The organism is Actinoplanes sp. NPDC051494, assembly GCF_044454705.1.
In the GTDB taxonomy this organism is placed as follows: domain Bacteria; phylum Actinomycetota; class Actinomycetes; order Mycobacteriales; family Micromonosporaceae; genus Actinoplanes.
Genome location: NZ_JBITDZ010000002.1, coordinates 1,057,943 through 1,115,613, shown reverse-complemented (window position 1 = coordinate 1,115,613; position 57,671 = coordinate 1,057,943). Strand labels below are relative to the sequence as shown.

General features: G+C 70.5%; 52 protein-coding genes (2 of these 52 running past the window's edge). 14 read left to right on the top strand and 38 right to left on the bottom strand.

Going from position 1 to position 57,671, the window contains the following annotated elements:
• On the top strand, positions 1-372 hold the 3' portion of the coding sequence (locus ACIA6A_RS11810) for a gamma-glutamylcyclotransferase (RefSeq protein ID WP_396097468.1). It extends 90 nt beyond the left edge of the window; the window shows 372 of its 462 coding nt (coding positions 91-462); its start codon lies beyond the left edge, outside the window; its stop codon occupies positions 370-372.
• Here ACIA6A_RS11810 and ACIA6A_RS11805 read toward each other — a convergent pair.
• Together ACIA6A_RS11805 and ACIA6A_RS11800 are read right to left on the bottom strand one after the other, a co-directional pair.
• Positions 331-1,527: an RNA polymerase sigma factor gene (locus tag ACIA6A_RS11805; RefSeq protein WP_396097650.1), complete on the bottom strand. Its 1,197-nt coding sequence runs from the start codon at positions 1,525-1,527 to the stop codon at positions 331-333. The genes ACIA6A_RS11810 and ACIA6A_RS11805 overlap by 42 nt on opposite strands.
• Positions 1,524-1,895 (bottom strand): YciI family protein, encoded by a 372-nt coding sequence (locus ACIA6A_RS11800; protein ID WP_396097467.1) that lies wholly within the window; start codon positions 1,893-1,895, stop codon positions 1,524-1,526. Before ACIA6A_RS11800 ends, ACIA6A_RS11805 begins: the two co-directional genes overlap by 4 nt.
• A 99-nt stretch (positions 1,896-1,994) precedes the next feature.
• Here ACIA6A_RS11800 and ACIA6A_RS11795 point away from each other — a divergent pair, with 99 nt between their 5' ends.
• Entirely contained in the window at positions 1,995-2,300 is a 306-nt protein-coding gene (locus ACIA6A_RS11795) for a hypothetical protein (RefSeq protein ID WP_396097466.1), read from the top strand.
• On the opposite strand, the gene ACIA6A_RS11790 is transcribed toward ACIA6A_RS11795, so the two are convergent.
• The 4 genes from ACIA6A_RS11790 to ACIA6A_RS11775 are packed head-to-tail and all read right to left on the bottom strand — an operon-like array spanning position 2,273 to position 5,550.
• Positions 2,273-3,235, bottom strand: coding sequence for a GNAT family N-acetyltransferase (locus ACIA6A_RS11790; RefSeq protein ID WP_396097465.1), 963 nt, complete (start codon positions 3,233-3,235; stop codon positions 2,273-2,275). The genes ACIA6A_RS11795 and ACIA6A_RS11790 overlap by 28 nt on opposite strands.
• Positions 3,236-3,249: 14 nt before the next feature.
• Positions 3,250-3,987 carry a hypothetical protein gene (locus tag ACIA6A_RS11785; RefSeq protein WP_396097464.1) on the bottom strand — a complete coding sequence of 246 codons (738 nt, stop codon included), beginning with the start codon at positions 3,985-3,987 and terminating at the stop codon, positions 3,250-3,252.
• Positions 3,988-4,030: 43 nt separating this feature from the next.
• Positions 4,031-4,921 carry a hypothetical protein gene (locus ACIA6A_RS11780; RefSeq protein WP_396097463.1) on the bottom strand — a complete coding sequence of 297 codons (891 nt, stop codon included), beginning with the start codon at positions 4,919-4,921 and terminating at the stop codon, positions 4,031-4,033.
• A complete protein-coding gene (locus tag ACIA6A_RS11775; protein WP_396097462.1) occupies positions 4,918-5,550 on the bottom strand; it encodes an MBL fold metallo-hydrolase in 633 nt (210 codons plus the stop codon). The genes ACIA6A_RS11780 and ACIA6A_RS11775 overlap by 4 nt, the downstream gene beginning before the upstream one ends.
• Positions 5,551-5,659: 109 nt before the next feature.
• Here ACIA6A_RS11775 and ACIA6A_RS11770 point away from each other — a divergent pair, with 109 nt between their 5' ends.
• Entirely contained in the window at positions 5,660-6,604 is a 945-nt protein-coding gene (locus ACIA6A_RS11770) for a DUF4349 domain-containing protein (protein ID WP_396097461.1), read from the top strand.
• Here ACIA6A_RS11770 and ACIA6A_RS11765 read toward each other — a convergent pair.
• Together ACIA6A_RS11765 and ACIA6A_RS11760 are read right to left on the bottom strand one after the other, a co-directional pair.
• Positions 6,584-7,843: an amidohydrolase gene (locus tag ACIA6A_RS11765; RefSeq protein WP_396097460.1), complete on the bottom strand. Its 1,260-nt coding sequence runs from the start codon at positions 7,841-7,843 to the stop codon at positions 6,584-6,586. The genes ACIA6A_RS11770 and ACIA6A_RS11765 overlap by 21 nt on opposite strands.
• A gap of 136 nt (positions 7,844-7,979) precedes the next feature.
• Positions 7,980-9,551, bottom strand: coding sequence for a methylmalonyl-CoA mutase (locus ACIA6A_RS11760; protein ID WP_396097459.1), 1,572 nt, complete (start codon positions 9,549-9,551; stop codon positions 7,980-7,982).
• Between the two features lie 186 nt (positions 9,552-9,737).
• Between ACIA6A_RS11760 and ACIA6A_RS11755 the strand changes: the two genes are divergently transcribed.
• Complete coding sequence (locus ACIA6A_RS11755) at positions 9,738-11,702, top strand: protein kinase (RefSeq protein ID WP_396097458.1); 1,965 nt, start codon at positions 9,738-9,740, stop codon at positions 11,700-11,702.
• A 27-nt stretch (positions 11,703-11,729) separates the two neighbouring features.
• Positions 11,730-13,376 (top strand): phospho-sugar mutase, encoded by a 1,647-nt coding sequence (locus tag ACIA6A_RS11750; protein ID WP_396097457.1) that lies wholly within the window; start codon positions 11,730-11,732, stop codon positions 13,374-13,376.
• 24 nt (positions 13,377-13,400) lie between these two features.
• On the opposite strand, the gene ACIA6A_RS11745 is transcribed toward ACIA6A_RS11750, so the two are convergent.
• The 3 genes from ACIA6A_RS11745 to ACIA6A_RS11735 are packed head-to-tail and all read right to left on the bottom strand — an operon-like array spanning position 13,401 to position 18,631.
• Positions 13,401-14,087, bottom strand: a complete 687-nt coding sequence (locus tag ACIA6A_RS11745; protein WP_396097456.1) for a GPP34 family phosphoprotein — start codon at positions 14,085-14,087, stop codon at positions 13,401-13,403.
• A gap of 57 nt (positions 14,088-14,144) precedes the next feature.
• Complete coding sequence (locus ACIA6A_RS11740) at positions 14,145-15,062, bottom strand: GT-D fold domain-containing glycosyltransferase (protein ID WP_396097455.1); 918 nt, start codon at positions 15,060-15,062, stop codon at positions 14,145-14,147.
• Positions 15,059-18,631 carry a CDP-glycerol glycerophosphotransferase family protein gene (locus tag ACIA6A_RS11735; protein ID WP_396097454.1) on the bottom strand — a complete coding sequence of 1,191 codons (3,573 nt, stop codon included), beginning with the start codon at positions 18,629-18,631 and terminating at the stop codon, positions 15,059-15,061. Before ACIA6A_RS11735 ends, ACIA6A_RS11740 begins: the two co-directional genes overlap by 4 nt.
• A gap of 40 nt (positions 18,632-18,671) precedes the next feature.
• Here ACIA6A_RS11735 and ACIA6A_RS11730 point away from each other — a divergent pair, with 40 nt between their 5' ends.
• Positions 18,672-19,193: an NUDIX hydrolase gene (locus tag ACIA6A_RS11730; protein ID WP_396097453.1), complete on the top strand. Its 522-nt coding sequence runs from the start codon at positions 18,672-18,674 to the stop codon at positions 19,191-19,193.
• Here the strand turns inward: ACIA6A_RS11730 and upp are convergent.
• Entirely contained in the window at positions 19,190-19,822 is a 633-nt protein-coding gene (gene upp, locus ACIA6A_RS11725; RefSeq protein WP_396097452.1) for a uracil phosphoribosyltransferase, read from the bottom strand. The genes ACIA6A_RS11730 and upp overlap by 4 nt on opposite strands.
• A 62-nt stretch (positions 19,823-19,884) precedes the next feature.
• Between upp and deoC the strand changes: the two genes are divergently transcribed.
• The 5 genes from deoC (at position 19,885) to ACIA6A_RS11700 (ending at position 26,344) form a co-directional block, all read left to right on the top strand.
• On the top strand, positions 19,885-20,799 hold the full coding sequence (gene deoC / locus ACIA6A_RS11720; protein ID WP_396097451.1) for a deoxyribose-phosphate aldolase: 915 nt from the start codon (positions 19,885-19,887) through the stop codon (positions 20,797-20,799).
• Positions 20,800-20,804: 5 nt separating this feature from the next.
• The gene (locus ACIA6A_RS11715; RefSeq protein ID WP_396097450.1) at positions 20,805-22,229 is read left to right on the top strand and encodes an aldehyde dehydrogenase family protein; all 1,425 of its coding nucleotides are present in this window, start codon (positions 20,805-20,807) and stop codon (positions 22,227-22,229) included.
• Entirely contained in the window at positions 22,222-23,046 is an 825-nt protein-coding gene (locus ACIA6A_RS11710) for an aldehyde dehydrogenase family protein (RefSeq protein ID WP_396097449.1), read from the top strand. Before ACIA6A_RS11715 ends, ACIA6A_RS11710 begins: the two co-directional genes overlap by 8 nt.
• Positions 23,047-23,161: 115 nt before the next feature.
• On the top strand, positions 23,162-24,070 hold the full coding sequence (locus ACIA6A_RS11705; RefSeq protein WP_396097448.1) for a DNA primase: 909 nt from the start codon (positions 23,162-23,164) through the stop codon (positions 24,068-24,070).
• Between the two features lie 24 nt (positions 24,071-24,094).
• A complete protein-coding gene (locus ACIA6A_RS11700) occupies positions 24,095-26,344 on the top strand; it encodes a transposase (RefSeq protein ID WP_396097447.1) in 2,250 nt (749 codons plus the stop codon).
• 54 nt (positions 26,345-26,398) lie between these two features.
• On the opposite strand, the gene ACIA6A_RS11695 is transcribed toward ACIA6A_RS11700, so the two are convergent.
• The 7 genes from ACIA6A_RS11695 to ACIA6A_RS11665 all read right to left on the bottom strand — a co-directional run bounded on the left by ACIA6A_RS11695 (position 26,399) and on the right by ACIA6A_RS11665 (position 34,537).
• Positions 26,399-26,800 carry a hypothetical protein gene (locus tag ACIA6A_RS11695; protein ID WP_396097446.1) on the bottom strand — a complete coding sequence of 134 codons (402 nt, stop codon included), beginning with the start codon at positions 26,798-26,800 and terminating at the stop codon, positions 26,399-26,401.
• Positions 26,801-27,349: 549 nt separating this feature from the next.
• Positions 27,350-27,766: a hypothetical protein gene (locus ACIA6A_RS11690; protein WP_396097445.1), complete on the bottom strand. Its 417-nt coding sequence runs from the start codon at positions 27,764-27,766 to the stop codon at positions 27,350-27,352.
• 69 nt (positions 27,767-27,835) lie between these two features.
• Complete coding sequence (locus ACIA6A_RS11685) at positions 27,836-28,423, bottom strand: GTP-binding protein (RefSeq protein ID WP_396097649.1); 588 nt, start codon at positions 28,421-28,423, stop codon at positions 27,836-27,838.
• 1 nt (position 28,424) lies between these two features.
• Entirely contained in the window at positions 28,425-28,799 is a 375-nt protein-coding gene (locus ACIA6A_RS11680) for a DUF742 domain-containing protein (RefSeq protein ID WP_396097648.1), read from the bottom strand.
• Positions 28,800-28,891: 92 nt separating this feature from the next.
• On the bottom strand, positions 28,892-29,296 hold the full coding sequence (locus ACIA6A_RS11675; RefSeq protein WP_014447580.1) for a roadblock/LC7 domain-containing protein: 405 nt from the start codon (positions 29,294-29,296) through the stop codon (positions 28,892-28,894).
• Positions 29,293-33,021 (bottom strand): nitrate- and nitrite sensing domain-containing protein, encoded by a 3,729-nt coding sequence (locus ACIA6A_RS11670; RefSeq protein WP_396097444.1) that lies wholly within the window; start codon positions 33,019-33,021, stop codon positions 29,293-29,295. The genes ACIA6A_RS11675 and ACIA6A_RS11670 overlap by 4 nt, the downstream gene beginning before the upstream one ends.
• A 448-nt stretch (positions 33,022-33,469) precedes the next feature.
• Positions 33,470-34,537 (bottom strand): adenosine deaminase, encoded by a 1,068-nt coding sequence (locus ACIA6A_RS11665; protein WP_396097443.1) that lies wholly within the window; start codon positions 34,535-34,537, stop codon positions 33,470-33,472.
• A gap of 26 nt (positions 34,538-34,563) precedes the next feature.
• On the opposite strand from ACIA6A_RS11665, the gene ACIA6A_RS11660 reads away from it, so the two are divergent.
• Positions 34,564-35,367 carry a putative RNA methyltransferase gene (locus ACIA6A_RS11660; protein ID WP_396097442.1) on the top strand — a complete coding sequence of 268 codons (804 nt, stop codon included), beginning with the start codon at positions 34,564-34,566 and terminating at the stop codon, positions 35,365-35,367.
• On the opposite strand, the gene ACIA6A_RS11655 is transcribed toward ACIA6A_RS11660, so the two are convergent.
• From ACIA6A_RS11655 to trpS, 12 genes are all read right to left on the bottom strand, one after another.
• Positions 35,364-36,041, bottom strand: coding sequence for a DUF4272 domain-containing protein (locus tag ACIA6A_RS11655; protein WP_396097441.1), 678 nt, complete (start codon positions 36,039-36,041; stop codon positions 35,364-35,366). The two genes, ACIA6A_RS11660 and ACIA6A_RS11655, sit on opposite strands and share 4 nt — an antisense overlap.
• A 6-nt stretch (positions 36,042-36,047) precedes the next feature.
• A complete protein-coding gene (locus ACIA6A_RS11650) occupies positions 36,048-37,325 on the bottom strand; it encodes a thymidine phosphorylase (protein ID WP_396097440.1) in 1,278 nt (425 codons plus the stop codon).
• Complete coding sequence (locus ACIA6A_RS11645) at positions 37,322-38,038, bottom strand: cytidine deaminase (RefSeq protein WP_396097439.1); 717 nt, start codon at positions 38,036-38,038, stop codon at positions 37,322-37,324. The genes ACIA6A_RS11650 and ACIA6A_RS11645 overlap by 4 nt, the downstream gene beginning before the upstream one ends.
• A 24-nt stretch (positions 38,039-38,062) precedes the next feature.
• Positions 38,063-39,337, bottom strand: a complete 1,275-nt coding sequence (locus ACIA6A_RS11640) for an ABC transporter permease (protein WP_396097438.1) — start codon at positions 39,335-39,337, stop codon at positions 38,063-38,065.
• Positions 39,338-39,342: 5 nt separating this feature from the next.
• Positions 39,343-40,620, bottom strand: coding sequence for an ABC transporter permease (locus ACIA6A_RS11635; RefSeq protein ID WP_396097437.1), 1,278 nt, complete (start codon positions 40,618-40,620; stop codon positions 39,343-39,345).
• Positions 40,617-42,224 (bottom strand): ABC transporter ATP-binding protein, encoded by a 1,608-nt coding sequence (locus ACIA6A_RS11630; protein WP_396097436.1) that lies wholly within the window; start codon positions 42,222-42,224, stop codon positions 40,617-40,619. The genes ACIA6A_RS11635 and ACIA6A_RS11630 overlap by 4 nt, the downstream gene beginning before the upstream one ends.
• A 48-nt stretch (positions 42,225-42,272) precedes the next feature.
• Positions 42,273-43,367: a BMP family protein gene (locus ACIA6A_RS11625; protein ID WP_396097435.1), complete on the bottom strand. Its 1,095-nt coding sequence runs from the start codon at positions 43,365-43,367 to the stop codon at positions 42,273-42,275.
• 193 nt (positions 43,368-43,560) lie between these two features.
• A complete protein-coding gene (locus ACIA6A_RS11620; RefSeq protein WP_396097434.1) occupies positions 43,561-43,842 on the bottom strand; it encodes an SCO4848 family membrane protein in 282 nt (93 codons plus the stop codon).
• A 26-nt stretch (positions 43,843-43,868) separates the two neighbouring features.
• A complete protein-coding gene (locus ACIA6A_RS11615) occupies positions 43,869-44,273 on the bottom strand; it encodes a hypothetical protein (RefSeq protein ID WP_396097433.1) in 405 nt (134 codons plus the stop codon).
• A gap of 7 nt (positions 44,274-44,280) precedes the next feature.
• Positions 44,281-45,201, bottom strand: coding sequence for a YihY/virulence factor BrkB family protein (locus tag ACIA6A_RS11610; protein WP_396097432.1), 921 nt, complete (start codon positions 45,199-45,201; stop codon positions 44,281-44,283).
• A gap of 31 nt (positions 45,202-45,232) precedes the next feature.
• A complete protein-coding gene (locus ACIA6A_RS11605) occupies positions 45,233-45,766 on the bottom strand; it encodes a 2'-5' RNA ligase family protein (protein ID WP_396097431.1) in 534 nt (177 codons plus the stop codon).
• 20 nt (positions 45,767-45,786) lie between these two features.
• On the bottom strand, positions 45,787-46,812 hold the full coding sequence (trpS, locus tag ACIA6A_RS11600) for a tryptophan--tRNA ligase (protein WP_396097430.1): 1,026 nt from the start codon (positions 46,810-46,812) through the stop codon (positions 45,787-45,789).
• Positions 46,813-47,015: 203 nt separating this feature from the next.
• On the opposite strand from trpS, the gene galE reads away from it, so the two are divergent.
• Positions 47,016-47,993: a UDP-glucose 4-epimerase GalE gene (galE, locus tag ACIA6A_RS11595; protein WP_396097429.1), complete on the top strand. Its 978-nt coding sequence runs from the start codon at positions 47,016-47,018 to the stop codon at positions 47,991-47,993.
• Positions 47,994-48,006: 13 nt separating this feature from the next.
• On the top strand, positions 48,007-49,149 hold the full coding sequence (gene galK / locus ACIA6A_RS11590; RefSeq protein ID WP_396097428.1) for a galactokinase: 1,143 nt from the start codon (positions 48,007-48,009) through the stop codon (positions 49,147-49,149).
• Between the two features lie 871 nt (positions 49,150-50,020).
• Here the strand turns inward: galK and ACIA6A_RS11585 are convergent.
• From ACIA6A_RS11585 to ACIA6A_RS11555, 7 genes are all read right to left on the bottom strand, one after another.
• On the bottom strand, positions 50,021-51,319 hold the full coding sequence (locus ACIA6A_RS11585; RefSeq protein WP_396097427.1) for a sulfate adenylyltransferase subunit 1: 1,299 nt from the start codon (positions 51,317-51,319) through the stop codon (positions 50,021-50,023).
• Positions 51,319-52,230, bottom strand: a complete 912-nt coding sequence (gene cysD / locus ACIA6A_RS11580) for a sulfate adenylyltransferase subunit CysD (RefSeq protein ID WP_396097426.1) — start codon at positions 52,228-52,230, stop codon at positions 51,319-51,321. Before cysD ends, ACIA6A_RS11585 begins: the two co-directional genes overlap by 1 nt.
• A gap of 37 nt (positions 52,231-52,267) precedes the next feature.
• Positions 52,268-53,158, bottom strand: a complete 891-nt coding sequence (locus ACIA6A_RS11575; protein ID WP_396097425.1) for a 3'(2'),5'-bisphosphate nucleotidase CysQ — start codon at positions 53,156-53,158, stop codon at positions 52,268-52,270.
• Positions 53,159-53,175: 17 nt separating this feature from the next.
• Positions 53,176-54,576 carry a sugar transferase gene (locus ACIA6A_RS11570; protein WP_396097647.1) on the bottom strand — a complete coding sequence of 467 codons (1,401 nt, stop codon included), beginning with the start codon at positions 54,574-54,576 and terminating at the stop codon, positions 53,176-53,178.
• Between the two features lie 505 nt (positions 54,577-55,081).
• Positions 55,082-55,669: an aminoacyl-tRNA hydrolase gene (pth, locus tag ACIA6A_RS11565; protein ID WP_396097424.1), complete on the bottom strand. Its 588-nt coding sequence runs from the start codon at positions 55,667-55,669 to the stop codon at positions 55,082-55,084.
• A gap of 95 nt (positions 55,670-55,764) precedes the next feature.
• Positions 55,765-56,385, bottom strand: a complete 621-nt coding sequence (locus ACIA6A_RS11560; protein ID WP_396097423.1) for a 50S ribosomal protein L25/general stress protein Ctc — start codon at positions 56,383-56,385, stop codon at positions 55,765-55,767.
• 367 nt (positions 56,386-56,752) lie between these two features.
• Positions 56,753-57,671, bottom strand: partial view of a ribose-phosphate diphosphokinase gene (locus ACIA6A_RS11555; protein ID WP_396097422.1) — the 3' portion only. 62 nt of this gene lie beyond the right edge of the window; the window shows 919 of its 981 coding nt (coding positions 63-981); the start codon falls outside the window, past its right edge — the gene reads right to left on this strand; it ends in the stop codon at positions 56,753-56,755.

Genomic DNA, 57,671 nt, shown 5'->3' with positions numbered 1-57,671 from the left:
GTGGAAGGCTGGCGCCTGACATTCGCCGGCGAGAGCGACATGGGCCGGGAGGGCGCGGTCACCACGATCGTGGAGTCCCCCGGTGACCGGGTCTTCGTCTCGCTCTACGACGTCCACCCCTGGGACGCCGCTCAGCTCGACGAGGTCGAGGGCGTGACCGCGGGGGCGTACCAGAAGGTCACCGTGCGGGTGTCGACCCTGGAAGGCGATCTGAGCGCCTGGGTCTACGTATTCCACGGCTACGAGGGCGGCATGCCGACGGCGTGGTATCTCTCCGAGATCGCCAACGCGGCCGAGAAGGCCGGCGCCCCGGACGACTACGTCCACGGCCTACGCTCCCGGCCCACCCACACCGCCGCGCCCGAGGTCTGACGCCCGGTCGCGCAGGTACAGCTTCTCCGGCACGCTGAGCGTCCGCTCGGCCGCCGCGCTGTACTGCGCCCGGGCCGCGTCCGCCCGGCCGGCCATCTCGAGCAGGTGGGCGCGTACGGCGGTGACCCGATGGTGCTCGTCCGGCGCCGGGTCGCCGAGCTCGGCCAGACCGGCCCCCGGTCCCTCGACCATCGCCAGCGCGACGGTCCGGTTCAGCGTCACCATCGGGCCCGGGGTCAGCGCGGCTAGCAGGTCGTACAGGCGCAGGATCTGTGGCCAGTCGGTGTCCGCGGCGGCCGGCGCCTCGGCGTGCAGTGCCGCGATCGCGGCCTGGACCTGGTAGGGACCGATCACCGCGGTCGCCAGGGTGGCGGTGATCAGCTCCACGCCCTCGGCGATCAAGGCCCGGTCCCATCGGCTCCGGTCCTGCTCGGCCAGGGGTACGAGCCCCCCGTCCGGCCGGGTCCGAGCGGGCCGGCGGGCATCGGTGAGCAGCATCAGCGCGAGCAGCCCGGCGACCTCCCCCTCGACCGGCAGCTGACGGGTCAGGCGGATCGCCTCGGTGGAGAGTTCGACGCGGTGCAGGGCCGGCCCGGAACTCGCCGTGTACCCCTCGTTGAAGATCAGGTAGAGCACGCCGAGCACCTCGTCCAGCCGGCCGGCCGTGGTGAACCGGGCCCCGGCCGCCCGGATCCGCTGCTTGGCCCGGCTGATCCGCTGGCCGACCGTCGGCTCCGGCACCAGCAACGCCCGGGCGATCTCGGCCGTGCTGAGCCCGCCGACCGCCCGCAGCGTCAGCGCGACCTGCGACGACGGGCTCAGGGCCGGATGGCAGCAGAGGAAGAGCAGGCTCAGCGAGTCGTCCACCGACGGGACCGGGCCCGGCTCCGGGAGTGCCGTGGCCACCGTCTCCTCCCGCCGGCGCCGCGCGGTCTCGCTGCGCAGGTCCTCGACCCGCCGGCGGGCGGCCACCGTGATCAGCCAGGCCTTCGGATCGGCCGGCACACCCTCGGCCGGCCATTGTCGCGCCGCGGCGAGCAGCGCCTCCTGGACCGCGTCCTCGCACCGGTCGAAGTCGCCGTAGCGGCGCACCACCGCGCCCAGGACCTGCGGCACCGCCGCGCGCAGCGTCTGCTCGAACCCCGGGACGCTCAGAAGTCCCACCCGCTCATGTCCAGCACCGGGCGCACCTCCACCCCGATGGTGGCCGCGTCCGGCACCTTGGCGGCCCAGGCGAACGCCTCCTGCGCCGAGTCCACGTCGATCAGGTAGAACCCGGCCAGGTGCTCCTTGGCCTCGGCGAACGGGCCGTCCGACACGATCGTCTCACCGTCGCGGACGAACACCCGGCTCGCCAGCGCCGGATCGGCCAGCCCCTCGCTCGCGGCGAGCACCCCGGCCTCCGCCATCTCCGCGCTCAGCGCCCGGTGCCCCTTGCCGAAGTCGAGGCGCTGCTGCCGGCTCAGCGTCTCCCAGACCGCGAGCGACTTCTCGTTCGACTGGATGAGGATCAGGTATTTCATCGGTTTCTCCTCGGCTCGGGGCGGAATCTTCACGGGGTACGTCGAAACCGCGCGACCGGCTTCGACGTACCCACGGAAAGCAACCGGGAGGAGCCCGAGATGGACGTGCAGGAGATCCGCGAGGTCATCGAGAGCCGGGCCGCCGCAATGGCGACCGGGCAGGCCAAGGACATTCTGCGGTATTACGCGGACGAGGCGGTGCAGTTCACGCTCGCCCCACCGCTGCGGCAGCCGGCGAGCGTCCAGGACCCGGAGCCGCTCGAGCACTGGATGGCCACGTTCGAGCGGGCGCCGAGCCGGGAGGTGACCGCGCTCGAGATCACCGCCGGGCCGGACGTGGCGTTCGCGACCAGCATCGTTACGGGCCTCGATCGACCTCACGCCGTGAGCAGCTGCTTGCGGTAGACGTTCGCCTCGAACTTGGGGGTCATACCGACGGACAGATAGAGCCGGGCGGCCCGGGTGGGGTTCGCCATGTCAACGCCCAACCCCACCTCGGTGCGGCCCTTTCCGGCATAGGTCGCGAACGCCCGGCGCAGCAGAGCTTCACCCACACCCCTTCGCCGGTACGCCGGGAGCACTCCCAGCAGCCGCACCCAGCCGATACCGTTGGCGGCACCGAAATCGGAGGATTCCAGCGCACCGGCCCATTCGCCGTCGACGAGGGCCACGAACCACTCGTCGTACGAGACGTGCGCCTCGCCGGCCAGGCGTTCGAGCCACGCCTCGTAGCCCCGGGGCTGGTGGGTGGTGTCCCGGAACGCCTCGAGGACGGTCGCGTGGAAGCGGCGCATCTCGGCCACGTCGTCCGGTCGCACGGTGCGCAGGGTGACGCCCGCGGGCGGTTCCGGCGGGGTGGCCGGCACACCGTCGAGGGACATGGTCATGCGGGCGTGCTGCTTGAAGAACGTGAACCCGTCCTCCGCGAGGATGTCGATCCAGGCCTTCTCGGCCGGGATCGCGGCGGCCTGCACGGCGTACGCGGGCTGCCCGAACTCGGCGGCCCGTTCCAGCGCGCGGGCCTGCAGCACCTCGAGCAGCGGCCGCATCGCCGGCTCCCCCCGCCCGGGCAGGACGAAGACCTCGAGGCGGTCGTGGTCACCGCGGTCGAGGTTGCTGAGGAACCCCCAGCCGGTGATCGCCCCGGCCGGGTCCAGCGTCAGCCAGCAATCCCGGGCCAGGTCGGTGCCCGGCGTGGTCAGGGTCTCGCGGATCTCCTCGGCGGTGAAGTCCGACTCGCCCATGGCGGCGATGTCGCTGGCCCGGGCCAGCGCGAGGAGCTCGGGAAGGTCGTCGAGTGTGGGGCGGCGGGTCGTCCACCCGTCCGGGAGCGCGGTCACCGGACCAGGGTGCCTCATCGGCTGAAACGGTGCGACAGACTTTCCAGCAGCCCGATCAGCTCGATGCGCTCGGTGCGGTTGAGCGCCGCGTAGGCCTGCCCGGCGAGCGAGTCGGCGATGGATTCCGCCCACATGAGACGCCGCACGATCGGCCCGGCCGGCGGGTACGGCGGCTGCCAGCCGAACGCGACCGCCCCGGTCTCGCCCTCGGGGCCGGCGATGATGGCCTGCAGCGGGGTGAGGCCGCTGGCCCGGACCGCGACGACGTGCACGCCGAGGCGGTGTTCCTGCAGCAGGTGCAGCATGACCGCGGCCTGCGCACCGGGATCGGCGTCGGCGACCGGCATGGCCCGCCACGCGACGAACAGCGGCAGCGCGGCGCCGTCCACGGCGGACACCACCCGCTTGGACAGCTCCAGCAGACGGCTGAGCCGGGGGAAGCCGCCGAGCTCGTCGACGCCCCAGCGGCACAGCTCGCGCAGGTGCCACGTGGCCACCTCGAGCGGCGGGGTGGTCTTGGCCGCGGCCTCCCAGCCGTCGGTCACCGCCTCCGGGGCGATGAAGCCGATGGTCGCCGCCACCGTCTCGGGGCGGACGTCGCCGAGCGCCCCGGCCCGCGCGGACACGTGGTAGGCCCACCCGGACAGCCCCAGCACGCGGGCGCGGCGCAGCGTCTGTGGGGACTCGGCGAACGCCCCGACGAGGGACGCGAGTCCCGGCCGGGCGTTGGCGGCCGCCTGTTCGGGAGTCACCGCCCGATTCTGCTCTCCCCGGACGGATCTGGAAAACCGCCGACTAGCTCGGCTCCCCGGCGTCAAGGTCCTCGATGGCCGCCTCCACGTCGCCCACGTGCCGCCGGGCCGCCGACGCGTCGCGTTCGGCGGTGCGTCGATCCAGCTTGCGCCGTGACACCTCGGCCTGCGCCAAGATCCGCTGCCGTTCCAGCTCGGCGAGCCGCTCCTCGATCTCATCGATGGAGTGTCCTGCGTCACGTTCGGCGCTCTCCGCCCGTTCCAGCGCCTTTCGCGTTTTCTCCTCGGCGCGGTGGGCCGTGGCCAGTTCCCGTTCGAGTTCGCGCCGGCGCGCCGCCCGTTCCTTCTCCTGCGCCCGCTGCCGGCGCGACTCGGCCGGCGAAGCCGGAACCTCGGCGTCGGCGGCCGGCTCGGCCGAGGTGACCAGACGCAGGCGGGGGCGCGGCACCTCACCGAAACCGGCGTACGTCGTGGCCTTCACCAGGCGCCCGGAGCGGACCTGCTCGGCGACCTCCGGCTCGGCCATCGCCGCGGTGAGCGTGGACTCCACCTCGGCCATCGGCAGCTTCACCCGCCGCAACGCCGGATCCTCCTCGACCGCCAACCGCTGGGCGGCGGCGACCAGCGCGGACACCACCTGCCGCCGCTGGGTGGACAGCTCGCGCAACTGGTCGCCCCGGAGCCCGCGCTGGGCCTCCCGCAGCGCGGTGGAGAGCTCGACCAGGTCGTCGATCAGCTCCGGGCGGCGCAACGCCAGCAGGTTGACCAGCCAGGCCGCCACCGTCGGTTTGCGCAGCGCGGCGAGGCGCTTGGCGGTGTCCGGGTCGCCGGCCTGCTTCGCGGCGGCCACCGCGGCGGTGCGGCCCGCGACGAAGCCGTCCGGCGGGGATTCGTACAACCGCCGGATCAGCTCGTCGGTGCCGTCCGCCGTCACGCGATGGTGGTGCCGGGGGCGACCTGCGCGTACGTCGTCCCGCCGAGCCGCTCCAGGTGACCGTTCGAGACGCCGGCCCCGGTCTCGGTCAGCAGCGCGTCGTGCAGCGCGAACGCCCGGCCGGGCTTGACCTCCCGGACGAAGCCGATCGCCTCGCTGAGCTTCATCCACGGCGCGTTCAACGGCACGAACAGCGTCTCCACCGCCTCGTCGGGCACGGTGAACGAGTCGCCGGGCGTGTAGATGTTGGTGCTGCCGTCCGAGATCAGGAAGCCCAGGTTCGCCACCCGCGGGATGTCCGGGTGGATGATCGCGTGCTCCCCGCCGTACGCGCGCACGGTGTAACCCGCGGCCTCGAACACGGTGCCGGGCTCCACGGCCGTGACCACGTCGCTGAACGCCGTGAGTTTGTCGAGCACGTCCGGGTGGGCGTACACGCGCAGACCGGGTCGCTGGGCGACGGCGTCGGCGAGCGCGTCCGGGTCCAGGTGGTCGAAGTGCTCATGGGTGATCAGCACCGCGTCGGCACCGGCCAGCGCCGCCCGCTCGCTGAACGCGCCCGGGTCGGCGACCAGCACCCCGGCGCCCTCGACCCGCAGACAGGAATGGGTGTACTTGGTGACGCGCACGTGTGTCCTCCGACTCCGAATCGTGACCGCTTCCCGCAAAGTCTGCCGGAACCGGGACCGGTCCGCCGCACGTCCCAGCGGGCAGACCGAACGGGGATACGGAGGAACCATGCGGGGATCGAGACTTCGGACGACGAGATGGTGGGTCGCGGCGGGCCTGGTGGCGGGGCTGACGCTGGCGGGCTGCAGCGCGGACAACTCGGACATGGCCAGCACCTCGGGCGCGGCGCCGGCCCTGGCCCCGGCCGAGGAGCCCGCCGGGGGCGAACCCGCGGCGGAGGACGCCGATCAGCCGGCGGCGGGCGCCGCGACCAGCACCGAGAAGAAGGAAGCACCCAACCTCGCGGTCGACCAGCGCTCAATCGTCTACACCGGGTCGATCACCGTACGGGTCGACGACGTCAACACCGCCGCCGCCCGGGTGACCGCCATCGTGGCCGGGGCGGGCGGCTTCATCGGCGGCGACAAGCGCAGCAGCAGCGGCGACAAGGGCCCGTCCGACGCCACGCTCACGCTGCGGGTCCCGGCCGACCGGTTCTCGAACGTGGTGGACCAGCTCGCCGGCCTCGGCAAGGAGGAACAGCGCGGGCTCAGCACCGACGACGTCACCGAGGAGACCGTCGACCTGGACGCCCGGATCGCCACCCAGCAGGCCCGGGTGACCAGCGGCCGGGCACTGCTGGCCAAGGCGACCACGCTGGAGAACCTGGTGATGCTCGAGCGCGAGGTCGCCACCCGGGAGTCCGACCTGGCGTCGCTGCAGGCCAAGAAGCGGCGGCTGGCCGACCTCACCTCGCTGTCGACGATCACCGCGGTGCTGATCAAGCCCCGGGAGGTGAATAGCACGGTCGAGGACGACGCCCCGGCCGACTCGAAGTTCGTGGCCGGTCTGAAGGACGGCTGGGACGGCCTGACCACCACGCTCGGCGTGGTCGCCACCGTGCTCGGCTGGCTGCTCCCGTGGCTGGTGCTGGCCGGCGTACCCGTGGCGATCTGGTGGACCCGCCGGCGCCGCCGGCGAGCCGCGACGGTGCTAGAAGGCGCCGGTGACTAGCGCGGCCAGCGCGGTGTGCACCATGACCCGGACGCCGTAGCCGATACAACGCTCGTCCACGTCGAAGTTGGCCTGGTGCAGGTCGTAGCGGACCTCGGAGCCGGGCGTGCCGGTCCCCAACCGGATCATCGCGCCCGGTACGTGCTCGAGGTAGAACGCGAAGTCCTCGCCGCCCATGCTGATCTCGGCCTCGACCACCCGGTCGGCGCCGAGAGCGGCACCGGCCGCGCCCGCGATCACCGCCGACGCCATCCGGTCGTTGATCACCGGCGGGACGCCCCGGGTGTAGGTGACCTCGGCCTCGGCCCCGGTCGCCGCCACCACGTCCCGGATCAGCCGGGTGACCAGCTCGGGGGCCTCGCGCCAGGCGTCCCGGTTGAGGATGCGGACCGTGCCGCGTACCTCGCCCTCGCCGGGGATCGCGTTGAACGCGTTGCCGGCGTGCACCGCGCCCCAGACCATCGAGACGCCGGCCCGGGGGTCGACCCGGCGGTCCAGCAGCGCCGGCACGTCCACGATCACCCGGCCGAGCGCGTGCACCAGGTCGGCGGTGAGGTGCGGGCGGGCGGTGTGCCCACCCGCTCCGGTGAGCCGGACCTTCACGGTGTCGGCGGCCGCGGTGAACGGGCCGGAGCGGACCCCGACCAGGCCGGCCGGCAGCTGCGGGTAACAGTGCAGAGCGTAGATCGCCGCGACGTCCTTGAGCGCGCCCGCCTCGATCACGCCGGGCGCACCGGACGGCACCGCCTCCTCGGCGGGCTGGAAGACCAGGCGGACCCGGCCGGGCAGCTCACCGAGCTCGTTGAGCTGGGCCAGCGCGAGCCCGAGGCCGAGCAGCACGGTGGTGTGCACGTCGTGGCCGCAGGCGTGGGCGACCTTGTCGACGGTCGAGCGGTACGGCACGTCCTTGGTGTCCTGCAGCGGCAGCGCGTCCAGGTCGGCGCGGAACGCGATCACCCGGTCGCCCTCGCCGATGTCGCAGATCAGGCCGTTGCCCTTGGGCAGCAGTTGCGGGGTCAGGCCGACGACGGCCAGCTCCCGGGCGATCAGCGCGGCGGTCTCGAACTCCGAGTACGACGGCTCCGGGTGCGAGTGGATGTGCCGGCGGATCGCCACCAGTTCGGGACCGTGCGCGCTCAGCCAGCGGTCGAGCTGGCCGGGCAGGGGTTCGGCACCGGGGGGCGGGCCCGGGAACGGAGCCGTCTTGGCGCCGTCCGACGCCGTCACTGCACTCGTCACTTTCGGTATCGCTCTCGTCGTCAGGTTCCGGTTCTCTCGTAACCGCTATCCGCACCGCATTCCGCAACCGCGACAGCCTAGACCGCCTGATGGCGCAGATCGTTACGAATACCCGTCCAACGCCGATGCATCGTGATCAGAAGTGCTCGACAGGGTGATAAACGCCCCACACACCACGCAGCGTGTGGCAGACCTCGCCGACGGTCGCCTTGAGCCGGAGCGCCTCGCGCATCGGGGGCAGCACGTTGTCCGTACCCTCCGCGGCCTTCCGCAGGTCGGCGAGGGCCGCCTCGACCGCGGCGGAATCCCGGTTCGCGCGCAGCTCGGCGAGGCGGGCGGCCTGGTCGGAGCCGATGCTCGGGTCGACCCGCAGCGGCTCGTAGTGCTCCTCCTCGTCGGCGACGAACCGGTTCACCCCCACCACGACCCGCTCACCGCCGTCGATCTGCTGCGAGATCCGGTACGCGGACGTCTCGATCTCCTGCTTCTGGAAGCCCTGCTCGATCGCGTCGACCGCCGAACCGTACGAGAACACCCGCTCGATCAAGCCGGTCGCGATGGCCTCCACCTCGTCGGTCATGGCCTCGATGACGTACGAGCCGGCGAACGGGTCCACGGTGTCCACCAGCCCGCTCTCGTACGCGATGACCTGCTGGGTCCGCAGCGCGAGCCGGGCCGCCTTCTCGCTGGGCAGGGCGATCGCCTCGTCGTAGGCGTTGGTGTGCAGCGACTGGGTACCCCCCGCAACCGCGCCGAGCGCCTGCACCGCGACGCGTACCAGATTGACCTCGGGCTGCTGCGCGGTGAGCTGGACCCCCGCGGTCTGGGTGTGGAACCGCAGCATCAGCGACTTGGGATTCTTCGCCCCGAAGTCGTCACGCATGATCCGCGCCCACATCCGCCGGGCGGCCCGGAACTTGGCGATCTCCTCCAGCAGCGTGGTGCGGGCGACGAAGAAGAACGACAACCGGGGCGCGAAGTCGTCGACCGCGAGCCCGGCGGCGATCGCGGCCCGGACGTACTCGATGCCGTTGGCCAGGGTGAACGCGATCTCCTGCGCGGGGGTCGCCCCGGCCTCGGCCATGTGGTAGCCGGAGATGGAGATGGTGTTCCACTTCGGGATCTCCGTGCGGCAGTACGCGAACGTGTCCGCGACCAGCCGCAGCGACGGCTTCGGCGGGAAGATGTAGGTCCCGCGGGCGATGTATTCCTTGAGGATGTCGTTCTGGATCGTGCCCTGCAGCGCCGGCCCGGGCACCCCCTGCTCCTCGGCCACCAGCTGATAGAGCAGCAGCAGCACCGAGCCGGGCGCGTTGATCGTCATCGAGGTGGAGACCTTGTCCAGCGGGATGTCGCGGAACAGCCGGCGCATGTCCTCGATCGAGTCGATGGCCACCCCGACCTTGCCGACCTCACCCTCGGCGATCGGGTCGTCGGAGTCATACCCCATCTGGGTGGGCAGGTCGAACGCGACCGACAGGCCCATGGTCCCGGCCCTGAGCAGCTGGTGGTAGCGGGCGTTGGACTCGGCCGCGGTGCCGAACCCGGCGTACTGCCGCATGGTCCAGGGACGCTTGGTGTACATCGTCGGATAGACACCACGGGTGTACGGGAACTCCCCCGGCCGCCCGAGCTTCTCCTCGACGTCCACGGGAAGATCAGCAGCCGCGTAGACGGCCTTTACCTCGAACCCCGACTCAGCATCCACACCCGGGATACTAGTCAGGAAGATTTCCTCCCCGGCGTCCGAAAAGTAACACCCAGGGCGATGATACGGCTACGTTACGTCGAGATGCTGAGAACAGTCGGCGACCGACTTCCGGAAACCGGGTGGGACCGGGCAAGATAGCGGGGTTGGCCGACCGCCCCCTAGACCCCCCTCGGTGGCATCTCTGTGACTCAGATCCCGACGTGGAGCAGCGGTAGCACCGCTCCGACCAGCAATCGCGCAGCCCCCGGCACCCTCATCGGCGGGCGTTACACCTTGCGTGCCGCGGTCGGTCATGGCGGCATGGGCACCGTCTGGCGTGCCGCCGACACGTTGCTGCGCAGAGACGTGGCCATCAAGGAGGTCATCCTCCCGCCCGGCCTGGCCCCCAGCGACCGCGACTCGATGTACGAACGCACCATGCGTGAGGCCCGCGCCGCCGCCGCCCTGCAGCACCCGGCGGTCGTCCAGGTCTACGACGTCGTCCACGAGAACGGCCGCCCCTGGATCGTCATGGAACTGCTCGAGGCGCGCAGCCTCGCGGACATGGTCATCGAGGACGGCCCGATCAACCCGCGGGTGGTCGCCAAGATCGGCATCGCCCTGCTCGGCGCGCTCGAGGTGGCCCACGCGCACGGTGTCCTGCACCGCGACGTCAAGCCGGCCAACGTCCTGATCTGCACCGACGGCCGCTGCGTGCTCACCGACTTCGGTGTGGCCCGGATGCCCACCGACGTTCAGCTCACCACGCCCGGCATGGTGCTCGGCTCGCCGCACTTCATCTCCCCCGAGCGCGCCATGGGCAGCGACTTCGGCCCGCCGAGCGACCTGTTCTCGCTGGGCGTGACGCTGTTCACCGCGATCGAGGGCCGGCCGCCGTTCGACAAGGGCGACCCGATCGAGACGATGCACGCCGTCGTCGAGGACCCGCCGACCCCGCCGGTGCGCTCCGGCTCGCTCACGCCGGTCCTGATGGGCCTGCTCGAGAAGGACCCGGCCCGCCGCTTCGACGTGCAGACCGCCCGCACGATGCTGCGCCAGCAGCTCGCCGGGCCGCTGGCCAGCAAGGCCCCGCCGCACATGATGACGGACCCGTACTCCGTCGTCCCGGCCCAGCGCCCGCCGGCCGCCGAGACCCAGCCGATCCCGCCGCCGCAGCCCTCCGGGCAGATCGGTGGCCGGGCCATGCTCGCCCCCGGCGAGTCGCTCTCCGGGCACCTGGCCAAGCTCAAGCAGGACGGCAACCAGCGGCCCAACCTGGTGCAGCCGCGCAACGACCAGCCCACCGGGGCGTACCCGCCGCCCCCGCCGATGGCCGGCAACCGCGACGGCGACCGCACCAGCGTCATCCCGGCGGCCTCCGGCGGCCACGGCGACACCACCAGCGTGATCCCGCCCCGGCAGCAGTGGGACGGCAGCCGCGCCGCCCGTGAGCCGTACCAGAGCGGCGCCGGCACGGTCGTCATGAGCCCGACCGCCCGGCGCAAGCAGATGATCGACAAGACCGTCGCCACGGTCCGGGAGGCCTCCGGCAAGGCGGTCACCACGGTCAAGGGCTGGCCGCGCAACACCCAGCTCGCCGCCGCCGGCGGCACCGCACTGGCACTGATCCTCGTGCTCGTCATCGCGTTCTCCGGCGACGACGACCAGGACAAGACCCCGGCCGCCGGCAACGCGCCGCAGGCCTCGGAACCCGCCGCCGCGGGCTTCCCCACGGTCGCCTACAAGGGCCGGGGCACCACCGTCTCGGTGCCCGAGGGCTGGACCAAGAAGTCCGGCGGCAGCTGGGTCGACTACCTCGACCCCGAGGCCCCGGACGGTGACTCGCTGCGCAAGGTCCGGCTCCTGGTAGAGCCGGCCAAGAGCGCACCCACAGCGTTCCTCAAGATCGCTGAGACCGGCCTCAAGAAGAAGGGCTCCAGCTGCCCGAAGCCCTACAAGCAGGTCGACCTCTCCGAACAGGAGATCGGCGGCAAGTCCGGCGCGGTCCTCGAATACACCTGCGACGGCAACCGGCACGGCCTCTGGGGCGCCATCGTCGAGGGCGGCAAGGCGTACTCGTTCTACATGACGAGCACCGAGGACCAGTTCGCCGAGAGCAAGCCCATCTTCGACGAGATGGTCAAGACCTTCACCCTCGACAGCCAGTAGGAACCTGAGCCGTGCTACGAACTGTGCATGGCAACAACTGACGACCTACGCGGGCTCGCCGAGACCTGGCTGGCCGACGACCCCGACCCGACCGGCCGCGACGAGATCCGGGCGCTGCTGGACGGCCTCCCGGAGACCACCGGCGAACTCGCCGACCGGTTCGCCGGCCCGCTCACGTTCGGCACCGCCGGGCTACGCGGGCAACTCCGGGCCGGGCCCAACGGCATGAACCCCGCCGTGGTCACCCGGGCCGCCGCCGGGCTGGTCGCCTGGCTCGCCGCCCAGAACGGCACCGGACCGCTGGTCATCGGCTACGACGCCCGGCACCGGTCCAAGGAGTTCGCCGAGCTGACCGCCCGGATCGCCACCGCGGCCGGACGCGAGGCGCTGGTGCTGCCCCGGCCGCTGCCGACCCCGGTGCTCGCGTACGCGGTGCGCAAGCTGGACGCGGTCGCCGGCGTCATGGTCACCGCCAGCCACAACCCGCCCCAGGACAACGGCTACAAGGTCTACCTGGGCGCCGCGCTCGGCGGACCGGCCGGTGCCGGGGCCCAGATCGTGCCGCCCGCCGACGCCGGCATCGAGACCGCCATCCGGGCCGTCGGGCCCATCGCCGGGGTCCCGCTGGGCGAACCCGGCACGGTCCTCGGCGACGAGATCATCCAGGGGTACGCCCGCAGCGCCGCCGCCGCGTTCGCCGAAGGGCCCCGGGAGCTGACGGTCGCGTACACGCCGTTGCACGGGGTCGGCGCCGAGGTCCTCACCGCCGCGTTCGCCGAAGCCGGCTTCCCCGCCCCCGCCGTGGTCGCCGAGCAGGCCGAGCCGGACCCCGACTTCCCCACCGTCGCGTTCCCCAACCCGGAGGAGAAGGGCGCGATGGACCTGCTCCTCGCGCTCGCCGCGGAAACCGGGGCCGACCTGGCCATCGCCAACGACCCCGACGCCGACCGGTGCGCGATCGCCATCCCGCTCGGCCCGGAAGCCGGCTGGCGGGCCCTGCGCGGTGACGAACTCGGCGTCCTGCTCGCCGACCACCTCATCCGCCGCGGCGTCCCCGGTACGTACGCGACCACGATCGTCTCGTCGAGCCAGCTCGGGGCGATCTGCGCGGCGCGCGGCATCCCGTACGCGGAGACCCTGACCGGCTTCAAATGGATCGTCCGCGCCGCCGAGGAGCTCGCCTACGGTTACGAGGAGGCGCTGGGTTACTGCGTCGCCCCGGACATGGTCCGCGACAAGGACGGCATCACCGCCGCCCTGACCGTGGCGGAACTCGCCGCGGCGCTCAAGGCCGAGGGCTCCTCGATCCGCGAACGCCTCGACGAACTCGACACCGAATTCGGCGTCCACCGCACCGACCAGCTCTCGGTCCGCGTCGCCGACCTCGGCGAGATCACCCGGATGATGGCCCACGTCCGCGCCAACCCCCCGGAAAACCTGCTCGGCGTCCCGGTGACCGCCGTCGAGGACCGCGCCCCGGACGCCGACGTGGTCACCCTGCGCACCGCCCAGGTCCGCGTGGTCATCCGCCCCTCGGGCACCGAGCCCAAGCTCAAGGCCTACCTCGAGGTCGTCGAGCCGCTCGGCACCGGCAAACTGGTCAACGCCCAGTTCCGCTCCGGCGCCGCGATGGCCCAGCTCCGCAAGGAGATAGCCACCGTCCTCGGCGTCTGACGGGCCTCGGCGTCCGACGGGCGCTCAGACGACCTTGGGGGCGCCCAGGGCGGCTCGGATGGCGTTGCCGAGGGTGGCGACCACCAGGGCGACGCTGGGACGGACGATGGAGTCCTCGAGGTTGGCCGTGCCGGAGAAGCCGGCCCCGCTCGCGATCTGCTCGAGGCGTTCGTGGGCGCGGGCCGCGTCCTCCGGGGGCAGGCGCAGGGCCGGCTCCATGCGGATGGCCACCAGCAGGGTGCAGAGCGCCGCGGTGCGCTCGTCCGGCACCTCGTCGGTGATCAGGGCCTCGGCGAGGCGCTTGCGGATCTCCGCCTCGAACGCCGGGTCGGTGGTCGGGTAACGGTGCAGGTGGATCACGCCGCCCATGGTGGTCTCGTCCTCGTCACGGATCACGCCGCGGGCGATGAGGTCCTCGAGCACGTGCTGGCGGAGCCGGTGACGCAGGCGCTGGACCCACTGGGCCGGGGTGTGCGGGTCGTCGGAGGCGGCCTTGGCGAGGATCCGGTCGGCGATCGGGTCACCCGTCGGGGTGGGGTCGTTGACGACCAGGTTGCCGGCGACGTACGCGATCCGTCCGGCGAGCGCGAGGTCGACCAGCACCGCCGCGGCCATGCCGAGGTCAAGTCCGATGCGGGAACCGGTCGCCTTGCCGGTCTGGTCGTCATACGCGAGGAGGAGGAGCTCCTCAGCGAGCGCGATGGAGGTCATGAGGCAAACGATAGTGGCCGGTGTCACCAGGGCAACGCCCGGAGGTCGGGCATCGGTCTAGCTCTTGACAACGTCGAGTGACTCGGGCCATGCCGCCCCCTTGAAGACATTCGCCCAGCTCTCGCTGATATGCCCCATGTCGATGGCCCATCGCCCGCGCTGGGACAGCCAGGCCGCCAGCAGGGTTCCACACGGTCCGAGAGCGAGCAGATACAGCTTGTCAGGATCGGCGGCTTCCAACTCTTCCATCAGACGAGGCAGATCCGCGTACGCGTCCTTGGCCGCCGAATACATGAAGTCGACCGATTTCGCGTTGCCGAACAGGGCCGGCTCCAGATGGAACCGCGACCCCTCCCCGGTGACGATGCGGACGTTCTGCCCGTCCCAGACGTCGCGCCACAGCTGCACCCCGCGCTGACCCAGGTGGGAGAAGTAGATCGGCCGGGACACGTGCGCCGCCCCGTAGTGCACGTCCGGGTTGAGCAACGGTTTCACCTCGGGCCAGATGTCCAGCCAGACCGAGGTCCAGTGCGCGTCCCGGAACGTGTACGGGAACGCCACCAGCAGCCGGTCCGGGTCGTAGCCGTCGAGGCCGAGCACCGCGCGCAGCTCCCCGGCGAGCCCCGCGGACCACGGCTGGAACCGCAGGTTGTACTGCGGGCGGAGCATGATCTTGAGTTCGCCGTCGCCGAACCGGGCCAGGCTCAGCCGGTCCCGGGCGACCCGGCGCATCGTCTCCTCGAAGCCGTACTGGCGGGCCTCGGTGAACTCCCGGATCTCCGCGAACATCGCCGTGGACGCGAACGCCCGGAAGGCCTCGAGGTATTTACGCTGCTCCTTGAGTTCCCACCTGATGTCGTACAGCAGCTCGTTGTTCTTCTTGACCGCCTTGAGCAGGCGAAGGTCCGGGGCCGGGGCGGCGAAGCGTTTCTTGATCAGTCCCCGGGTGCGGCGCCAAACGGACGGGGGGTTCATCCTGCCTCCAGCATGGTGTCGGCCAGTCGTGCGGCGGCGTTGCCGTCGTCGAGGTCGCAGGCCTTGGCGGCGAAAGCTCGGTACCGTTCGGAGTACAGCTCGGCGATCGTGTCGATGTCGCGGACGGCGCCGACCACCTCGGCCGACGTGGACAGCAGCGGCCCGGGCGCCTCCGCCTCGAAGTCGAAGTAGAAACCGCGCAGCTCGTCGCGGTAATGCGCCAGGTCGTAGGTGAAGAACAGGATCGGGCGGCCGGTGTTGGCGAAGTCGAACATCACCGAGGAGTAGTCGGTGATCAGGATGTCGGCGGCGGCGAGCAGGTCGGCCATGTCGGGGTATCCGGAGACGTCGTGGACGAAGCCGTCCCCGTCGCCCGGGATCTCGTCGAGCACGTTCGGGTGCCGGCGGACCAGCAACACGTGGTCGGCCCCGAGCCGGGCCGCGGCGTCCTCGATGTCGAGCTGCAGGGTCATCCGGTAGGCCCCGGCGCTGTGCTCGTCGTCACGCCACGTGGGCGCGTACAGGACGAGTTTGCGACCGGGCGGGAGACCGACGGCGGCCCGGACCCGTTCGGTGATCTCGGCCCGGTCCCGGAACAGGGCGTCGTTGCGCGGGTAACCGATCTCCATCAGCGCGCCGGAGTAGTCGAACGCGCTGCGCAGGATCGGCGAGCTGAACGTGTTGGGCGAGACGAGGAAACTCCAGTTCGGTGTCTCCAGGGCCAGTTTCTCCAGGTAGCGCTTGTCGGTGAAGCGCACGTCGGCGATGTCGAACCCGATCCGTTTGAGCGGGGTGCCGTGCCAGGTCTGCACGACGACCTGACCGTCGCGGCGGCGGAACCACTCGGGGAGGTGCTGGTTGGTGACGATGTAGCGGGCGGTGGCGAGGGATTCGTACCAGCGCTCGCTCCACAGCGGCAGCGGCTCGGCGGTGTGCGGCAGCGGCGCCTGACCGTCCACCGAGACCCACTGGTGCTCCAGGGGCAGGCCGCGGGCGACCAGTTCCTCGTGCACCGCGCGCGGGCTGTCGCTGTACTGCCGGCCGGTGAAGCTGTTGTAGACGACCACGTCGCGCAGGGGCTGTGCCCTCATGGCCGGGTAGTAACGCTCGCGCAGGCGGGCCTGGTGTGCCCGGCCGCGCTCCTCGTCGGGCAACGCGGAGCGGACCCGCAGGACCACCCGTTCGTCGGCGGTCAGGGCTTCGAGGGACACCCGGGGGGCGTCGCCGGCGAGGGGTACGGGCAGTGTGCTCAGGACTCCGGGGGCAGCCGGGAGGGGCTGGACGGGGCCGGCGCCGGCGCGGAACAGGACGTTCCAGGATCCGGCGCGCAGGCGGACGGCGGTGCCGAACGATTCGACCGCGATCGGGTCGACCTCGACGGACCAGGTGTCGCCGTCGACGCGTACCGGGAAGACCTTGGTCTCGCGGGCGTTGGCCGGGCGGAGCACCAGGCAGAAGCCGCCGCTGTCTTCGCCGGGGCCGCTCGCGGCGGGCCCGCTGTCGGCGGGCCCCCTGTCGGCGGATCCGTTGTCGGCGGATCCGTTGTCGGCGGATCCGTTGTCGGCGGGGTTGTGGAGTCGGCCGGTGAAGCGGAAGCGGCGGTCGGCTGAGCTGACGCCGGTCAGCACCGGGCCGGTCGGGATCGCGATCAGGACCGGGTCCCCACCGGGCCCGGGGTGCACGTGGACGGTCCGGGAGCCCAGCACGACCGGGTCCCATCGGCCGTCCACGGCCACCACGCAACTGACCTCCTGGGCACGTTTGTTGCCCACGCCGAGCCGGATCGTCCAGCGATCGGCCGGCTCGCCGATCCGCAGCGGCGGGTAGCCACCCTCCGCACGGCGCAGGTCACCCGCGGGCAGACGGACGGTGAACCGCTCGCCGTCCATCCGTACCGGATAGCGCTTCCAGGGCAGTCCCGGTGCCCGCGAGAGCGTCGCCGTGGTCGGCGCGAGGCCCCGGACCGTGCCCTCCAGGACCACCCCGTCGTCGTCCGCGTGCAGTCCGGTCAGGACCGCCGCCACGTGCTGCACCTTCACCCGCAGCCGGCCGCCGGTGAAATAGGGCACGATCCGCACGTCACCCAGGTGCATGGCGGTCAGCGGCAGCGGGTTGGCCGGCTGCCCCAGCTCCAGCGAGCCCTTGCTCTTACGGCCCAGGCCGACGACCCCGACGACCACGGCCCAGTCGCTGTCGCGCCGGTCCCCTTCCGGGGTACGAAGGGCAAGCGGGTCGATGAGTACCTCGAAGCCGGACCAGTCGTACCCGATGCGGGCCGAGCCGTGGTCCGCGGTGGCGTCCACGCAGCGCCGGTTGACCGCCGGGATCCGCCGGGTGCGATGCCCGCCGCTCTCCTTGAGCCACACCAGTCGCGACGTGCTCCAGCGCCGGGCCGCGGACTGTCCCGGGATGAACGCGTGCCCGCGGATCCGCAGCTTGCCGTCGACCCACTCGACCTCGTGCACCTTCGTCCGCGGGCGCGGGGTGCCGGCCACGAACAGCTCGCGCGGCAGCTGCGGCAACTTCTCGTGGTACAGGTCCATGTCGTGGTATCGGCGCAGGCCACGGCGGGCGATCCGGCGCTGGCGGCGCAGCACCGGCAGCAGCTCGAGGATCTCCGGCAGCATCCTGTTCCGGACCAGCGTCCAGAGCACCCGCTCCACGGCCGGCAGCTCCAGGATCGCTTCCGGGTCGACGGTGTCCAGGTACTCGTTGGTGCGCCGGAGGAACTCGCGCCGGTACTCGTCGTCGACCTTCGGGAGCACCCTCAGGAAGATCATCAGGTCACTCTTGAGCACCGACTCGTCGTACAGCCGCTTGATCTGCAGGTGTCCGGACCGTCCCAGCAGGCGGCTGACGTCCCAGCAGTTCCGCAGGCGGTCGAGGAAAGCCGGCAGCTCCTCGCGGCGCTGGGTGATCGACTTGTCCGGCCCCTCGCGTTCGCGCCAGTAGTAGACCGGCGTCTCCAGCACGTCCACCGCCTCGGCCAGCACGTGCGCGGGCACGGTGACCGGGATGTCCTCGTAGAGCACCCCCTCCGGGAAGCTCAGGTCGTGCTTGTCGAAGAAAGTCCGGCGGAAGACCTTGTTCCAGGCCGTCCGATCGCCCAGCAGGGCGGGCAATTGACTGACATGGGTACGCAGTTTCGTGGTCGCGAACGCCGCCCGGTGCATCGGTGACTGACTCAGTCCCCGGGTGGTCAGCCGCAGCACGTTGGCGCACGCGAAGTCGGAGCCGGTCTTCTCCAGGCTGCCGACCAGCAGCTCCGCCGCGTACGGGGCGAGCACGTCGTCGCTGTCGACGAACATCAGGTACTCGCCGGTGGCCGCCGCGGTGCCGGTGTTGCGGGCCGCGCCGAGTCCCGCGTTCTCCTTGCTGAGCAGCCGGAACCTCGGGTCCTCGGCGGCGAACCGCTCGGCGATCGCGGCGCTGCCGTCGGTCGACCCGTCGTCCACCATGATCACTTCGAGGGCGCCGCGGTACTGCCCGGCCAGCGATCCCAGGCATTCGGCGAGATAGGGCTCGACGTTGTAGATGGGCACGACGACGCTGAGGACCGGACTCGCCATTTCGGCAGGATATGCGCGTCACCGGTGCACCGTGGCGGACATGAGCCCTTCTGACCCCCTTAGGGTGTCAGCCGTGCAGGCGATTATCGCGACCCTCGGTTACGTCCTTTCACCAGATCATCGGGAGGTCCTGATGATCCGGCGGGACACCCGTCCGGATGATATCCACTACGGCTACTACAACGGCCTCGGCGGCAAGCTCGAACCGACCGAGGACGTGGTGTCCGGCCTGCGGCGGGAGATCCGCGAGGAGGCCGGTCTGGAATGCGTCACCGTCGATCTGGCGGGCACGATCTCGTGGCCGGGATTCGGGCGCGGCGGGGAGAACTGGTTCGGTTTCATCTATCGGATCCCGGCGTGGACCGGAACGCCGCTCGAGGGCAACGACGAGGGCAGCCTGCACTGGATGAAGGTCGCCGACGTCCTGACGGGCGAACTCCCGATGTGGGAGTCCGACCGCCATTTCCTGCCGCTCGTCTTCGCCGCGTCGCCGCGGGTCTTCCACGGCGTGATGCCGTTCGCGGCCGGCCGGGCGCTCTCCTGGTCGTACTCCACCGCTTAGAAGCGGGGCATGCCGCCGAACTGACGGTCGCCGGCGTCGCCGAGGCCGGGGACGATGTACTTGTTCTCGTTCAGGCCCTCGTCGATGCTGGCCGTGACCAGGCGCATCGGCAGGCCCGAGGTGCGCAGCCGCTCAACGCCCTCCGGCGCGGCCAGCACGCAGCAGACCGTGACATCGGTGGCACCCCGGTCGACCAGCAGCTGCACGCAGTGCACCAGCGAGCCGCCGGTGGCCAGCATCGGGTCCAGTACCAGCACCGGCAGCCCCGAGAGGTCGCCGGGCAGCGACTCCATGTAGGCGCGCGGCTCGTACGTGGCCTCGTCGCGGGCCAGGCCCACGAAGCCCATCGACGATTCGGGGAGCAGGGCCAGCGCCGAGTCGGCCATGCCGAGCCCGGCGCGCAGCACCGGCACGATCAGCGGCGGGTTGGCCAGCCGGGTGCCCTGGGTGGGCGCCACCGGCGTGGTGATCGGGTACTGCTCGGTGGCGAAGGTGCGAGCGGCCTCATAGACGACCATGGTGGTCAGCTCATGCAGCGCCGCGCGGAAGACACCGGAGTCGGTCTCGGCGTCGCGCATAGCGGTGAGTCGGGTCTGGGCCAGCGGGTGATCAACGACGAGTACGTCCACGGCGATCAACCTACCGGGGTTCTCCAAGATCAATTGCTGGTGGGCTGCGTAGAATCGATTTCATGACTGTGACGCTCGACCTCCGAGCCTCTTTACATGGCCTGCCCGGGGTCGACAAAGTGGGCGTCGAGGCCCGAGCCGCGGCACTGGCGACCCGCTCGGTGAAGACGACCGCCAAGGCCGCCGCCATCGACCTGGCCATCCGGATGGTCGACCTGACCACGCTGGAAGGCGCCGACACCCCCGGCAAGGTCCGCGCGCTGGCCGCCAAGGCGCTGCGCCCCGACCCCGCCGACCCCAGCTGCCCGCACGTCGGCGCGGTCTGCGTCTATCCCGCCATGGTCCCGTACGTCGCCGAGGTGCTGGCCGGTTCCGGCGTGCACCTCGCGAGCGTGGCGACGGCGTTCCCGTCCGGCCAGGCACCGCTCGAGGTCAAGCTCGCCGACACCCGCGACGCGGTGGCCGCCGGCGCCGACGAGATCGACATGGTGATCAGCCGGGGCGCGTTCCTCGCCGGGCGCTACGACCACGTGTTCGAGGAGATCGTCGCCGTCAAGCAGGCCTGCGGCAGCGCGCACCTCAAGGTGATCCTGGAGACCGGCGAGCTCGCGACGTACGACAACGTCCGCCGCGCCTCCTGGCTGGCCATGCACGCCGGCGCCGACTTCATCAAGACCTCCACCGGTAAGGTCCCGGTCGCGGCGACCCTGCCGGTGACCCTGGTGATGCTGGAGGCGGTCCGCGACTTCCGTGCCCTCACCGGGCGCCAGGTCGGGGTCAAGCCGGCCGGTGGCATCAAGACCACCAAGGACGCCATCAAGTACCTGGTGATGATCAATGAGACGGTCGGCGACGACTGGCTCGACCCGGACTGGTTCCGGTTCGGTGCCTCGTCGCTGCTGAACGACCTGCTGATGCAGCGGACCAAGCTCACGACCGGCCACTACGCCGGTCCGGACTACTTCACCCTGGACTGATCACGATGTTCGAGTACGCCCCCGCACCCGAGTCCCGCTCGGTCGTCGACATCGCGTCGTCCTACGGGCTCTTCATCGACGGTTCCTTCGACGCGCCCGCCGCCGGCGGCGTCTTCAAGACCGTGAACCCGGCCACCGAGGAGGTCCTCGCCGAGGTCGCCACCGCCGGTACCGAGGACGTCGACCGGGCCGTCGCCGCCGCCCGGCGCGCGGCCGGGCCCTGGGCCGCGTTGCCCGGCGCCGAACGCGCCAAGTACCTCTTCCGGATCGCCCGGATCATCCAGGAGCGCTCCCGCGAGCTCGCCGTGCTCGAGACCCTCGACAACGGCAAGCCGATCAAGGAGTCCCGCGACGTCGACCTGCCACTGGTCGCCGCGCACTTCTTCTACTACGCGGGCTGGGCCGACAAGCTCGGGTACGCGGGCTTCGGTGCCGAGCCCCGTCCGCTCGGCGTGGCCGCCCAGGTCATCCCGTGGAACTTCCCGCTGATGATGCTCGCGTGGAAGATCGCCCCGGCGCTGGCCACCGGCAACACGGTCGTGCTCAAGCCGGCCGAGACCACCCCGCTGTCGGCGCTGTTCTTCGCCGACATCTGCCGCCAGGCCGAGCTGCCCCCGGGCGTCGTCAACATCATCACCGGCGCCGGTGACACCGGCCGCTACCTGGTCGAACACCCCGGCGTCGACAAGGTCGCGTTCACCGGTTCCACCGAGGTCGGCCGGCAGATCGCCCGCGCGGTCGCCGGCACCGGCAAGCGGCTCAGCCTCGAGCTCGGCGGCAAGGGCGCCAACATCGTGTTCGACGACGCACCGATCGACCAGGCCGTCGAGGGCATCGTCAACGGCATCTTCTTCAACCAGGGGCACGTCTGCTGCGCCGGCTCCCGCCTGCTCGTCCAGGAGTCCGTCGCCGACGAGGTCCTCACCGCGCTGAAGCGGCGGATGGCGACACTGCGCGTCGGCGACCCGCTCGACAAGAACACCGACATCGGCGCGATCAACTCGTTCGACCAGCTCGAACGCATCCGGGCCCTCTCCGACGCCGGTGCGGCGGAAGGCGCGGAACGCTGGTCGCCGCCGTGCGAGCTGCCGTCCCAGGGCTTCTGGTTCGCCCCGACGATCTTCACCGGGGTGACCCAGGCGCACCGGGTGGCGCGCGAGGAGATCTTCGGGCCGGTCTTGTCGGTGCTCACGTTCCGTACCCCGGCGGAGGCCGTCGAGAAGGCCAACAACACGCCGTACGGCCTGTCCGCGGGTATCTGGAGCGACAAGGGTTCGCGCATCCTGGCCGTGGCTGACAAGCTGCGTGCCGGTGTCGTCTGGGCCAACACGTTCAACAAGTTCGACCCGGCCTCGCCCTTCGGCGGCTACAAGGAGTCGGGATACGGCCGTGAAGGCGGCCGCCACGGCCTGGAGGCGTACCTTGCCTGATTTCGCAGTCACCCGTCTAGCGGTCCGCAAGACCTACAAGTTGTTCATCGGCGGGGCCTTCCCCCGCAGCGAGTCAGGACGGGTCTATCTCGTGGACGGTGACAACGTCGCCCTCGCCTCCCGTAAGGACGCACGGGACGCCGTCGTCGCGGCCCGGGCCGCCCAGCCGAAATGGGCCGGAGCCACCGCCTACAACCGCGGCCAGGTGCTGTATCGCGTCGCCGAGATGATCGAGGCCCGCCGCGACGAGTTCATCGCCCGCGGGGTCACCGCCGGCGAGCTGGACGCCGCGGTGGACCGCTGGGTCTGGTACGCGGGCTGGGCCGACAAGATCGCCCAGGTGACCGGCGGCGCGAACCCGGTGGCCGGGCCGTTCTTCAACATCTCCGCCCCCGAACCCACCGGCGTGGTCGCCGTCGTCGCCCCCGCCTCGTTCCTCGGGCTGGTCAGCGTCATCGCCCCGGCGATCGTCACGGGCAACACGGTCGTCGTGCTCGCCGTCGCCCCGCAGGCCGCCATCACGCTCGCCGAGGTGCTCGCCACCTCGGACGTACCCGGCGGGGTGGTGAACATTCTCACCGGCGACCCGGCCGAGACCGCGCCCTGGCTCGCCTCGCACGACGACGTCAACGCCGTCGACCTCACCGGTGTCACCGACGAACAGCAGGCCACCGAGCTGGAGCGGGCCGCCGCCGGCAGCCTGAAGCGGGTGATCCGGCCATCGGCGGACGGCACCGGATTCACCGGCGACCCCGGCCTGAAGCCGATGACAGCTCTGCTGGAGACCAAGACCGTCTGGCACCCCAAGGGTTTCTGAGCGTTTCCGGGGGTTGATTCCGACCGCGGTCGGGCAGTTCCCAGGAGCGACCACTAAGGTGTGTGCCCAGACTCACCCGTCCGAACAGCTCGCGTGAACCAACCCGGAGGTCAGCGTGGCCAGCCAGTCGCCCGAAGAGGCCACTACGGTTAATGAGGAGACGACGGCCACGACCGGCGCCTCCGGCCGTGAGCTGTGGGACGAGGCCCGGATCCAGCCGGTGGAGATCGCGATGCCCGGCGGTGTCGGCCTGACCCTGCGGGCCTACCGCAGGGCCTCCGAGGTCACCGCCACCGAGGTCACGGTGGACGAGGACGACCCGTTCGAGGCACGTGAGCGGGCCCGTGAGGCCCGTGAGGCGATCGAGGAAGGCGCGATCGTCGACGACGAGTTCGCCGCCCTGGTCACCGAGGGCGAGCCGGTCAAGGACGGCAAGCCCGGCACCCTGCGCGACGAGAACGGCGACCTGGTCGAGGAACCCGACCCCGAGGACTTCAAGGACGACGAGCCGGCCGAGGCGGTCGCCCAGGCGGAGGACGAGGAAGTACCCGTCTTCCTGAGCCACCGCGGCAAACTGCTGGTCTTCAAGACCCCCGAGTCGCTGGTCTCCTTCATTCAATCGGGTGCACCGCACGACCTCGCACAGCTCGACACCTGGGCGACCGTCGCCGAGCGGGTACAGTCGTCCGACATCGACCCGTCGCAGGACGACCGCTACGAGCTCGACCTCGTGGTGGAGAACCTGCGCGGCGGCCACGACACGTGGGACCTGCCGCTCCTGATCGCGGCGGGCGAGGTGGCCCGAGACCTGGGTCACGCACTGCGCCTGAAGCCGGTCATCCTGGCGCTGGCCGCCGGTTCACCGCTCGACGACCTGGACGAGTCCCTGCGGTCGGCAGAGAGTGGCGGAATGGGCGGTTTCTTCGGGCGGCGCAAGCTCCGTAAAATCGGGGCACAGCAGGCGAGTCTGGGTTGGCGTTCGGTAATCGGCAAGATCTCTGCTGCCGTGGACTGGCGCGACTGACCCTGGACCAGGGACCATCAGTCCTTGGCCGAAAACAGCAGTCCCGGGGAGGAGGACGACGCCGTGGCGCTCGTGCGCGTGTTCTGCGGTCTCGCGTCGGCAGATGAGAAGGTGCGTTCGGCCTCGGCCGGAGCCGCACTGACCATCGCCGTGGTGGACGACGCGGGCCGGCTGCTCGGAGTCCACGAGATCAGCGACGACCCGTCGGGCTATGCCCAGCTGGGAACGCTGCTCGTGGAACGGACGAGTGGATTCGCCGAGGCCGCTGTGGCAGCGGACAGCGACGACCACATGGTCACCTCGCTGCTCACCGCCGCCGGGCGTCCCCTCATCGTCGCCGACGACGACTCCGTGGACGACTTCGCGGAGCGCTTCTCCGACGACACCTCCCCGGACGAGATGAACGCACCGCCGGCCGCCCGCCGCGCCGTGGGCCTGGCCCGGGCGCTGCAGGCCGGTGCGATCGCCGCCGTCGCCATCCCCGCCCCGCGCGAGCTGGTGACCTACAAGCCCGTGCTCGCCGCCCACGTGGCGATGCTCAACGGCCGGCACGCCGCCTCGATCGCCCTGCGCGAGGTGCTGCGTGAGCTGTATCCGGCGGCGCTCCGGGCGTACCCGGACCCGGCCCACCCGCTGGCGCTGGCCGTCCTCGACGCCCTGCCCGAGCCGGGCCGGCTGACCTCCAACGGCGGCACCACCGAGCAGGTCGCTGAAAGCGTCGCCCGCGAGCTGACACGGGCCGGCGCCGGCACCGAGGACCAGGTCGTCTCCGCCGTCACCGCGCTGCTGGTGGCCATCAACGAGTCGCCCCGCCGCGGTGGCGTCAACAAGTCCCTCGCCCCCGCCGCGGCCGACACCGTCCGCCACGCGATCGGCGCGGTCAAAGCCTGCGACGCGGCCTGCGAAGCCCTCGTCGGCACGCTCGCCGCCCGCTCGGGCACCGCGAGCCCCGGCCGCCGTCAGGCCGGCTCCCGCCGCGCCGTCGAGCCCGCCGCCGCCGCGGGTCTGGCCGCCATCCGCCCCAGCGACACCAGCAGCCGCATCGGCGCCCTGAGCCGCCGCAACCGCCCCGACCCCGCGGTCGCCGGCAACGGCCTGGTCACGCCGCACCCGCTGACCAGCCCACCGAGCGCCCCCAGCCCGTCGATGCCGCCGCCGCTCGCCCCGCGCCCGGTCACCGGTTCGCCCCGCCCGGTCACCAGCCCGCCGATGGCCCCGGCCGCCGGTCTGCCCACCCGGACCACGGGCCCCAGCAGCCGTCCCGTCTCGGTGCCGCCGCCCCCGCCGGGCATGACACCGATCACCCCGGGCACCCGCCCCAACTCGGTGCCCCCGGCCGACTCCGGCCAGCCGTTCCGCCCCACCCTCACCAACGCGGCCATGAGCAGCGCCCGGGCGGAACGTCAGCGCACGGTCATCCCGCCGCGGCCCAACACCCGCAACGGCTCGGCCCCCGCCGCCAACGGCGCCACGGACTTCTCCCTGCCGATGCCGACCCAGCGCGCGACCACCCCCGACCTCCCCGAGCCCGGCTCCCGCGCCAACTGGCCGCTGCTCAACCCGGGCGAGGACCCGCTCGCCCCGAGCGCGGTCAGCAGCCCGCCCGCCGACGGCCGGGTCAGGCCCCCGTGGCAGGACATGCCCAAGGAGCCCCCGTCGCTGCGCCTCGTCGACGGCCTCAACGCCCTCAACGGCCTCGCGAACACCCCGCCCGACGTCACCGCGGTCTCTGACCCGCCGTCCCTGCGCCTGGTCGACGACCGCCGCAACGGTGGCCGGGCCGCCCGCCGGGCCCCCGCCCTCACCGCACTGGACCGCAGCACCACCCCGCCGGTCCCCGCGGAAGGCGACGGCGACCTGCTCATCTTCGCCGCGGCCCGGTCAGCCTGGTTCACCGGCCACACCGACGAGGACACCCCGCAGTCGGCCCTCGACTGGGCCAGCCCCATGGACACCGGCTGGCGAGCGGCCGAGAAGGCCTCCGCCCCGGAGATCTCCGCCTCGACCAACGCCGGCCTGCCCAAGCGGGTCCCCCAGGCCAACCTGGTCCCCGGCTCCCCGCTGCGCGAAGAACGCCCCAGCCGCATCGTCCGCGACGCGGCCAGCATCGCCGCCCACACCACGGGCTACTTCCGGGGCTGGCGCCGAGGCCAGGAAATCGGCGGCTACGCCATCGGCGGCCGGCCCGGTCGCGAAGCAGCCGGCGGCTGGGACTTCAGCCGAGAGGGCCAGCCCGAGGACGACTTCCGCAACGCGGGCTACCCCAGCCGCTGATATCAGCCCCACCACACTGCCGGCCCACGCTCGTACGTGGGCCGGCAGTCTGCGTTACATCAGCTCGTCGGCAGCCCGCAGGGTGTCCGCGGCCCGCACCCGCTCCTGCGGCGTCAGAGCCACAGACCGGGCTTCACCTAGTACCGATGCCGCCTTGGCTGGATCATCCATCCCCAGGGCGATCTCAGCCCGATAGACCAACGCCTCAACCAGGGTCACCGCATCAGCCTCCACGCCGGCCCCCACTCGGCTTTCCGGCGCGGCGGTCTCGTCGCGGGAAGCGAGCGCCCGCCGCAGGGCGCCGTCCAGAATTTTGGCGGCCTGACCCAAATCCCCCCGACTGTCCCCCTGAACAATCGCATTCTCCAACGCCAGCCCCAGCCGCCCCGCGACGCCCGCTGCCGCCGTCCCGGCAGCTTCGACCTTCTCCGTGACCGGCCCCGACGATCCAGGCACAGCAACTCCGCCCGCTCCGGCAGGCCCGCCCAGCTCTTCAGACCCGTGTGGGGCGAGGTCAGCCGCCGAAGGGTCAGATGAGTTGATGTCGGTCATGACGAGGCCAGAGGGGGTGAGCTCAGCCGAGGTGAGGACGTGATCGGCCGAGGCGGGATCGGTCCCAGCGGAGCCTGACGAGGTGAGATCAGTCGCGGATGACGTCAGCCCGGCAGACCCAGACCGGGCCGGCTCAGAGTCGGCGGGCGCAGAGCCGCCCGAGCCAGAGCGGCCCGGGCCAGAGCCGGCGGCCTCAACGCGGGCGGTCTTGGAGCGGGCCGGGTCAGAGCGAGCGGACTCAGAGCCAGCCAACCCAGAGCTAGCGGTCCCCGAACGGCCCGGCTCAGAGCGGGCGGACTCAGAGCCAGTCGATCCAGCGCTAGCGGTCTCCGAACGGCCCGGCTCAGAGCGGGCGGTCCCCGAACGGCCCGGCTCAGAGCGGGCGATCTTGGAGCGGGCTGGGCCAGAGTGAGCGGATTCAGAGCCGGCCGACCCAGAGCCGACGGGATCAGCCTAGGCGGGATCAGCCTGGGCGGGGGCTGGGGCCGCTGTGATGCGGATCCAGTTTCCACCGGGGTCGATCACGCTGAAGCCCGTGACGCCGTTCATGTTCTTCTTGGGGCGGGGTCGGGTCATCCGGGGAAGCCGCTGATCGGCACCCGGCCGTACCGGGAGCGTAGGCCCTCTGCGAAAAGCCTCGTGCAGGCCTGCGACGTCCGGGGACAGGACCAGGCAGGTACCGTACGACTGTTCCGGGTCGCAGTCTGGCATGCCGAAGAAGTGGAGGTTGAGGTCTTCTCGGCGCATTGCCACGTAGGGGTTGGGCTTGGTCTGACGATAGGTGGTGACGAAGCCTAGCGCCTGGTAGAAGTCTGCGGTTTCGTCGATGTCGGCGCAGGGCAAGAGCGGGACGGTCACCTCGTGAGCCATGCCGCCACTCTAGGAAATGGGCATGCAAAAGTCCCGCTCTGGTGAACAGAGCGGGACTTCGACAAGCTGTCAGGCGGGCGCTACCGCTCGCGTGCGTCGCATGGTCAGGACGTACTCGACCAGGGAGATCAAGACGTTCTTCGTCGACTCACGGTTGCGGGCGTCGCAGCTCACGACCGGGACGTCGGACGAGATCGCCAGTGCGTCCCGTACGTCCTGGGCATTGTGATACTGCATGCCGTCGAAGCAGTTTATGGCGACCAGGTACGGCAGCCTGCGGTGCTCGAAGAAGTCGATCGCGGCGAAGCAGTCGGCGAGCCGACGTGTGTCCACCATGACGACCGCACCGATGGCACCGCGTACCAGCTCGTCCCACATGAACCAGAAACGTGTCTGGCCCGGTGTTCCGAACAGGTACAGGATCAAGTCCCGGTCGATGCTGATGCGGCCGAAGTCCATGGCAACAGTGGTTGTCGTCCTACCCGGCACCTGCCGGTTGTCGTCGACGCCCACACCAGCTGAGGTCATGATGGCCTCAGTGGTCAGCGGGGTGATTTCCGAGACGGACCCCACCAACGTCGTTTTACCGACGCCGAACCCACCGGCGATAACAATCTTCGCCGATGTCACGCGCCCGGCCGTTGGCCGGCGCGACATGTCAGAGCCTGCGAAGTCCACTCAGCACCCTTTCCAGCAGTTCCGTACCCACCGCGTCGGTTTCATCTTCCAGCGATGTCGGCTCGTAGACCGCCACCAAGCCGTCGTGGGCCATGTCGGCGACGATCACTCGAGTCACCCCGAGCGGTAGTTGCATGCGTGCGGCGATCTCTGCCAGCGACTGGACTCTGCCGCCGTCACACATCGCTGCGATGTACTGGTGTTCGCTCCCGCCCCGGCCCGGTCCTGTGGACCGGCCACGGACGGTGGTCTCGACGAGCGCTTCCAGCGCAATCTCCAGCTTGGGCCGAGTCCGGCCACGGGTGACGGCGTATGGTCTGACCAGCGCGCCGGTCGGCTCATCGCGTTCAGGCATCGTCACCGCTCACCTCATTTCTCGGCCCATAGAAGTTTCTCTCACTGTCAAGCTTTTTGACAGATACCGGACGGATCCGGTGCACCATCCGTTCAGCCGAGTACTCCGGCAGCCGAGCGGGGTGCCGGCGTCAGAGCCTCGCCCACCCGGTCGACCAGAAGGGCCATCTCGTAGCCCACCTGGCCGACGTCACAGCTGCGAGCAGCCAGGACGGCGAACGAGGAGCCGTCGGAGATCGACATCAGGAAAAGGAACCCGTTGTCCATCTCGACGACCGTCTGAAGGACCGCACCGCCCTCGAAGCACCGAGCGGCGCCCTGGGTCAGGCTGACCAGGCCGGAGGCGATGGCCGCCAGCTGGTCGGCACGGTCACGTGGGAGGTCCCGCGAGGCCGCGAGCAGCAGACCGTCGGCGGAGACCGCGATCGCGTGCGCCACCCCGGGAACGCGGTCGGCAAAGTTGGCGAGAAGCCAACCCAGATCCTGCGTACTTGTCATGCCTCATGCTCCTTGCCAGCCTGCGAGGACAGCTGCCCTCCCGGAGTTTCCTCCGGGTTGGTCGATTGTTCCTTCGTACGACCCCGTTGCACACCTCGGTGGTAAGCGGACAGGAGCCCGCGAACCGCCTCGGGAGTGCGCTTCTGCACGGAGGTCTCGGCCCGGTCGACGCCACCCGGGACGAGCTGTGCCATCGGTGTACGGCGCGGCAAGCCGGCCGTCGTCGTGGTATCCACCGGCATGTCGGCCGCCTTGCGGGCAGCCTGCCAGCCGTCGTCGGCCGCCGTCTGCCACGGACCGTTCCCGTTGCCGTTCACGGCGCCGTTGGCGGCTCCGTGCCCGGTTCCGTTGACGGCCCCGTTCGACGCTACCGCGCCGACGGGCTCCGGGTCCCGCTCGAGGACGATCCGCTCCGGTTCCGGCTCCGGTGCCGGCTGCGGCATCGGCGGGACGGAACGGATCGGCTCCCCGGTCGGGATGCGCTGGGACAACACCGCGTCATTCTCCACGACCGGAGCCGGCTTCGACTCGGCCGCAGGGGTGGCCTTCGACTCAGCCGGACGGGCGGTCATGAACCACGCCGACTCGAGCTCCCGGAAGATCGGCAGCTCCATGGTCTCGTCCGCGAACTGGGACTGACCGTCGCCACCGGCCCGCTGACGGGCGGCGGACTGAGCCGCGGCGATCTGCGCGGCCGCGGTCGCCTGGGCCACCGAAGGCTGCCGGTTGGCCACCTCGTGGGCCGGCGCGGGACGCTCGGTCGCTGCGGGGGTGCCGTTCTGCGGGTTGGTCGGACGAGCCACCTGCGGCTGCTGTCCGGTGCCGTTCGGGCGGTATCGCGGCAGCTCCGCGGTCATGTCCAGGGCGGCCGCGAGGCTCTCCGGGACGTGCGGGGTGTCGCGGTCCGCGGCGACCGGCGGCCAGGCCGGCGGAGCGGAGGGTACGGGCGGAGCAGAGTACTGCCGGGCCGGGGGTGCCGAGGTCGGCGGGCCCGAGACGGGCGGCTGCGACGCCGGACGACCACCGGTGAACGGCGGAGCGGACTGCACCGGGGGTGCGGAGACGGGCGGCACCGGGGGTGCCGAGACCGGCGGGTTGAACGGCGACCGGCTCGGGGTCTCCGGGCTCGGCGGCAGCTGCCGCGGAATCGTGTGCCCGAAAGCAGCGGTCTCGTCGGCGCGGAAGTTCTCACCGTTGCGACGCTGCGGCAGACCGTCACCGAAGTTGTTCGGGTCGCCCGCCTGCGGAAGCGGCGGGATGGGCTCGTTGCTGCGCGGGCCGTGGAAGCCGTTGGGCGCCGCGGTGCCGTTGGAGCCACCGAAGCCGTTCGGCTGGCCGCCGAACCCGTTGGGCTGTCCACCGAATCCGTTGGGCTGGTCGGCGAAGCCGTTGGGGGCGCCACCGAAACCGTTGCCGTTGGCACCGTTGGACGGACCGCCGAAGCCGTTGGAGCCGTTGCCGTTGGCACCGTTCGACGGGCCACCGAAGCCGTTGGCGGGCTCGAAGCCGTTCGACGGCGCACCGGTCAGGTCGGACCAGGCCGGGACGTTGCGACCGGCACCCGCGCCGAGCATGCCACCGTTGGGCATCGGCGGGTTCGGGTCGTACGGGCGTCCGCCACCGAAGCCGTTGGACGAGCTGCTCTCGAGCGCCAGCGGCGGCTCGGTGAACGACTGCCGCTGCGGTTCCTGACCGAACGGCGGGAGCGGGCTGCCCGCCGGGAGGCGGTTGGCCGCGCCGCCGATGACCAGCACGCTGGTCGGCAGTCCGACGTCGGCGATGGTGCCACGCTCGGTGTCGGCCGGCCGCAGCTCAACCCGCACAGCGTGCCGGTTGGCCAGCCGGGCGACCACGACCAGGCCCATCATCCGGGAGACGGCCACGTCGACCATCGGGGGGTTGGCGAGCCGCTCGTTGAGCTCGTTGAGCTGCTCGCGGCTGATGCCGATGCCGCGGTCCTCGACCGAGAGCACCGCTCCGTCGCCGAGGCGCCGGGCCTCGACCACCACGTGGCTGTTCGGCGGCGAGAACGCGGTCGCGTTGTCGAAGAGCTCGGCGACCAGGTGGACCATGTCGTTGACCGCGTGGGCGGCCACCTCGATGTCCCGGTCGATGACGCCGAACTCGATGCGGGTGTAGTGCTCGACCTCGGACTGGGCGGCGCGGAGCACGTCGATCAGAGCGGCGGGCTCGCGCTGCACACGGGTCGAGTCGGCGCCGGCGAGAACCAGGAGGTTTTCGTCGTTCCGGCGCATTCGGGTGGCCAGGTGGTCGAGCTGGAAGAGCTCGGCCAGGCGGTCCGGGTCCTCCTCGCCGCGTTCCAGGCGGTCCAGGTGACCGATGAGCCGGTCGACCAGGATCTGGGAACGACGGGCGAGGTTGACGAACATCGTCGAGACGGAGGCACGCAGGGCGGCCTGTTCGGCCGCGGTCCGCACCGCTTCGAGGTGGACCGCGTTGAACGCCTCGGTCACCTGCCCGAACTCGTCCCGGCTGCGCACCGGCAGCGGCTCGGCGACCTGGTCGGCGACCTGCGCCGGGGTCAGCGAACCGGACAGGGCCGGGTCACGCAGCCGCTCGACCGCCTGGGGCAGGCCGAACTGGGCGACGTTGAGCGCACCCTGACGCAGTTCCCGCAGCGAGCGGGCCATGGAGCGAGCGACCAACCACGCGAACGTGATCGCGAGCAGGAGCAGGCCGATCAGGATGCTGGTCTCGATGAAGACCCGGCGCTGCACGGTGTCGCGGATGTCGGTGGCCTGGGCCACGATGCCTTCGTCGAGCTTGTTCTCCACACTGCGGAACAAGTCGTTGTAGCCGATCATCGCGGTTTCCCACTGGTCCCGGTTGAACGGGATCAGTTTGGTGTTCGGACCGCTCAGTTCGTTCAGCTGGCCGGTGAGGTTGGTCGCGGCGCGCTTGGCGGGACCGTTCACCACCCGGGTGACGAGGGCCTTGTCCTCGGTCGTGCCGACCTGATCCGACGTCGAGTCGGCGATCTGGAAGCCGGCCTCGGTGGTCAGGAACTCCTTGCGGAGTGTCTCGTTGAAGTCACCGACACCGAGAACCTTATGACCGACGTCACGCTGCTGGGAGATGTAGTCCTTGGCCCGGGCGACGGCGGCGACGTTACGCAGCCGGTCGCTGAGCTCGGTGTCCTGCGCCAGCTGGGCAGCGGCGTCACGCACCTGCAGGAGGTCTTCGATCAACAGGGTGTACGACGCCTCGACGTCATCCGGCTTGTACTTGCCGTTGACCGTCTGGGTCCGGATGGCCGGCAGTTCCTCGAGGTTGTTGTCGAGGCGCTGGAGCAGGACGTTTACCGACTCGGAGTCGATGTCGAGCGCGTTCTTCTGCTGCGAGTAAGGCTTCTGGGCCTCGATGACCTTCGGGGCCTCGCGGCTGTAGGCGAGCTCGGCGGCCTTGCGGTCAGCCGAGTCGGCCGGGGTGGTCGCGATCATCACGCCGAAAGCGCGTTCGTTCTGCAAGTGGTCAACGAGTCCACCGGCGGCCTGGGAAAGCACAGACAGCGTACGGGCACGTTCGGCGTTGCTCGCCTCGTCGATGTGGTCGATCAGACCGCTGGTTCCGACGATGATCGTCGCCAGCGTCGGCACGAGCATGATCAGCCCGAGCTTCGACCAGATCGGCATGTCCCGCAGCCGGCTGGCCGGCCGGCGGAGACGCGACATGGCGCCGTTTGCCGCCTGGGGGCGCTTGCTCACGTCACCGTCCTCCTGATTCGGACCCGGCGTTCGGATCGCCGGGCACCGCACACGGCCGACACACCGGGTCGGGCCCCCGAGATTCCATCACGACGAGTGTCAAAGAGAAAGAGCAGCCTGACCCGGACCGTTTGTGTGATGCGAAGTCGCGTCTTAAGACGGGTCGCTCGCCGGTCAGTCATCACTGCTCGTATATGGATGCATCTCTTAACGTCACTCAATCCGGTTGGCTCGACGGGGTCTCCGCGTTGGCCGACCGGGCCGGACCGACCTGCGATCGCGGCAGCACAGACGATTGCTCGCGCACGGGCCCACGGCAAGGCAAGATGCCGGATTGTGCAGTGTTTGTAGAGTGGAATCTGGCCGAACGGCTGATCCGGCTGACCGAATCGCCAGTTTCGACGACCGAAAGTACGGACGTGTCGCTAATGCCGGTCAAATAAGGACATCAGGCCTGCAACTTCGCGTACGCCGGCTTGATCACGTCGTTGATGAGCGCGAGCCGCTCGTCGTACGGGATGAACGCGGACTTCATCGCGTTGATCGTGAGCCACTGCAGTTCACTCCAGCCCCATCCGAAGGCCTCGGCCAGCAGCGCCATCTCGCGGGTCATGGAAGTTCCGCTCATGAGCCGGTTGTCCGTATTGACGGTGACCCGGAACCGCAGGTCGCGCAGCATGCCGATGGGGTGCGCGGCGATCGACTCGGCCGCACCGGTCTGCACGTTGGACGACGGGCACAGCTCCAGCGGGATGCGCTTGTCACGCACGTACGACGACAGCCGGCCCAGCTTCCCGTCGACGATGTCGTCCACGATCCGGACACCGTGCCCGAGCCGGTCCGCGCCGCACCACTGGATCGCTTCCCAGATCGACGGGAGGCCGAACGCCTCGCCCGCGTGGATCGTGAAGTGGAAATTCTCACGCTGGAGGTACTCGAACGCGTCCAGGTGCCGGGTGGGCGGGAAACCGGCCTCGGCGCCCGCGATGTCGAAACCCACCACACCGGTGTCGCGGTACCGCACCGCGAGCTCGGCGATCTCCTGCGAGCGGGCGGCGTGCCGCATGGCGGTCAGCAGCGTGCCGATCCGGATCCGGTTGCCCTGGGCCGCAGCCTCCGCGCAACCGTCCCGGAAGCCCTGGTGCACCGCGTCGACCACGGCGTCGAGGCTCAGGCCGCGCTCCAGGTGCTGCTCCGGCGCGTACCGGATCTCGGCATAGACGACGCCGTCCGCGGCAAGGTCGAGAGCGCATTCCTTCGCGACCCGGTGCAGGCCCTCCTCGGTCTGCATGACCGCGACGGTGTGCGCGAACGTCTCCAGGTAGCGTTCGAGCGACCCGGAGTCGGCGGCCGCGACGAACCACTCGCCGAGCCGTGCCGGATCGTTCTCGGGCAGCTCGTGACCGACCGCGCCGGCCAGCTCCACGATCGTCGCCGGTCGCAGACCGCCGTCGAGGTGGTCATGGAGCAGCGCCTTGGGGGCCTTCACGATGTCGGCGTGGGTAATGGCGACCATCAGCAGATGCTAGAGGGAAGAGTCCAATGATCGACGTAGCACTGCCGTACCTCCGGTGCCCAGTGTGCGAAGACACACTGAGCCGTCCGGACGAACGGTCGCTGCGTTGCCCCCGCGGGCACTCCTTCGACATCGCCCGGCAGGGCTACGTGAACCTCACCGCCGGCCGGTCGCCGCACTCCGGCGACACCGCCGAGATGATCACGGATCGCGAGACCTTCCTGGCCGCGGGCCATTACGACTTCGTCGCCAGGGCATTGACGTCAGCGGTACGCCCGGAGCCCGGTCTCGTGGTCGACGCGGGCACCGGCACCGGCAGCTACCTGGCGGCGCTCCTGGACACGCTGCCGCACGCCACCGGCCTCGGCCTCGACGTCTCCAAGCCGGCCCTGCGGCGCGCCGCCCGGGCCCACCCCCGCGCCGGGGCCGCCCTCGCCGACCTGTGGAGCCCACTCCCGCTGGCCGACGGCGTGGCGGCATCGATCATCAACGTCTTCGCCCCGCGTAACGGACCGGAGTTCCGCCGCGTCCTGGCGCCCGATGGCCGGCTCGTGGTCGTCACCCCGGCGCCGGAGCATCTGCACGAGCTCGTCGCGGCGCACGGACTGATCCGGGTCGACCCCGGCAAGGCGGACCGGGTGGCCGGGGCACTCGGCGCCGATTTCGTGGCTGAGGGCGCCACCACCCATCGCCGCACACTCGATCTCAGCGACGCGGAGATCCGTACCCTGATCGGGATGACCCCCAGCGCCCGCCACGTCCCCCTGGACGCGCTCGCGGGCGGCACGGTGACCGCCGCGGTCGATGTGACCGTGTACCGCCCGGCCTAAACCGAGAGATCCACTTCTTCCCATTCGGGCGGAGCCTCGTGGAACGGCCCATGGAACGTGACCGCCCATTCCAGAGCCCACCGGCGCTGGCCCACGGCGTTGCTGTCGACCTCGCCCGGCAGGCGTACCCCGGTGCGCTCGGCTTCCTGGAACGCCCAGTCCAGGCAGTAGTAGAGATCGAGCAGCACCGCCGCCGCCACCGCGTCCTGGGGCGCGACCAGTGCCCGCGACCGCCAGGCGTTGAACAACTCCCCGGCCGGCAGGTCCGGCATCTGGGTCATCATCCGTTCCTCGGGCGGCGCGGTCGGGTCGAGGTGCCGGCTCAGCCCCAGCAGCCACGACAGCGCGAACACCGCGTCGTGGTGCAGCACGAACGAGCGATGGTCACCGCTGCCGAGCGCGACGAACTGCCACTCCGGCGGGGTGACGAAATCCACCAGCTTCGAGTTGAGCAGCCAGCTCATCGCGGCCTCGGTCGGCATGCCGAAACAGCGGGACACCACCACGTGCAGCACCGCCGCACGCGCCTCGAGCTCGCCCGTGGGGCGCAGCTCCACCTCGTCCCCAGGCTCCCAGACCAGGGGGAACGCCGGTGGGGGCAGGGGCAGCCCGAGGCGTTCCAGCTCGTCGAGGCTGGCGTCGCGGACCGCGCGGGGATCGGGAGCGGCCTTCATGACCGGTCAGGCTATGCGGTCGATGAGCAAAGGTGCATCGGTGGGCGCGCTCTGCGCGACGGTCACCGCCCGCTCCGCCTCCGCCCGGGCCGCGGGGATCCGGCCGGATTCATCGGTACGCAGTTCGAGCAGCACGTCACCGGCGCGCACCCGGTCACCGGGGCGGACCTTGAGCACCACCCCGGCACCGAAACTGACCGGGTCCTCCTTGCGGGCCCGGCCCGCGCCGAGACGCCAGGCGGCGAGTCCGACGCCCATCGCGTCCACCGAGGCGACCACGCCGTCCTCGGTGGCCCGCAGCACCTCGTTCTCCCGGGCGACCGGGAGCGGGGCGTCCGGGTCACCGCCCTGGGCCCGGATCATCGCGCGCCAGCTGTCCATCGCGGCGCCGGACGCGAGCACCTGGGCCGGGTCGGCGTCGATGCCGGCGCCGTCGAGCATCTCGCGGGCCAGCGCCAGGGTCAGCTCCACCACGTCGGCGGGTCCGCCACCGGCCAGCACCTCCAGCGACTCGGCCACCTCGACCGCGTTGCCGATGGTCAGCCCGAGCGGGGTGTTCATGTCGGTGAGCAGGGCGACGGTCTTCACCCCGTGCGCCTTGCCGAGCTCGACCATGGTGCGGGCGAGCTCGCGGGCGTCGTCCACGTCCTTCATGAACGCACCGGTGCCGACCTTCACGTCGAGGACCAGCGCACCGGTCCCCTCGGCGATCTTCTTGCTCATGATCGAGCTGGCGATCAGCGGGATCGCCTCGACCGTGCCGGTGACGTCGCGCAGCGCGTACAGCTTGCGGTCGGCCGGGGCGAGCCCGTCGCCGGCCGCGCAGATGACCGCGCCGACGTCGGCGAGCTGCCGCTTGAACTCGTCGTTGCTCAGCGCGGCGCGCCAGCCGGCGATCGACTCGAGCTTGTCGAGCGTGCCGCCGGTATGCCCGAGGCCGCGGCCGGACAGCTGCGGCACGGCCGCGCCGCACGCGGCGACCAGCGGGGTCAGCGGCAGCGTGATCTTGTCGCCGACACCGCCGGTGGAGTGCTTGTCGACGGTCGGGCGGGGCACCGCGGACAGGTCCAGCCGCTCCCCGCTGGCGATCATCGCCGCGGTCCACCGGGCGATCTCGCCGGGCGTCATCCCGCGCAGCAGGATCGCCATCGCGAGCGCGGACATCTGCTCGTCGGCGACGACACCCTTCGTGTACGCGTCGACGACCCAGTCGATCTGCGCGTCGGACAGCACGTGCCCGTCCCGCTTCGCCCGGATGACGTCGACCGCCGCGAACCCGCTCATGGTTGTTGCTCCCACTTTGTTCCGATGCCTTCCGGCGCGTCGCCCTCGCCGGCCCAGGAAAGGCCGCCTTCGGCGTCCACGACGACAATGCGTGAGGTACGGGTACGACCCCAGGTGACCGCCGCCGCAGCGCTCGGGAAGTTGGGGCCCTCCTCCAGGATGCCCTTGTCGGCGTCCGTCTCGCCGGGGCTCCCGCCGGATCGCTCCCAGTAGCCGGTCCAGACCTGCTCGCCGCCGGAGAGGTCCGGGTGCACGAACACGGTGCCGCGCCCGCGCCACTTGGCGAGCTGGGCGGGCACCTGCGGCACCGCGGCCGGGCCGGTGACCTTGTCCAGGTCGTCCGGGCCGAACGCGTTCGGCAGCAGCTCGGCCATGGTCAGCGGCCGGGGCAGCGCCTCCACGAGGCAGTCCGCGCCGCCGTGTTCGTACAGCAGCTGCCGGCAGCGCCCGCACGGCATCAGCGGCAGCCCGTTCGCGTCGACACAGGAGACCGCCACCAGGCGGCCCCCACCGGTCGCGTGCAACGAGCTCACCAGGCCGCACTCGGCGCACAGCCCCACGCCGTACGACGCGTTCTCGACGTTGCAGCCGACGATCACCCGGCCGTCGTCCACGAGTGCGGCCACCCCGACCGGAAAGTCGGAGTAGGGCGCGTACGCGTGGCGCATGGCTTCGATGGCCGCGGCCCGCAGCGATCCCCAGTCGATCTCCATGTGCCGATTGTGCCTGACCGCTGGTCAGCTCTTGACGTAAGGCTGTCCATCGGCCGCCGGGGCGCGCACCCGGCCGACGAGCCCGGCCACCGCCACGATCGTCGCGAGGTAGGGCAGCATGTTGAGGAACTGGCTCGGCACCGGGCTGCCGGCGACGCTGAGATACGTCGCGAGCTTCTGCGCGAAGCCGAAGAACAGCGCCGCGCCGAGCGCCCCGAGCGGGGTGAAGCGGCCGAAGATGAGCGCGGCCAGGGCGATGAAGCCCGCGCCCGCGGTCATGTTCTTGTTGAAGCTGCCGGTCGCCACCAGCGTGAAGTAGGCCCCGCCGGCACCGGCCACGACGCCGCCGAGCAGCACGTTGAGGTAGCGCAGGCCCCGCACCCGGATGCCCACCGTGTCGGCGGCCGTGGGGTGCTCGCCGACCGCGCGGGTGCGCAGGCCCCAGCGGGTCCGGGTCAGGCCGAAGTGGAGCACGAAGACCAGGATCAGCGCGAGCCACACGAGCAGGTTGGTGTCGAACAGCACCGGGCCGACCACCGGGATCTCGGCGAGGCCGGGGATCTTCCACTCCGGCATCTTGGGCGGCTCGTTGTACGACTGCGCGTCGGGCTGCATCAGGCGCTCGTACAGGAAGCCGGTCACGCCGAGTGCGAGCAGGTTGAGCACGATACCGACGACGACCTGGTCGACGAGGTAGCGGATGGCGAGCACGGCGAGGATGCCGGCGATGATGACACCGCCGACGGCCGCGCTGAACACGCCGGCCCACACGCTGGTGGCCATCGTGCCGACCAGGGCGGCGAAGAACGCGCCCATGAGGAACTGGCCCTCGATCGCCACGTTGACGACGCCGCTGCGTTCACCGAGCACCCCGGCGAGCGCCCCGAGGATCAGTGGCACGGCCAGCTCCAGGGTGCCGCTGGCGGTGTCCACCAGGGGCAGGAACTTGCCGGCGACCTGCCAGCACAGGAACGACAGGACGAACGCGAGGATGCCCAGCACCAGCACGGTGGTCTGGAACCGGCGGGCCTTCCCGGCGAGCAGCACCGCGCCGGCGACCAGCGTGGCGATGCCGAACAGGACGGTGCCGAGCTGACCGTTGATGGACAGCGCCGCACCCGCGGCGTCGTCGCTGAGTGTGAAACGGGCGGTCTCCGAGGGCGCCAGCGCCCCGAAGAACGCGGCCGCCACCAGGCCGATGACGGCCAGGCCGACACCGAGCCGGCGCTGCCGATCCCAGAACGCGGCCTTCACCACCGGGGCCGGGGTCCCGGTCACGTCCGTTGTCGCCGTGGACACCCCGGTCACCAGCCCTTCGCGATCGAGGCACCGAGCCGCGCGGAACGGGCGGCCCGGAGGTGGAAGATCGCCTTCACCAGCGCCGGTGCGGCGATGAAGATGACGATGAGCGCCTGGAGAACCGTCACCAGTTCCAGGGAGATGCTCGAGTAGGACTGCATACGGTTGCCGCCGGCGCGCAGCGCGCCGAACAGCAGCGCGGCGAGCAGCGTGCCCCACGGCCGGTTGCGGCCGAGCAGCGCGACGAGCAGGCCGTCGAAACCGATGTTGCCGGCCACCTGGGTGGTCAGCGCGTGCGCGGTGCCCAGCACCTGGGTGGCGCCGCCGAGACCGGCGAGGCCACCGGCGGTCACCATCATCAGCGTGTACGTGCGGGCGACGCTGATGCCGGCCGTCCGGGCCGCGGTCGGGTTGGCACCGACCGCACGCAGCTCGAAGCCGAACGCGGACCGGTTGAGCAGCCACGCCACCCCGGCGGTGGCCAGCACCGCGAGCACGATGCCGAGGTTGGCCCGCAGCTCGCCACCGAACGACGGGAGCTGGGCCGAGCCGTCCACCGTCTTGCTGATCGCGTCGCTGCGGCCGGGCTGCTGGATCCCCTTCTGCAGGATCAGCCAGCTCAGGAACAGGTTGGCGGTGTAGTTGAGCATGATCGTCACGATCACCTCGTGGGCGCCGGTCCGGGCCTTGAGGATGCCCGGTACGAAGCCCCAGAGCGCACCGCCGACCACGCCCGCGACCAGCGCCGCGATCAGGTGGATGACCGGCGGCAGCGGGAGCAGGAAGCCGGCCATCGCGGCCGTCACCGTGCCGACCACCGCCTGGCCCTGGCCGCCGATGTTGAACAGGCCGCCGCGGAACGCCAGCGCCACCGACAGGCCGGTGAAGACCAGCGGTGCCGCGTACGTCAGTGTCTCGGAGATCGGGAAGAACACCTGCCGCCACGTGCCGGTGCCGTTCGCCCAGGCGGTGACCGTGGCCGGGTCGACGATCGCGCCCTTGAACAGGTCCGCGTAGGCGTTGCTGACCACCGTCCAGCTGCTGTTCAGCGCGTCGGACGGCCGGGCGGTGATGTAGCTGAACGTGTCGAGCACGGCCGGGTCGGACACGATGATCAGGATCGCGCCGATGATCGTGGCGAGCACGATGGAGAGCACCGTCACCGTGACGGTGTTGGCCGCCCAGAGGTTGTGCAGGAAGTGGCTGAGGAACGAATCCTCCTCGGCTTCCTTCTTCGCCGGCGCGGGCTTCTCCGGCGCGGCGACCGGCTTGTCGGTGGTCACTTGGTGCCTTCCTCTACAGCCGGAGCGTCCGACGTGATGCCGGCCATGAGCAGGCCGAGCGTCTCGCGCGGCGTCGACGGCGGCACGATCGCCAGGACCTTGCCGCGATACATGACCGCGATCCGGTCGGCGAGCCCGACGACCTCGTCCAGCTCGCTCGACACCACGATCACCGCGGTGCCGATGTCGCGCTCGTGCACGATGCGGCCGTGGATGAACTCGATCGAGCCGACGTCCACCCCGCGGGTCGGCTGCGACGCGATGAACAGGCGCAGCGGCCGGGACATCTCCCGGGCCACGACCACCTTCTGCTGGTTGCCGCCGGAGAGCGTGCCGACCGCGGCGTCCGGTGACGAGGTACGGATGTCGAACTGCTCGACCAGCTTGCGGGCCGAGGAGGCGACCGCCGCCGGGTCGAGGCGCCACGTGTTGCCGTACGGCGGGCGGTCGTACTGGTCGAGGACCAGGTTCTCGGCGACGGAGAAGTCCTTGACCACGCCGTCGAGGCTGCGGTCCTCGGGGACGTACCCGATGCCGGAGCGCAGGATCTGCTTGGTGGTCATGCTGGTCAGGTCCTCGTTGTCGACCTCGATCGACCCGGCGCGCGGCGTGCGCAGGCCCATCACGGCCTCGACCAGCTCGGTCTGCCCGTTGCCCTGCACGCCCGCGATGCCGAGCACCTCACCGGCCCGGACCACCAGGTCGACGCCGTCGACGACCGGGACGCCACGGTCGTCGTCGACCATCAGGCCGGAGATCCGCAGGACCTCCCGGCCGGGTTCCGCGGGGGCCTTGTCGACCTCGAGGGAGACCGCGCGGCCGACCATGAGCGCGGCCAGCTCGTCCTCGGGGGTGTCCGGGGAGGCGGTGCCGACGGTCTGCCCGCGCCGGATCACGGTGATCCGGTCGGCGATCGCCTTGACCTCTTTGAGCTTGTGGGTGATGAAGACGATGGACTTGCCGGCCTCGGCGAGACCCCGCATGACCGCGAGCAGTTCCTCGGTCTCCTGCGGGGTGAGGACCGCGGTGGGCTCGTCCAGGATCAGCAGGTCGACGTCGCGGGTGAGGGCCTTGACGATCTCGACCCGCTGCTGCGCGCCGACCGGCAGGTTCTCGACCAGGGCGTCCGGGTCGACCGGCAGGCCGTACCGCTGGGAGACCTCGAGGACCTCGCGCCGGACCCGGCGGCGGTCCAGGAAGCCGAGTTTGGTCTTTTCCGCGCCGAGCGCGATGTTCTCCGCGACGCTGAAGACCGGGACCAGCATGAAGTGCTGGTGGACCATGCCGATGCCGGCGGCGATCGCGTCGCGGGGGCTGCGGAACGTCCGCGCCACCCCGTCGACGAGGATCTCCCCCTCGTCCGGCTGGAGCAGACCGTAGAGCTGGTTCATCAGGGTGGACTTGCCGGCCCCGTTCTCACCGAGCAGGGCGTGGACCTCACCGGGTTCGACGGTGAGGTCGATGTGATCGTTGGCCACCAGGTCGCCGAAGCGCTTGGTGATGCCGCGCAGCTCGAGTCTCAGCGGAATCTCCTGCAGACGAGGGACTGGTGGGAACGCGAGGGAATTTATAACAGCCGTGAGCAGAGCCGCCGCGCAGGTCACGGGGTTTGCTTCCCGTGACCGCGCGGCGGCCTGAAACTACCGAAGGATTTACTTCGGGGCGTTGGCCGACTCGACCTTGACCTTGCCCGCGATGATGTCCGCCTTCAGCGTGTCGACCTCGGACTTGAGGGCCGCGTCGACCTTGCTGTCGAACTGGTTGTACGGCGCGAGCGAGACGCCGTTGTTCTCCAGCGTGCCGAGGTAGCCCGGGGTGGCGGCCAGGGTCTTACCCTGCGCACCGTCGACCACGGCCTGCTTCACGGCGTCGGTGATGTTCTTGACCACGGTGGTCAGGAACACGTCGCAGTACTGCTCGGCGCTCTTGCAGCCGTCCTGGTCGACCCAGACCACGGAGACCTTGCCGCCGGACGCCTTGGCGACGTCCGCGGTGCCCAGACCGGTGCCGCCGGCCACCGGCATGATCACGTCGGCGCCCTGGGCGACGAACGTGTTGGTGATCGACTTGCCCTTGTTCTGGTCACCGAAGTTCTCGGCGAACGTGCCGTTCTGCGCCTTCTTGTCCCAGCCCAGGACCTTGACGTTCTTGCTCTTGGCCTGGTTGTAGTACGCGACGCCGTCGGCGAAGCCGTCCATGAAGACGGTGACCGGCGGGATCTTCAGACCGCCGTACGTCGCGACCGTGCCCGACTTCGAGTAGCCCGCGGCCAGGTAGCCGGCGAGGAACGCGGCCTCGTCGGTGGCGAACTGCATCGGGTAGACGTTGGTGGCGTCCGCGATGCTGCTGTCCACGATGCCGAACGTCTGGCTGGCGTTCTCCTTGGCGACCTTGCCGGTGGCGTCGCCCATGAGGCCGCCGACGGCCAGGATGAAGTTGCACTTCTGCGTCACGAACTGGCGCAGGTTGGGCTCGTAGTCAGCCTCGGCGGTCGACGCGACGTACTTCGGGTCGACGTTGCTCGCGGTGTCCTTCGCGCCCTGCAGGCCGGCCCACGCCGAGGCGTTGAAGGACCGGTCGTCGATGCCACCGGTGTCGGTGACCATGCAGGCCTTGTATGCAGCGGCGGCGCTGGCGCCGGAACCGCTCGGAGTGTCCTCAGGGGCGTCGCCACAGGCTGCGGCGGCGAGCGTCAGCCCACCCGCCGCAAGAATCGCAACGATTCGCTGACCAGTTACTGGGCGCAACACGCCCTCCTTCCACAGCGCACCGACTACGCGCGGTGCATCACAGCCGGGAGCGTAGCCGCAGGCCACGGTGAGTTCCGGAAATCGCGCTCACTTGTTGGCGCACCGTTATCTGGCCGCAACCGCGCTTCGAGGTGAACGGCGCCTCAGTCGGAGAAGGGAAGGATTTGCCCGTTTCTGACGTAACGTGCCGTTAATCTTTCGGCGACGTGCCGCTTACAACCGTGGAATCTTCAGCGACCGGAGCGTGACCGCCGAACGACCGCCAGCCCCGGACGCCGAGCACCCCGGTGACCGTGCCGATGGCCAGCGAGGCCGTGATCAACAGCGCGTGGACCCACAGGAACGACGTCGGAGCCCCGTCCGAGAACGCCCGGTCGTCCTTCCAGATCGCCAACCCGAACCGTGGCCAGATGAGCCACGTCCACACGCCGACACCGATCAGGAAGGCGGACCACCGCCGGGAGAGCACCACGCGCCCCAGTATGCCCCGGGGCGCGGTCAGGACGCGGTGGTGAGCTTCGCGGCGATGCGGGCGAAGCCGGCCCGGACCTCGTCCCCGGTGGGCGGCCGGCCCGGGGTGGTGCGGCGGGGCTCGCCGTCGTCCGGGTCGAACGTCTCGGTCTCCAGGTCGTCGCCGGTGCCGTCGGCCGCGGACCGGGCGAGTTCGATCTCGGCCCGGATCGCGTCGGCGCCGGCGAGCGGCAGCAGCGGCTCGACGACCGCCATGAGGTCCTCCTCGGCGACCACCGCCTGGGCGAGGGCCAGCGCGTGCGGTCGCTCGTACGGGCCGCAGACCAGCGGTTCCCATTCCTCGTCGTCGCCCAGGGCGCCGATGGTGATGATCCACGGCAGGTCCGCCACCGGGGAGTCCGGCGGGAGGTGCAGCGTCACGAGAGAGCCCACCGCACCATCATTGCGGGCGGTCGTGCCGGATCCAGCGGTTTTGCCCTACCGGAGCGGTTTTGTCGTCGGCCGACAGGTCGACCACCCGGCCGTGCGGGCTGGTCGCCGCCCAGGCCGCCCCGAACAGCAGCAGCTGGTTGAAGACGTAGAGGTAGAAGAGCACGCCCACGGCGCTGGCGACCAGGCCGTACGCGGGGTTGCGCTGGATCAGGCCGACGAACGACTTGCCCACGGTGTTGAGCAGGAAGATGCCGATGCCGACCTGCAGGACCGGGGGCATCATCCGGCGCACGGTCATCCGCAGCCGGGGCACCGCGGCCAGCAGCGCGGCCGCGAGCAGCATGTCCAGGCCCAGGGTCAGCACGATGCTGATGATCGAGAGCAGCAGGCCGGCCCGCCCGTCGGTGAGCCATTCGAGCAGCGTCTCCAGGCCGTAGACGGCGGCCACCGTGACGATGAGCAGCAGCAGGATGCCGATCAGGACCACCAGGTCGACGGCCTGCCGGACGCCGATGTAACCGGGCTGCTCGTTGAGCCGCCAGATCAGCCGCTGCGACGAGCGGATCGCCTCGATCCAGCCGATGCCGGTGAAGACCAGGCCGAGGATGCCCACGATGCCGACCGTCCTGCCGGTCTCCAGGATCGCCCCGACGTCGAGGAACGGCAGGTTGTCGCGCAGGAAGTCCTGCACGACGTCGAACAGCGCCGGGTTGGAGCTGAGCAGGAAACCGAAGATCGAGTAGCCGATGAGGATGAGGGCGAAGACCGCGAAGAAGCCGTAGTACGCGATGGCGGCGGCCAGCCGTCCGCCGAGGACCTCGTCGTAGCGCAGCCAGGCACGGCTGAAGTGGTCGAAGTACTTGGAGCGAACACGCAGGGCCATGATCCTGGACTCGACCGCCGCGTACGCCCGGTCGATGGCGTTCACGCCGCAGACCGTACCCAATCCTGGGCCTTCTCTAGCGCAGGCCGCCCAGCGGGTAGTCGCGGCGTCGGTGCCAGGGGCCGTCGCCGGGGCCGGTCAGGTCGTGGGAGAACAGGGTGAACGCGGGCACGTGGAACCGCGCGTCGAACTCGGCCAGGTCGTCGAAGACGGCGTCGAGCGCGGCGCTGGGCACGTCCTGGGCGACCGTGACGTGCGGGTGGTACGGGAAACGGGCGTCCCGGCGCACCCCGTCGGTCGCCGCGATGGCACCCGCGAGCAGCTCGCACTCGCTGATGCCGACGGCCAGCGTCACGAAGACCACCTCGGTGATCGGCCGGAACGTGCCGGTCCCCCGCAGGTGGATGGTGAACGGCTGCTGCGCCGACGCGATCGCTTCGAGGTGCTTCTCGATCGACGGCAGCGCGGCACTCTCGATCTCGGTCGGCCCGAGCAGGGTGACGTGCGCCGGCGTGTACGCGGCCTGCGGGTCGCCGGCCTCGGCCCGGCGCCGGGTGAGCAGCTGCCCCCACGGCTCCGGGATGTCTATGGCGACCCCGATCCGTGTCACGTCCGTCCGCGCCACCTCGGTCAGGCTCCCCGGGCGGGGCTGAGGAAGCCGATGTTCTCGTACGCCTGGGCGAGGGTCACCGCCGAGACCGCGCGGGCCTTCTCCGCACCCACCGCGAGGACCTTGTCGAGGTGCGCCGGGTCCTCCAGGTAGGCACGGGTGCGTTCCTGGATCGGCTTCACGAACTCGACCACGATCTCGGCGAGATCCTTCTTGAGGTCGCCGTAGCCGCGCCCGTCGTACTGCTCGAGGAGTTCGTCTATGGTCCGCGTGGTCAGCGCGGCGTAGATCGTGAGCAGGTTGCTGATGCCCGGCTTGTTCGCCTCGTCGTAGAGGATCTCGCGGCCGGTGTCGGTGACCGCCGACTTGATCTTCTTGGCCGACCTCGCGGGCTCCTCGAGCAGCTCGATGATGCCGCCGGGCGCGGACGCCGACTTGCTCATCTTCGACGTCGGATCCTGCAGGTCGGTGATCTTGGCGGTGTCCTTGACGATGTACGCCGAGGGGACCGTGAACGTGGGCGCGAAGCGCGAGTTGAAGCGCTGCGCCAGGTCACGGGTGAGCTCCAGGTGCTGGCGCTGGTCCTCGCCGACCGGGACCGCGTCCGCCTGGTAGAGCAGGATGTCCGCGGCCTGCAGGATCGGGTAGGTGAACAGGCCGACACTGGCACTGTCGTTGCCCTGCTTCGCCGACTTGTCCTTGAACTGCACCATGCGCCCGGCCTCGCCGAACCCGGTGATGCAGCTCAGCACCCACGCGAGCTGGGCGTGCTCGGGCACGTGCGACTGGACGAACAGCGTGCAGCGCTCCGGGTCGAGCCCGAGCGCGAGCAGCTGGGCCACCGAGAGCCGGGTCCTGTTCCGCAGCGCCACCGGGTCGTGCCCCGCGGTGATGGCGTGCAGGTCCACCACGCAGTAGAACGCGTCCGCGGTGTCCTGCATGGCGACCCAGTTGCGCACCGCGCCGAGGTAGTTGCCGAGATGGAACGAGTCGGCGGTCGGCTGGATGCCGGAGAGCACCCGGGGGCGGCGTTCAGCGTCGGACATGAGCGCCATTCTGTCAGGAATACGGACCGGAGGGCCAAGGCGCCCCCGTCGGGCGTCCTGTTCGCGACAGGTTCCGGCCCGGTACCGCGTACCCGTCAATGTTCGAGGATGTTGACTTGTGATCGATTATGGTGGAATCTAAAACGACACAGACAGCCGCTCTAGGCTGGGTGTGCCAGGGTCCGCGAACCGGAGGTCACGTCGTGAAACTGCTCGTCACCGGAGGTGCCGGCTACGTCGGCAGCGTCACCAGCAGGCTCCTGCTGGACGCCGGGCACGAGGTCGTGGTGCTGGACAATCTCAGCACCGGCTTCCGTGAGGCGGTGGCCCCGGACGCGACGTTCGTGCAGGCCGACATCAAGGACGCCGGGCAGGTCCTCACCCCCGGCGCCGGCTTCGACGCGGTGCTGCACTTCGCCGGCCTGATCGCCGCCGGGGAATCCATGCACAAGCCCGAGCTCTACTGGGACCACAACGTACAGCGCTCACTGGCTCTGCTCGACGCGGTCCGCGCCGCCAAGGTCCCCCGGATGGTCTTCTCCTCCACCGCCGCGGTCTACGGCAACCCCACCGAACTGCCGATCACCGAAACCGCCACCAAAGCCCCCACCAACACGTACGGTGCGACGAAGCTGACGTTCGACTTCGCGCTCACGTCCGAGGCATTCGCACACGGGCTGGCCCCCGTCTCGCTGCGCTACTTCAACGTCGCCGGCGCGCTGATCCGCGAGGACGGCACCACGATCGGGGAACGGCACGCCCCGGAGACCCACCTCATCCCGATCGCGCTGCAGGTGGCCGCCGGCAAGCGCGACAAGCTGCAGCTGTTCGGCGACGACTACCCGACCGTCGACGGCACCTGCGTCCGCGACTACATCCACGTGCAGGATCTCGCCCGGGCCCACCTGCTCGCCCTGGACGCGGCCACCGCCGGTGAGCACCGCATCTACAACCTCGGCAACGGCAACGGCTTCTCCAACCGCCAGGTCGTCGACGCCGCCCGCGAGGTCACCGGCGCCGAACTGCCCATCGAGATCGCCCCCCGCCGCGAGGGCGACCCGGCCACCCTCGTCGCCTCGTCGCAGAAGGCCCGCGACGAACTCGGCTGGATCCCCGAGAAGAACACGCTCACCGACATGATCGGCGACGCCTGGACGTTCTACCGCACGAAGGTCGCGTGATCTGATCATGAGCATGAGTGTTGCCTCCGCGGCCGAGCAGGCCTTCCGATCCACCCACGGCACCGAGCCGGCCGGCCTCTGGGCCGCGCCCGGCCGGGTCAACCTGATCGGTGAGCACACCGACTACAACGACGGCTTCGTGCTGCCGTTCGCCATCCCCCAGCAGACCGTCGCCGCGGTCGCCCCCTTCGCCGGCCCCGGCTGGACGATCACCTCCGACCTGGTGAACGAGACGGTGAGCTTCGAGACCACCGGCCCCGGCGAGGTCCAGGGCTGGGCCGGTTACGTCGCCGGCATCGTCTGGGCCCTGCAGGACGCGGGCTTCGACGTGCCGCCGGCCCGCATCGCGCTCTCCTCCGACGTACCCCTGGGCTCAGGGTTGTCGTCCTCGGCGGCGCTCGAATCCGCGGTCCTCACCGCCCTGACCGACCTCGGCGGCTTCGACCTGCCGGTCGCGGCCCGGCCCGGGCTCGCCCAGCGCGCCGAGAACGTCTACGTCGGAGCACCGACCGGCATCATGGACCAGTCGGCCTCGATCCGCTGCGAACAGGGCAAGGCACTGTTCCTCGACTGCCGCTCCCTCGAGGTCGAACAGATCCCCTTCGACCTGGCCGCCGAGGGCCTCGCGATCCTCATCATCAACAGCAACGCCCCCCACCAGCACGTCGACGGAGAGTACGGAGCCCGGCGCAAATCCTGCGAGGAAGGTGCCCGCATCCTCGGCGTCCCGGCCCTGCGCGATGTCACACCGGACGAGCTGGACGAAGCCCTCGCCAAGATCGACGACGAGGTCATCCGCCGCCGCGTCCGCCACATCGTCACCGAGGACCAGCGAGTCCTCGACACGGTGGACCTGCTGCGAGCCGGCCGGGCCCGCGAGATCGGCCCCCTCCTCACCGCCTCCCACGTCTCCATGCGCGACGACTTCGAAATCACCGTCGACCAGGTGGACGTCGCAGTCGAGGCGGCGCTGGCCTCCGGCGCGTACGGCGCCCGGATGACGGGTGGCGGTTTCGGAGGCTGCGTCCTCGCCCTGATCGACACGGACAAGGCCGAAACGACGACGGCCGCGATCGAGATGGCGTACGAGCAGCGCGGCTTCACAGCCCCGACCATCTGGCCGGCCACCCCGGCCCAGGGCGCGCGCAAGCTCTGAACCACCCCGCCTGGGCCGCTCCTGCCACCGCGGCCCAGGCGGCCCGAACGGGCGCGGGCACGCGACCCAGCGGGCACGCGACCCAGCGGGCACGCGACCCAGCGGGCACGCGACCCAGCGGGCACGCGACCCAGCGGGCACGCGACCCAGGCTCCAGCCGCCGCGACCTAGCACTCAGCGCAGCCCGCAATGAACACATTGGCTTCAGCGCACCCCTGCGAGAAAGAACGGTCGTTCTTGGGGTGAGCAGCGCTGTGCCATCACCTTGCGCTGGCAGGTAGTCCGCCAGCCCGCACGCGCTCGCGGGCCACTACCTCCCGGAACCACCCGCCCCGCCCGCGAGGCAAGTCGCCCGTAGAAACCGCCTACCGCACGCCCAATTCTCCGGCGGGACCACCTGCTTGCCGGACCACCCGGCCAGCCGGACCACCCGGCCAGCCGGACCACCCCGGTTACAGGGCCACCCTGCCGGCAGGGCCACCAGGCCAGCCGGACCACCCCGGTTACAGGGCCACCCGGCCAGCCGGACCACCAGGCCAGCCGGACCACCAGGCCAGCCGGACCACCCCGGTGACAGGACCACCCTGGTGACAGGGCCACCCGGCCAGCCGGACCACCAGGCCAGCCGGACCACCCCGGTGACAGGACCACCCTGCCGGCAGGGCCACCCGCCTGCGGGACTCGGCTCATCTGCTTGCGGGAGAGCTTCCTTGCCTGCCCATCTCCCGTACCCGCCCCTCGGACCGGGCAGCGAGAAAGAACGGTCGTTCTCGCACGCCCGGACGCGAACAGCCCGCCCGGGATGAGCCCGGACGGGCTGTGCTCGCTTGGACCGCTGCGGAAACGCGTACTGGAGACCAACCAGCCTCGGTCAGGAGGCTTCGATGATCATGCCGGCGCCGACCGTGCGGTTGGTCGACTCGTCGATGAGGATGAAGCCGCCGGTGGTTCGGTTGCGGCGGTACTCGTCGGCGAGCAGGGGGATGGTGGTTCGGAGCTTAACCCGGCCGATCTCGTTGAGGCCCAGGTCGGGGGCGGCCTCGTCGCGGTGCAGGGTGTTGACGTCGAGGCGGTAGTGGAGGCCCCGGACCACCGTGCGGGCCGTACGCGTCGTGTGCTTGATGGTGTATTTTGCTCCGACTCGCAGCGGGGCCGTCTCGTCCATCCAGCAGATCATCGCTTCGATGTCCTGGGCCACCGCGGGGGCGTTGTTCGGCCGGCAGAGCATGTCGCCCCGGGAGATGTCGATCTCGTCGTCGAGGCGGACCGTCACCGACATCGGGGGGAAGGCCTCGTCGACCGGGCCGTCCGCGGTGTCGATGGCGGCGATCTTGGTGGTCAGGCCGGACGGGAGCACCAGCACGTCGTCGCCGGGCTTGAGGACGCCCGAGGCGACCTGGCCGGCGTAGCCGCGGTAGTCGGTCACCGTCGTGGACTGGGGGCGGATCACGTACTGCACCGGGAAGCGGACGTCGACCAGGTTGCGGTCGGAGGCGATGTGGACGTGCTCGAGGTGGTGCAGGAGCGACGGGCCTTCGTACCACGGGGTCTTCTCGGATCGGGTGGCGATGTTGTCGCCGTCCAGGGCCGAGACCGGGATGATCGTGAGGTCGGTGATGTCGAGTTTCGCGGCGAACGAGGTGAACTCGTCGGCGATCTTGTCGTAGACCGCCTTGTCCCAGTCGACGAGGTCCATCTTGTTGACGCAGAGGACCAGGTGCGGGACGCGCAGCAGGCTGGTGAGGAACGCGTGCCGGCGGGACTGCTCGACCAGGCCCTTGCGGGCGTCGACGAGGATCAGGGCCAGGTCGGCGGTGGAGGCGCCGGTGACCATGTTCCGGGTGTACTGGATGTGCCCGGGGGTGTCCGCGATGATGAACTTGCGGCGCGGGGTCGCGAAGTAGCGGTAGGCCACGTCGATGGTGATGCCCTGTTCGCGTTCGGCGCGCAGGCCGTCGGTGAGCAGGGCGAGGTTGGTGTATTCGTCGCCGCGGGCGGCGCTGACCGCCTCGACCGCCTCGAGCTGGTCGGCGAAGATCGTCTTGGTGTCGAACAGCAGCCGGCCGATGAGGGTGGACTTGCCGTCGTCGACGCTGCCGGCGGTCGCGAACCGCAGCAGGTCCATGTTGCGGGCCGGGGTGGCCTCGGGTTCGAGAACTGCCTGGCTCATCAGAAGTAACCTTCCCGCTTACGGTCTTCCATCGCGGCCTCGCTGACCTTGTCGTCGCCCCGGGTCGCACCGCGTTCGGTGATCCGGGTCGCCGCGACCTCGTCGATGACCTTGTCGACGGTATCGGCGTCGGAGAGCACGGCCGCGGTCTGCGACGCGTCTCCCACGGTGCGGTACCGCACACGGCGGGTCTCGACCGTCTCGCCCTCGCGGGGCACGATGAACTCGTTGACCGCGTAGAACATGCCGGCCCGCTCGACCACGTCGCGGTCGTGGGCGTAATAGATGCTCGGCAGCGCGATCCGTTCCTTGGCGATGTAGTGCCACACGTCCAGCTCGGTCCAGTTGGACAGCGGGAACACGCGGATCGACTCGCCGGGGTGGTGCCGCCCGTTGTACAACGACCAGAGCTCGGGGCGCTGGTTCTTGGGGTCCCACTGGCCGAACTCGTCGCGGAAGCTGAACATCCGCTCCTTGGCCCGGGCCTTCTCCTCGTCGCGGCGGGCGCCGCCGAACAGCGCGTCGAAGCGGTACTTCTCGACGGCGGCGAGCAGGACCGGCGTCTGGATCCGGTTGCGGGTGCCGTCGGGCAGCTCGCGCACCGTGCCGGAGTCGATCGCCTCCTGCACGCTGGCGATGACGAGGTTGAGGCCGAGCTCGGCGACGCGCTGGTCGCGGTATTGCAGGACCTCGGGGAAGTTGTGGCCGGTGTCGACGTGCATGACCGGGAACGGGATGCGCGCGGGGGCGAAGGCCTTCTCCGCCAGGCGCAGCATCACGATCGAGTCCTTGCCGCCGGAGAAGAGCAGCACGGGCCGCTCGAACTCGGCCATGACCTCGCGCATGACGAAGATGCTCTCGGCTTCGAGCGCATCGAGATGGGAGACCCGGTAGGGCTTCGTCTGGCTCATGGGATCCCAGACCTTTCGGTGTCGGGCGTGCAGGGGGTCAGGGTAGTGGAAGGTGACGCTGCAACGCTGCAAGCAACCGAGGGGCGAGATCCTTGCGGCAGACCACGAGATCAGGCAGTTTCGGGTCGGCCTGGTTGTATTTCAATACACTTCCGTCGATGCGGGAAGCATGTAGACCTGTGGCCAGTGCCACAGCCACCGGGGCGGCGCTGTCCCATTCGTACTGCCCGCCGGCATGGACGTAAGCGTCCGCGTCGCCGTTGATCACCGCGGCGATCTTGACGCCGGCGGAACCCATCGGGACGAGTTCGGCGCCGATGTCCTCGGCCAGCGCGGTCACGAACGCCGGCGGGCGAGTGCGGCTCGCGGCGATCCGGATCGGGCCACCGGTGGCCGCGGCCAGCGGCAACGGGGGGTACGCCGGGGCCTGGTCGGTCGCGATCGTGCGGTGCCGGGCCGGCATCGCCACCGCGCCGGCGGCCAGGCAGCTGGGGCTGGAACAGTCGGCGGTCCAGAGCGCGACGTGTACGGCCCAGTCGGTGCGGTCTTGTTCGGAGAACTCCCGCGTGCCGTCCAGCGGGTCGATGATCCACACCCGGCCGGCGTCGAGGCGGTCCGGGCGCAGGGTGTCGTGTTCGCCCTCGCTCCACGCCACCCGGGAGTGGTCGTCCTCCTCCGAGAGCACCGCGTCGGCGGGACGCCAGCGGGCCAGCTCGGCGCGCATCAGGTCGTGCGCGGCCTTGTCGCCGGCGGCCTTGAGCGCCTTGCCGTCCTCGTGACCCAGCTCGTCGCGAACCCTGAGCAGCACCTGACCGGCCCGGTCGGCGAGCCACCGGGCGAACGCGGAGTCGTTCACCGGCGGCGTGCCACCGGACTCCGGCTCCCGTTGCCCCGCGATCCGGGCCGCAGCCTCTGTCTGCTCGCTCATCGCCTCGCCTCTCATACTCAGTAAGCCCCCGACGAACGGACCACCGCGGTCATGGTCCGCAGCAGGATCACCAAGTCCAAACTCAGCGACCAGTTCTCCACATAGCGCAGGTCCAGCCGTACCGCTTCCTCCCAGGAGAGGTCGGAACGCCCGGAAACCTGCCACAGCCCCGTCATGCCCGGTTTGACCGCCAGCCGGCGCCGCACGTCGTCGGCGTAGGCGGCGACCTCCACCGGCAGCGGCGGCCGTGGTCCGACCAGCGACATCTGGCCCAGCACGACGTTCAGCAGCTGTGGAAGCTCGTCCAGCGAGAGCCTGCGCAGCCACCGGCCGACCGGGGTGACACGCGGATCGTCACGGATCTTGAAGAGCACCCCGTCGTGCTCGTTCAGGTGCCGGAGCCCGGCAAGCCGCGCCTCGGCGTCCACATACATGCTGCGGAACTTGAAGATGCGGAACTCCGAGCCGTCCCGCCCCACTCGTACCTGCCGAAAGAGTACCGGCCCCCGGGAGGTCGCCCGGACCGAGAGTGCGACGCCCAGCAGCACCGGCCCGAACAGGACCAGCAACACCAGCGCGCCCAGCCGATCGACCAGGTCCTTCACCAGGCGGGCACCACCGTGCAGGCGGGGGTGCTCCACGTGCAGCATGGGCAGGCCGTCGAACGGCCGGATCGTGGTCCGCGCCCCGGCGACGTCGATCAGGGCGCTCGCCACGATCAGGTCGACCTCGTCGCGTTCCAGCCGCCAGGCCAGCCGGCGCAGCGCCACCCCGTCCAGTTCCGGGCAGCTCAGCACCACCACGGTGTCCGCGTCCGCGGCGTCGACCGCGTTCGCCACGTCGTCGAACGTCCCGTACACCGGAAGGTCGATCACGCCGTCGTGCTGCGGCGGCAGGCACGCACCGACGACCTCCAGACCGTGGTAGCGCTCGCGGCGCAACTGCCGGGTGATCCCGATGACGGACAGCTCGTGCCCGACCACCAGGACGCGGCGCAGACTCTCCCCGCGGGCCCGTTCCAGGTGCAGTCGCTTGCGCAACGCGAACCGCAGCACCACCACCGACGCGAACGCGGCCGGAAGGGCCGCCAGCACGTACGACCGGGCGAGGTCGAGGTCGAGCGCGTAGGACAGCACCGCGGCACCGGCGATCAGCCCGACACCGCCCCGGAAGACCCGCTGGTACTCGTCGGTGCCGACGAACAGGAAACGCCGCTCGTAGGCGCGGCTCACCACGAGGACGGCCAGCAGCGCCACCGGCAGGATCGCCGACAGCAGCAGGTACCACCGGTTGTAGCTGGTCACCTCGTCACCGAAGCGCAGCCCGAAGGTCACCGCACCGGCCGCCACGCCGGCCAGCAGGTCGCTGAGCACGAGCGCCCGCACATAGCGGTGTTCCCAGCGCTGCCGGCGGGACATCGCGGCGTGCCTACCGCGTACCCGGACGAAGGGTCTGGTCGCCGGCCGCGCCGCGGTCGAACGGTTCTGTTTCGGCGACCAGTGCCGGTCGGTGGCCTGGTTGTGGTCGCGCTCGGCCGGCCGGGTCCGGGCCGGATTGCCACTCTTGACCGGCTGCACCGGCGCCGGGATCTTGCCGTTGCGGGCCCGCTCACGGTGCGGCCCGGGCCGCCGGGGCGAGGGACCGTGGTTCGCCGGCGGGTGATTGGCCGGACCGAATTCACCATGATCCCGTACGGCCTCAGCAGCGCGCCGCTGAATCAAGGGCAGGACGAGCGTCGGCTCATCCGGTGTCGCCTTGTGGCTCTCGGACAGGTCCTGCGCCACGCCGCCCCTCCCCGCACCACCGATGGCCACGCACCTATTCGGCGCGCTACGTGACCAACGGACTAACGGGGGGTGGCGTCACGGGACTGATAGACGGACAAAAGACCCTAAAATATCTATCGAATCAGGCACCACGATGTCAACTACCGTGGTATTTGTTCTGCGCCCACTCCACGCCCTCGTGGACCACGGCCTCCACCACATCGGCGGCCCGGTCGACCAGGAAATCCAGCTCCTTGCGCTCCGCACCGGCGAAGTCGGCGAGCACAAAATCGGCCGGCTCCTGCCGGCCCGGCGGACGCCCGATCCCGAACCGGACCCGCGCGTACTCCTTGGTGCCCAGGGACTTCGACATCGAGCGCAGCCCGTTGTGACCACCCTCACCACCACCGAGCTTGGCCCTGACCTGCCCGAACGGCACATCGAGCTCGTCGTGCACGGCGATCACCTGCTCGACCGGCACCTTGAAGAACTGCGCGAGCGCCACCACCGGCGCACCGGACAGATTCATGAAGGTCAACGGCTTGACCAGGATCAGCTTCGGCCCGCCGAACCCCAGCCGGCCCTCGGCGACCTCGGCCACGACCCGCTTGGCCTTCCCGAACTTGCCGCCCACCCGGGAAGCCAGCAGATCGGCCACCATGAAACCGACATTGTGCCGGTTGGCCGCATACTCCCGGCCAGGATTGCCCAGGCCGACCACGAGCCAGGGTGCGTCCTCGGTCATCGCCTTCTAGTCCCGTCTCCTGCGAAAAACAGGTCCCTACGAAAAAACAGGGAAAGCGCCCCGCGGGCGCTTCCCCTGTTTCGACAGTCTCAGCCTTAGCTGGCGGCGGGCTCGGTGCCCTCGGCCGGCTCGGCGCCCTCGGCGTCGCCACCCTCCATCTGCTCGGCGGTCTGCGCCTGAGTGATGAACGCGATCACGAAGTCGGCGGCCACGGCGAGCTCGGTGCCCGTCGGCAGCTGCACGTCACCGGCGGTGATCTGCGTGCCGGCCTCGAGACCCTCGATGGAGACCTCGATGCTGGACGGCAGGTGCATCGCCTCGGCGGTGACGGACAGCGTGTTGCTGTCGTTCTGCACGAGCGTGTTGCGAGCGGCCTCGCCGACGAGCGTGATCGGGACGTCGACCTGGACCTTCTCGCCACGCTTGACGATGATCAGGTCGACGTGCTCATACGTGTCCTTGATCGGGTCACGCTGGATCGCCTTCGGCAGCGCGAGCGTCGCGCCGTTGCCACCGACCACGTCGATGGTGAAGACCTGGTTGAGGCCACCGTGCCGGATGGCGGCGGCGAACTCACGCGCGGGCAGCGCGATGTGGACGGGGGCTTCGCCGTGACCGTAAAGCACGGCGGGCACGAGGCCGGCCCGGCGCGTGCGGCGGGCACCACCCTTGCCGAACTCGGTACGGGGCTCGGCGCTGATCTTTACCTCGGACACGGGGAAACTCCTGAAACTCTGATCGGGCTGCGTCTAAGTCGGCGGGCTGCGGACTGTCCGTTCGGCGGGGCCGAGCGGCGGGTCATGCTCAAGCTGTTCATGCTCAACTGCTCGGCAAGAGGCGCACGGACACAAGCCCGGAGCACCGCGTCGATCACGGTGCCTCAAGCGAACTCCGCATAACCTGCAGCAGACCGCGTGGCACCCTCGCCGTGGCAACCGCACAAGTCTACCTGTTATGCGCACGAGCCGACCGGCGGGTCCCGCCACCTTGACCGTACTGCGGGATTTTCACCCACTCGATGCACTCTGCAACCTGCGAAAAACCCCCACGCCCGCGGACGTGGGGGCCGATGTCGCGATTACCTCAGCTCAGGCCACCGAACAGGGTGGTCACCGAACCGTCGTCGAAGACCTCGCGGATCGCGCGGGCCAGGAGCGGGGCGATCGACAGGACGGTGATCTTGTCGAGCTGCTTCTCCGGCGGCAGGGGCAGCGTGTTCGTCACCACGAGCTCGGAGATGCGGCTGTTCTTGAGACGCTCGGTCGCCGGGTCCGACAGCAACGCGTGGGTGGAGGCCACGATCACATCGGCGGCGCCGGCATCGAACAGGATGTCGGCGGCCTTGGTGATGGTGCCACCGGTGTCGATCATGTCGTCGACGATCAGGCAGACCCGGCCCTCGACCTCACCGACGACCCGGTTCGCCACGACCTGGTTGGGCTTGAGCGGATCGCGGGTCTTGTGGATGAACGCCAGCGGGCAACCGCCGAGACGGTCCGTCCAGCGCTCCGCCACCCGGACCCGGCCCGAATCCGGGGCCACCACGGTCAGCGGGCGGCCCTCGAACTTCTTCTCCACGTGTGCCGCGAGGATGTCCATCGCGAACAGGTGGTCGACCGGACCGTCGAAGAAGCCCTGGATCTGGGCCGTGTGCAGGTCGACCGTGAGGATGCGGTTGGCTCCCGCGGTCTTCAGCAGGTCAGCCATCAGACGGGCCGAGATCGGCTCGCGGCCCCGGTGCTTCTTGTCCTGCCGTGAATACGGGTAGAACGGGAGGACCACCGTGATGCGCTTGGCGGAACCCCGCTTCAGCGCGTCCACCATGATCAGGGTTTCCATGATCCAACGGTTCACGCCCTCGGTCATGGACTGGACCACGAACGAGTCCGAGCCACGCACCGAGTCCTTGAACCGGACGAAGATCTCACCGTTGGCGAACTCGTAGGAATCCGACCGGGTCGGTTCCACGCCGAGCACCTGGCCGATCTCCTCGGCCAGCTCC

Coding starts and splice junctions, on each gene's coding strand:
- ACIA6A_RS11800 (WP_396097467.1), bottom strand. CDS start 1,895: ATGAAATACCTGATCCTCATCCAGTCGAACGAGAAGTCGCTCGCGGTC.
- ACIA6A_RS11795 (WP_396097466.1), top strand. CDS start 1,995: ATGGACGTGCAGGAGATCCGCGAGGTCATCGAGAGCCGGGCCGCCGCA.
- ACIA6A_RS11770 (WP_396097461.1), top strand. CDS start 5,660: ATGCGGGGATCGAGACTTCGGACGACGAGATGGTGGGTCGCGGCGGGC.
- ACIA6A_RS11750 (WP_396097457.1), top strand. CDS start 11,730: ATGGCAACAACTGACGACCTACGCGGGCTCGCCGAGACCTGGCTGGCC.
- ACIA6A_RS11745 (WP_396097456.1), bottom strand. CDS start 14,087: ATGACCTCCATCGCGCTCGCTGAGGAGCTCCTCCTCCTCGCGTATGAC.
- ACIA6A_RS11740 (WP_396097455.1), bottom strand. CDS start 15,062: ATGAACCCCCCGTCCGTTTGGCGCCGCACCCGGGGACTGATCAAGAAA.
- ACIA6A_RS11735 (WP_396097454.1), bottom strand. CDS start 18,631: ATGGCGAGTCCGGTCCTCAGCGTCGTCGTGCCCATCTACAACGTCGAG.
- ACIA6A_RS11730 (WP_396097453.1), top strand. CDS start 18,672: ATGAGCCCTTCTGACCCCCTTAGGGTGTCAGCCGTGCAGGCGATTATC.
- deoC (WP_396097451.1), top strand. CDS start 19,885: ATGACTGTGACGCTCGACCTCCGAGCCTCTTTACATGGCCTGCCCGGG.
- ACIA6A_RS11715 (WP_396097450.1), top strand. CDS start 20,805: ATGTTCGAGTACGCCCCCGCACCCGAGTCCCGCTCGGTCGTCGACATC.
- ACIA6A_RS11690 (WP_396097445.1), bottom strand. CDS start 27,766: ATGGCTCACGAGGTGACCGTCCCGCTCTTGCCCTGCGCCGACATCGAC.
- ACIA6A_RS11685 (WP_396097649.1), bottom strand. CDS start 28,423: ATGTCGCGCCGGCCAACGGCCGGGCGCGTGACATCGGCGAAGATTGTT.
- ACIA6A_RS11680 (WP_396097648.1), bottom strand. CDS start 28,799: ATGCCTGAACGCGATGAGCCGACCGGCGCGCTGGTCAGACCATACGCC.
- ACIA6A_RS11675 (WP_014447580.1), bottom strand. CDS start 29,296: ATGACAAGTACGCAGGATCTGGGTTGGCTTCTCGCCAACTTTGCCGAC.
- ACIA6A_RS11665 (WP_396097443.1), bottom strand. CDS start 34,537: ATGGTCGCCATTACCCACGCCGACATCGTGAAGGCCCCCAAGGCGCTG.
- ACIA6A_RS11660 (WP_396097442.1), top strand. CDS start 34,564: ATGATCGACGTAGCACTGCCGTACCTCCGGTGCCCAGTGTGCGAAGAC.
- ACIA6A_RS11655 (WP_396097441.1), bottom strand. CDS start 36,041: ATGAAGGCCGCTCCCGATCCCCGCGCGGTCCGCGACGCCAGCCTCGAC.
- ACIA6A_RS11650 (WP_396097440.1), bottom strand. CDS start 37,325: ATGAGCGGGTTCGCGGCGGTCGACGTCATCCGGGCGAAGCGGGACGGG.
- ACIA6A_RS11645 (WP_396097439.1), bottom strand. CDS start 38,038: ATGGAGATCGACTGGGGATCGCTGCGGGCCGCGGCCATCGAAGCCATG.
- trpS (WP_396097430.1), bottom strand. CDS start 46,812: ATGTCCGACGCTGAACGCCGCCCCCGGGTGCTCTCCGGCATCCAGCCG.
- galK (WP_396097428.1), top strand. CDS start 48,007: ATGAGTGTTGCCTCCGCGGCCGAGCAGGCCTTCCGATCCACCCACGGC.
- ACIA6A_RS11585 (WP_396097427.1), bottom strand. CDS start 51,319: ATGAGCCAGGCAGTTCTCGAACCCGAGGCCACCCCGGCCCGCAACATG.
- cysD (WP_396097426.1), bottom strand. CDS start 52,230: ATGAGCCAGACGAAGCCCTACCGGGTCTCCCATCTCGATGCGCTCGAA.
- ACIA6A_RS11575 (WP_396097425.1), bottom strand. CDS start 53,158: ATGAGCGAGCAGACAGAGGCTGCGGCCCGGATCGCGGGGCAACGGGAG.
- ACIA6A_RS11570 (WP_396097647.1), bottom strand. CDS start 54,576: ATGTCCCGCCGGCAGCGCTGGGAACACCGCTATGTGCGGGCGCTCGTG.
- pth (WP_396097424.1), bottom strand. CDS start 55,669: ATGACCGAGGACGCACCCTGGCTCGTGGTCGGCCTGGGCAATCCTGGC.